The organism is Candidatus Sericytochromatia bacterium, from assembly GCA_035285325.1.
Classification (GTDB): Bacteria; Cyanobacteriota; Sericytochromatia; order S15B-MN24; family JAQBPE01; genus JAYKJB01.
Window position 1 is genome coordinate 1 of record JAYKJB010000117.1, and the last position, 57671, is coordinate 57671.

The 57671-nt window shown below is 69.5% G+C and carries 42 protein-coding genes (1 of these 42 running past the window's edge); 12 read left to right on the forward strand and 30 right to left on the reverse strand.

Annotated elements, in window-relative coordinates:
* On the reverse strand, positions 1-313 hold a 313-nt coding region (locus tag VKP62_14340; protein MEB3198375.1), incomplete at its 3' end, for a hypothetical protein.
* A gap of 353 nt (positions 314-666) precedes the next feature.
* Between VKP62_14340 and VKP62_14345 the strand changes: the two genes are divergently transcribed.
* Positions 667-3309, forward strand: a complete 2643-nt coding sequence (locus VKP62_14345) for a hypothetical protein (protein MEB3198376.1) — start codon at positions 667-669, stop codon at positions 3307-3309.
* Positions 3310-3502: 193 nt separating this feature from the next.
* Positions 3503-4396, forward strand: coding sequence for an exopolyphosphatase (locus tag VKP62_14350; protein ID MEB3198377.1), 894 nt, complete (start codon positions 3503-3505; stop codon positions 4394-4396).
* Between the two features lie 107 nt (positions 4397-4503).
* Here VKP62_14350 and VKP62_14355 read toward each other — a convergent pair whose 3' ends face one another.
* A complete protein-coding gene (locus VKP62_14355; protein ID MEB3198378.1) occupies positions 4504-5478 on the reverse strand; it encodes an SDR family oxidoreductase in 975 nt (324 codons plus the stop codon).
* Positions 5479-5669: 191 nt separating this feature from the next.
* Here VKP62_14355 and nhaD point away from each other — a divergent pair, with 191 nt between their 5' ends.
* Positions 5670-7103, forward strand: a complete 1434-nt coding sequence (nhaD, locus tag VKP62_14360; GenBank protein ID MEB3198379.1) for a sodium:proton antiporter NhaD — start codon at positions 5670-5672, stop codon at positions 7101-7103.
* Positions 7104-7105: 2 nt separating this feature from the next.
* Here nhaD and VKP62_14365 read toward each other — a convergent pair whose 3' ends face one another.
* Entirely contained in the window at positions 7106-7828 is a 723-nt protein-coding gene (locus tag VKP62_14365) for a DUF2490 domain-containing protein (GenBank protein MEB3198380.1), read from the reverse strand.
* 81 nt (positions 7829-7909) lie between these two features.
* On the opposite strand from VKP62_14365, the gene VKP62_14370 reads away from it, so the two are divergent.
* The 3 genes from VKP62_14370 to VKP62_14380 all read left to right on the forward strand — a co-directional run bounded on the left by VKP62_14370 (position 7910) and on the right by VKP62_14380 (position 11679).
* Positions 7910-9376: a carotenoid oxygenase family protein gene (locus tag VKP62_14370; protein ID MEB3198381.1), complete on the forward strand. Its 1467-nt coding sequence runs from the start codon at positions 7910-7912 to the stop codon at positions 9374-9376.
* A gap of 72 nt (positions 9377-9448) precedes the next feature.
* Positions 9449-10369 carry an acyl-CoA desaturase gene (locus VKP62_14375; GenBank protein MEB3198382.1) on the forward strand — a complete coding sequence of 307 codons (921 nt, stop codon included), beginning with the start codon at positions 9449-9451 and terminating at the stop codon, positions 10367-10369.
* Positions 10366-11679: a cyclopropane-fatty-acyl-phospholipid synthase family protein gene (locus VKP62_14380; protein ID MEB3198383.1), complete on the forward strand. Its 1314-nt coding sequence runs from the start codon at positions 10366-10368 to the stop codon at positions 11677-11679. Before VKP62_14375 ends, VKP62_14380 begins: the two co-directional genes overlap by 4 nt.
* Here the strand turns inward: VKP62_14380 and VKP62_14385 are convergent.
* On the reverse strand, positions 11676-12326 hold the full coding sequence (locus VKP62_14385; GenBank protein MEB3198384.1) for a hypothetical protein: 651 nt from the start codon (positions 12324-12326) through the stop codon (positions 11676-11678). The two genes, VKP62_14380 and VKP62_14385, sit on opposite strands and share 4 nt — an antisense overlap.
* Before the next feature lie 301 nt (positions 12327-12627).
* On the opposite strand from VKP62_14385, the gene msrB reads away from it, so the two are divergent.
* The gene (msrB, locus tag VKP62_14390; GenBank protein ID MEB3198385.1) at positions 12628-13215 is read left to right on the forward strand and encodes a peptide-methionine (R)-S-oxide reductase MsrB; all 588 of its coding nucleotides are present in this window, start codon (positions 12628-12630) and stop codon (positions 13213-13215) included.
* A 15-nt stretch (positions 13216-13230) separates the two neighbouring features.
* Here the strand turns inward: msrB and VKP62_14395 are convergent, their stop codons facing one another.
* On the reverse strand, positions 13231-14661 hold the full coding sequence (locus VKP62_14395; GenBank protein ID MEB3198386.1) for a hypothetical protein: 1431 nt from the start codon (positions 14659-14661) through the stop codon (positions 13231-13233).
* Positions 14662-14938: 277 nt separating this feature from the next.
* Between VKP62_14395 and VKP62_14400 the strand changes: the two genes are divergently transcribed.
* Positions 14939-15082, forward strand: a complete 144-nt coding sequence (locus tag VKP62_14400; GenBank protein MEB3198387.1) for a hypothetical protein — start codon at positions 14939-14941, stop codon at positions 15080-15082.
* On the opposite strand, the gene VKP62_14405 is transcribed toward VKP62_14400, so the two are convergent.
* The 9 genes from VKP62_14405 to VKP62_14445 all read right to left on the reverse strand — a co-directional run bounded on the left by VKP62_14405 (position 15079) and on the right by VKP62_14445 (position 27912).
* Entirely contained in the window at positions 15079-16179 is a 1101-nt protein-coding gene (locus VKP62_14405; protein MEB3198388.1) for a hypothetical protein, read from the reverse strand. The genes VKP62_14400 and VKP62_14405 overlap by 4 nt on opposite strands.
* 93 nt (positions 16180-16272) lie before the next feature.
* Complete coding sequence (locus tag VKP62_14410; GenBank protein MEB3198389.1) at positions 16273-17799, reverse strand: lipoxygenase family protein; 1527 nt, start codon at positions 17797-17799, stop codon at positions 16273-16275.
* Positions 17777-19027, reverse strand: coding sequence for a hypothetical protein (locus VKP62_14415; protein MEB3198390.1), 1251 nt, complete (start codon positions 19025-19027; stop codon positions 17777-17779). Before VKP62_14415 ends, VKP62_14410 begins: the two co-directional genes overlap by 23 nt.
* A complete protein-coding gene (locus VKP62_14420) occupies positions 19024-20616 on the reverse strand; it encodes a hypothetical protein (protein ID MEB3198391.1) in 1593 nt (530 codons plus the stop codon). The genes VKP62_14415 and VKP62_14420 overlap by 4 nt, the downstream gene beginning before the upstream one ends.
* 218 nt (positions 20617-20834) lie before the next feature.
* Positions 20835-22094, reverse strand: coding sequence for a DUF1501 domain-containing protein (locus VKP62_14425; GenBank protein MEB3198392.1), 1260 nt, complete (start codon positions 22092-22094; stop codon positions 20835-20837).
* 5 nt (positions 22095-22099) lie between these two features.
* Positions 22100-23617 carry a DUF1800 domain-containing protein gene (locus VKP62_14430; GenBank protein ID MEB3198393.1) on the reverse strand — a complete coding sequence of 506 codons (1518 nt, stop codon included), beginning with the start codon at positions 23615-23617 and terminating at the stop codon, positions 22100-22102.
* Positions 23610-23948 carry a YkvA family protein gene (locus VKP62_14435; protein ID MEB3198394.1) on the reverse strand — a complete coding sequence of 113 codons (339 nt, stop codon included), beginning with the start codon at positions 23946-23948 and terminating at the stop codon, positions 23610-23612. The genes VKP62_14430 and VKP62_14435 overlap by 8 nt, the downstream gene beginning before the upstream one ends.
* 60 nt (positions 23949-24008) lie before the next feature.
* Positions 24009-26735 carry an AAA family ATPase gene (locus tag VKP62_14440; GenBank protein ID MEB3198395.1) on the reverse strand — a complete coding sequence of 909 codons (2727 nt, stop codon included), beginning with the start codon at positions 26733-26735 and terminating at the stop codon, positions 24009-24011.
* Positions 26736-26739: 4 nt separating this feature from the next.
* Positions 26740-27912: a DNA repair exonuclease gene (locus VKP62_14445; GenBank protein ID MEB3198396.1), complete on the reverse strand. Its 1173-nt coding sequence runs from the start codon at positions 27910-27912 to the stop codon at positions 26740-26742.
* 101 nt (positions 27913-28013) lie between these two features.
* On the opposite strand from VKP62_14445, the gene VKP62_14450 reads away from it, so the two are divergent.
* Positions 28014-29156, forward strand: a complete 1143-nt coding sequence (locus VKP62_14450; protein MEB3198397.1) for a thermonuclease family protein — start codon at positions 28014-28016, stop codon at positions 29154-29156.
* A 26-nt stretch (positions 29157-29182) separates the two neighbouring features.
* Here the strand turns inward: VKP62_14450 and VKP62_14455 are convergent, their stop codons facing one another.
* The 5 genes from VKP62_14455 to VKP62_14475 form a co-directional block, all read right to left on the reverse strand.
* Complete coding sequence (locus VKP62_14455) at positions 29183-29905, reverse strand: hypothetical protein (GenBank protein MEB3198398.1); 723 nt, start codon at positions 29903-29905, stop codon at positions 29183-29185.
* A gap of 171 nt (positions 29906-30076) precedes the next feature.
* On the reverse strand, positions 30077-31123 hold the full coding sequence (locus tag VKP62_14460; protein ID MEB3198399.1) for a hypothetical protein: 1047 nt from the start codon (positions 31121-31123) through the stop codon (positions 30077-30079).
* Positions 31120-31941: an aldo/keto reductase gene (locus tag VKP62_14465; protein ID MEB3198400.1), complete on the reverse strand. Its 822-nt coding sequence runs from the start codon at positions 31939-31941 to the stop codon at positions 31120-31122. Before VKP62_14465 ends, VKP62_14460 begins: the two co-directional genes overlap by 4 nt.
* 25 nt (positions 31942-31966) lie before the next feature.
* Positions 31967-32389, reverse strand: coding sequence for a DUF423 domain-containing protein (locus tag VKP62_14470; GenBank protein MEB3198401.1), 423 nt, complete (start codon positions 32387-32389; stop codon positions 31967-31969).
* The gene (locus tag VKP62_14475) at positions 32379-33071 is read right to left on the reverse strand and encodes a class I SAM-dependent methyltransferase (protein ID MEB3198402.1); all 693 of its coding nucleotides are present in this window, start codon (positions 33069-33071) and stop codon (positions 32379-32381) included. Before VKP62_14475 ends, VKP62_14470 begins: the two co-directional genes overlap by 11 nt.
* 193 nt (positions 33072-33264) lie before the next feature.
* On the opposite strand from VKP62_14475, the gene VKP62_14480 reads away from it, so the two are divergent.
* A complete protein-coding gene (locus VKP62_14480; GenBank protein MEB3198403.1) occupies positions 33265-34332 on the forward strand; it encodes a C39 family peptidase in 1068 nt (355 codons plus the stop codon).
* A gap of 1132 nt (positions 34333-35464) precedes the next feature.
* Here the strand turns inward: VKP62_14480 and VKP62_14485 are convergent.
* Entirely contained in the window at positions 35465-35725 is a 261-nt protein-coding gene (locus VKP62_14485) for a hypothetical protein (protein MEB3198404.1), read from the reverse strand.
* A gap of 319 nt (positions 35726-36044) precedes the next feature.
* Between VKP62_14485 and VKP62_14490 the strand changes: the two genes are divergently transcribed.
* Entirely contained in the window at positions 36045-37358 is a 1314-nt protein-coding gene (locus VKP62_14490) for a hypothetical protein (protein ID MEB3198405.1), read from the forward strand.
* Between the two features lie 77 nt (positions 37359-37435).
* Here VKP62_14490 and VKP62_14495 read toward each other — a convergent pair whose 3' ends face one another.
* From VKP62_14495 to VKP62_14515, 5 genes are all read right to left on the reverse strand, one after another.
* Positions 37436-39385 carry an ATP-binding cassette domain-containing protein gene (locus VKP62_14495; GenBank protein MEB3198406.1) on the reverse strand — a complete coding sequence of 650 codons (1950 nt, stop codon included), beginning with the start codon at positions 39383-39385 and terminating at the stop codon, positions 37436-37438.
* A gap of 32 nt (positions 39386-39417) precedes the next feature.
* A complete protein-coding gene (locus VKP62_14500) occupies positions 39418-40614 on the reverse strand; it encodes a hypothetical protein (GenBank protein MEB3198407.1) in 1197 nt (398 codons plus the stop codon).
* 126 nt (positions 40615-40740) lie between these two features.
* Positions 40741-42609, reverse strand: coding sequence for a methyltransferase domain-containing protein (locus tag VKP62_14505; GenBank protein MEB3198408.1), 1869 nt, complete (start codon positions 42607-42609; stop codon positions 40741-40743).
* A 91-nt stretch (positions 42610-42700) separates the two neighbouring features.
* Positions 42701-44347, reverse strand: coding sequence for a carboxypeptidase regulatory-like domain-containing protein (locus VKP62_14510; GenBank protein ID MEB3198409.1), 1647 nt, complete (start codon positions 44345-44347; stop codon positions 42701-42703).
* A 118-nt stretch (positions 44348-44465) separates the two neighbouring features.
* Positions 44466-47099, reverse strand: a complete 2634-nt coding sequence (locus VKP62_14515; protein MEB3198410.1) for a UvrD-helicase domain-containing protein — start codon at positions 47097-47099, stop codon at positions 44466-44468.
* Positions 47100-47286: 187 nt separating this feature from the next.
* Between VKP62_14515 and VKP62_14520 the strand changes: the two genes are divergently transcribed.
* The gene (locus tag VKP62_14520; GenBank protein ID MEB3198411.1) at positions 47287-48261 is read left to right on the forward strand and encodes a hypothetical protein; all 975 of its coding nucleotides are present in this window, start codon (positions 47287-47289) and stop codon (positions 48259-48261) included.
* A gap of 90 nt (positions 48262-48351) precedes the next feature.
* Here the strand turns inward: VKP62_14520 and VKP62_14525 are convergent, their stop codons facing one another.
* The 5 genes from VKP62_14525 to VKP62_14545 form a co-directional block, all read right to left on the reverse strand.
* Positions 48352-50964: a PD-(D/E)XK nuclease family protein gene (locus VKP62_14525; GenBank protein MEB3198412.1), complete on the reverse strand. Its 2613-nt coding sequence runs from the start codon at positions 50962-50964 to the stop codon at positions 48352-48354.
* Between the two features lie 46 nt (positions 50965-51010).
* Positions 51011-53590, reverse strand: coding sequence for a hypothetical protein (locus VKP62_14530; GenBank protein MEB3198413.1), 2580 nt, complete (start codon positions 53588-53590; stop codon positions 51011-51013).
* Positions 53591-53725: 135 nt separating this feature from the next.
* On the reverse strand, positions 53726-56302 hold the full coding sequence (locus tag VKP62_14535) for a hypothetical protein (protein MEB3198414.1): 2577 nt from the start codon (positions 56300-56302) through the stop codon (positions 53726-53728).
* Between the two features lie 123 nt (positions 56303-56425).
* Positions 56426-57331, reverse strand: a complete 906-nt coding sequence (locus VKP62_14540; GenBank protein ID MEB3198415.1) for a hypothetical protein — start codon at positions 57329-57331, stop codon at positions 56426-56428.
* A gap of 169 nt (positions 57332-57500) precedes the next feature.
* Positions 57501-57671: the 3' portion of a hypothetical protein gene (locus tag VKP62_14545; protein MEB3198416.1), read on the reverse strand. It continues 822 nt past the right edge of the window; 171 of the gene's 993 nt are visible here — the last part of the coding sequence; its start codon lies beyond the right edge, outside the window; it ends in the stop codon at positions 57501-57503.

Genomic DNA, 57671 nt, shown 5'->3' on the forward strand with positions numbered 1-57671 from the left:
CGGCCGGCACGTTCACGTCGTTGAAAAGGTCGACCTCTTTGCCCGCCGGTGCCCGCTTCGGTGTCGGAGCGGGAGCCGAGGTCGCCTGTTTGGCGGCCGGGGAGAGGTTGCGCTGGTCATCCCGGCCTTCCAGGCGCGACTTGAGGTCTTCCAGCTTCTTGATGTCGCGGACGGGAACACACTTGTAGCCGACGTCCTGAATGGGGCCCCCGGTGTTGACGCGTTTCAGGCAGGCCTCGCCATTTTTCTGGGTGATCTTGAACTTGGGCCCGCTCGGTTGGGGGCCGGAAGCTCCGAATGCATCGAAGCCCATGGTGATCGCTCCTCTCTGGTCACGGTCGCTGAGGCGCTTGGCCGGCAACGAGTCGTGGTCTGGTTTGGCGTGAACCGGGCAGCGCTGCGCTCGCTGGCGAAGGCGATGCGGTCTGACTGCTGGTTTCGTACCCCACCTTGGTCGCATCTGAAACGAAAATGGGAGGCGAAATCCCGCGCTTGTTCTCAAGCAGAGCAAGCCGCTGAAAACCCGGCCGAGACCCCACGCGGACGATCCGAACGCGGATTCCAGCTGGCGAACGGTGAAGTAGCCAGGCCGTGGGCCCCGCCGCCACGTGAGGTGATCGGCAGGTGATGGCGCCATGCCGCCCGAATCCGGGGTAAAGGAGCAACATGCCGTTCGATCGCCACCTCGTACTGGCTGTGGCGCTGGCGCTCGCCGCCTGCGCCACGCCCCTGACCTCGCCGACCCGCCCCAGCGCGGCCGGAATGAAGCGAGACAAAGCCACCCCGTCCGCGTCTGGCCCTTCCTCGCAGGCGGGCTTGCCCGAGCAGCCGGAAAGCCCGCCAGACCGCACGTCAGCGGTTCAGGCAAACGACGGACTCGCCGTCGGCACGGCCGCGCGGCGGCCTACCGGCGGGGTCACGCTGGCCGGCAGGGCCCTGGCGCCAGCCACCCTGATCGGCGACGCCGGCGGCGCGCTGATTGGCGACGCCGGCGGCTCGCTGGTCGGCAAGCACGGAGGCAGCTATCGTCTGCTTCAAACCAAGCTCTCCCAGGTTCCCGTTCCGCAGGCCCGCGTGACCTTGCTGGACGCGAACGGCAGCCCCTTGCGCGGGCCGGACGGCCAGCCGCTGCTCACGGAGACGGACACCGCCGGGGCCTATGCCTTCACCACGGCCTTGCCCCCGCAGGCCATGATCGTCAATGTGACCCCCAAAGGCCTGTCCGGGGCACTCTCCCGCGTCGTCGCGCCCGGCGTGAGCCAAGCGGACGTCGATTACGCCTCGACCCTGGTGACCTCGTTCGTGTTGCAACGCTACGTGCGCACGCAGCCGGATCCGCAGGCCACCCTCAACAAGCTGAGCGCCCAGGTGGAAGCCGAGACCGTGGCGATCGCCGCCCGGGCCGCGGGGGAAAGCCCGACGGCCGCCTCGCTGGCCAGCGAGACGATCCTGACGAAAGCGGAAACCCTGCAGCGCAACGACAGCGCGTTCGGCAAGCAACTGGAACTGGTACGCCAGATCCTGATCCCCGCCGGCGCCTCGAACCTCGGCCTCGGGCTGCCGGCCGACCAGGTCTTCATGGGCACCATCCGGGCCAGCGCCGCGGCCAGCGACGGGACGTTGTACCTCCACGCGGTCAATGACCACCTCTTCTGGCGTGTCACGCCGGATGGGCGCCTGGAGATCGCCGCCGGGAATGGCGAGGTGCCCCGCAATGAGCCGGCTGACCGGCAGGGACAACAGGCCTCGGAGATCAGCCTGGAATACTGCTGGGGGGCCTGGTGCGATGCCCAGGGCCGACTCACGGTTCACGAGGACAAGCACGGCGTGTGGCGGCTCGAGCCGGATGGCAAGGTCACGACGCTGCACCGTCAGGCGGATCTCGATGCGGCCTTCGCAGGGACCGTGCTCCCCCATGCGCACCTGCGACCGGACGGGACGCTGGTGGCGCAAGCCGCCGGAGGCCTGTGGGCCCTGCCTCCCGGCGGCAGCAAGGTCAAATTGGCGGACACGGGCAGTGTGTACGCGTCGGGCGGACTCACCGAGTTGCCCCAAGGCCGCAGCTGGATGGGAATCGCCAACGGTGAGTTGTACGGTTTCAGTCCTGATGCGCCCCCCGAGTTGCTGCTGCACAAGAGCTGGATCGCGGAAGGTTCCACGCTGACCAGCCTGGATTCGCGCGGCAATTTCTTCTACGTGTCGGCTGACGACGGGCAGATTCATCAGGTCAAACCGGATGGGACGGAGCGGGTGTTGCTGCCGACGAGCGCCCTCCGCCCAGGGGTTTCCTGGATTCGCGAAGGCCTGGATGGCGTGATTTACGCCAGCGACATGACGGACAGCTTCAACGCCGTGGTGCGCCGCATCGAAGCGGATGGCACGGCCCCCATCATCGCGGGCATCGACGGCTTGCCGAAGGGACTCACACGCGACGGTCGGATTCCGCTGGCCAACCCGGAAGGCTTGCACGTCGCCCCGGATGGAACGCTGCTGATTGCCGACAATGGGGCCCTGATGAAGGTGCCGCCTCAGGCAGCGGCGGAAATCATCGCCTCGAAGGGCCTGCAGGTGGAGCCGAACCAGGCCGTGACCTTCACCGGGGTGCATCGGCTGGCGGATGGGCGCTTGCTGGCGCGCGGCTTCAGCCCGAGCAAGGAGGTCATCCTGCGTCAAAGCAGCGTGGGCGGTGATTGGCGCATCATCCTCTCGGAAACCAGGACGTGGGGCAATGCCTGGAACATTTCGATGCACGCCTGGGCCGTCGCCCCGGACGGCACGATCGTGGTCTCGCGCCACACGTCGGGAAACGGCGCGGGAGCGGTGCAGGCCCAGGTGCTGCGTCTGAAAGCCGGGGAGGACACCCCCTCCGTGCTGGTGCCTGCGGCCGCGGGGCTGGAAGACATTGCCAAGCTGGTCTTCTCCCCGGACGGCGGCCTGCACCTGCGAGGGCGCAAGAGCTTCCAATCCCCCGACAAGACCCGACACTTCCTGGTCGCGGCCGACGGCAGCCTGTCGGCGGCGCCGGCTGGTGTGCTGGCCGCGGAGGCGCAGGACCAGCAAGGTCGCCTTTACGAAGGCGATGCCACGGCCTACACCCTGGGGAACTACGGCGATCGCCGGATCCGACGCCAGAAACCCGGAGAAGCCGCCGAAGTCTTCGCCGGGCAAGGCACCTCGCTGCTGGGAGGCAAGACGCTCGATGACTCGGTCGGGGTGGCAGAGGACCTTCAGTTCGATGCCGCAGGCAACCTGTACCTGCGGGACCGCATTCGTCGACAGGTCCGCCGCATCCCGCGCGAGCGCCTCTGATGGCGCGTGTCGGCCGCAAGCCGGCCCACAATTCCGGAGCCTGATGCTCCGGGCAGGCCGTCGTCGTCCCGGAAGCCCGGGCGAATTTGGGGTAAAGAGTGGGTGCCGCCCTTGTGCGCTGACCCGCTGACCACAGGAGATTGTCGTGACCGTTCAGGAAAAGCAAACCTATCGCCTTGTCACCCGCTCGGACATGGACGGCCTCGTCTGTGCCGTGCTGCTGCGGGAACTCGACATGATCGACGACATCCTGTTCGTCCATCCCAAGGACATGCAAGACGGCAAGATTCCGATCACCGAACGTGACATCGTGACCAACCTGCCCTACGTGGAGCAGGCGCACCTGGTGTTCGACCATCACCTGAGCGAGACCGTGCGCAACCCCAAGGGACTGACCAACCACGTGATCGACGCCGAGGCCCCTTCGGCGGCCCGGGTGGTCTATCGGCACTTTGGCGGCGCGGACCGCTTCCCGGCCTTCTTCGACGAGATGATGGCGGCCGTCGACAAGGCCGACAGCGCGCAGTTCACGATGAGCGACGTGCTCGAGCCGCAGGGCTGGGAACTGCTGAGTTTCCTGATGGATGCCCGCACGGGCCTGGGGCGCTTCCGGGAATTCCGGATCTCGAACTACAACCTGATGATGGACCTGATCGAAAAATGCCGCACGATGAAGATCGCGGACATCCTCGAATTGCCCGACGTGCGTGAGCGCCGGGACCTCTACCAGAACCACGCGGCCAAGTTCAAGCAGCAGTTGCAGGAACGCGCGACCGTGCACGGCAATGTGGTGGTGCTCGATCTGCGTGACCAGGACCCGATCTGGCCGGGCAACCGCTTCATGATTTACGCGCTGTTCCCGGACTGCAACATCTCGATCCACGTGCTGGATGGCTTCCGCAAGCAGAACACCGCGCTGGCCATCGGCAAATCGATCTTCAATCGCAGTTCACGCACCAACGTGGGCGAGATCGCGCTGCACTACGGCGGGGGCGGACACCTGAACGCCGGCACCTGCCAGGTGGACAACGAGTTGGCCGATCAGATCGTCCAGGCCATCGTCACGCGCCTGAACGCCGACGGCTGACCCGCCGCCGAGCCAGCCACGGGACGCGGGGACCAGCCCTGCGTCCCGCCGGCCAAAAGGTGCGCGCCGCCCTGGCTCCGCCCGTCACGATGCGCCGGGTCGGGGGGTCACGCGCTCGCCGCTTGTGTGCGGGCCAGCCCCACCAGATCTCGACTTACCTGGTCGAGGCGCTCCGCCACGGCGTCGTCATGCACCACCGGGTTGGGGGAATGCAGCGGCCAGCCGCCCCGGTTGGCACTGCGGTCGCGATAGAGCCCCAGCTGGCTGAAATACGCCCCAGGGTGAGCCGGAACCTCGGGCGAGAGCAAGGCGTAGAGCGTCGTCTGGGTGCCTTCCCAGGGTTCCAGCATGCCGGCCAGGCGCAGGATCGGGCGCAAGGCGATGTCCTGCACCCAGAGCGGAATGGTCCCACTGATCAGGTTGGTGCGCACCCAGCCCGGATGCACGCTGACGGCGGTGATCCCGCTGCCGGCCAGGCGCCGGGCCAGCTGCCGGGCATGCAGCACGTTGGCCAGCTTCGACTGAGCATAAGCCGCCCAGCCATCGTAGGGGCGACGGTCGAAATGCAGGTCATCGAAGTCGATGCGGCCCTCACGACCAAAGGCGAGGTCGTGGTAGCAGCTGGCCACGTTGACGATGCGCCCGGCCTCCGCCCGTTGCAGAGCCGGCAGCAGCAATTCGGTCAGCAGGTAGTGGCCCAGGTGGTTGGTGCCGAACTGGCTTTCAAAGCCGTCCGGGGTCTTGCCGTGAGGCGTGTTCATCACCCCCGCATTGTTGACCAGGCCGTGGAGCGGCTGGTTCGCCGCCAGGAATTCCTGCGCGAAGGCGCGCACGGAGTCGAGCCGGGCCAGGTCGAGCGGCGCGACCGTCACCTCGCCGCGCGCGCGCCCCTGGGCGATTTCCTGGCGCACGCGCTCGCCCTCGGCCGGCCGGCGACAGGCCAGGATCACGCGGGCGCCCTGCTTGGCCAGCTGGCGCACCGTCACCAGGCCAATACCGGAATTCCCCCCGGTCACGAGGTAGGTGCGACCGGCCAGGTCGAGTTGCAACAGGTCGGGGGGACACATCAAGGGGCGGGCCATCGGAAACCTCCAAGGTCTGGGCACAGGCCGGGCGCCTTCGCTGCGCGCAGGCCGCCGGGGCGACACCCCGAGCACTCCATTGAACCATCTCCGCGCCGCTTTGAACGCCCCGCTCGCGGGCGTGATACCATCCTCAGCGAGCCAGCCGGACCAACGGCTCAGGCTCTGTCGCCCGGAAAGGACCCTGGTCGATGTCTGCTCTGCTCGCCTTGACGCTCCTCGTATGGGGCTGCGCGCCGGTCCTGGCCAGTGCCGGGCACACCCCTGCGGGCGTCGATCTGACCGGCCACTGGCAGGCGCTCGCCGCGCTGGCGGTGTTCGTGCTCGGCTACGCCCTGGTGATGGCCGAAGAGCGGCTGCACCTGCGCAAATCCAAGCCCATGCTGGTGGCCGCCGGCCTGATCTGGATCCTGGTGGCCCTGGGTTACACGCAGGCCGGCATGCCGGCCGTCGCCGAAGCCGCCGTGCGCCACAACATCATGGAGTTCGGCGAGCTGTTCCTGTTCCTGATCGCCGCGATGACCTACGTCAACACGATCGAGGAGCGCGGCGTGTTCGATGCCCTGCGCGTCCGTCTGGTGCAGGCGGGGCTTTCCTATCGGGCCCTGTTCTGGGTCACCGGGGCCTTTGCCTTCTGCCTCTCCCCGATCGCCGACAACCTGACCACCGCGCTGGTGGCCGGGGCGGTGGTGCTCTCGGTGGGGGCCACCCAGCCGCGCTTCGTGCCGCTGGCCTGCATCAACATCGTGGTAGCGGCCAATGCGGGAGGCGCCTTCTCGCCATTTGGCGACATCACCACCCTGATGGTCTGGCAGAAGGGCACGGTCCAGTTTGGCCAGTTCTTTGCGTTGCTGGGGCCCGCCCTGGTCAACTGGCTGGTGCCGGCGGCCCTGATGGCCTGGGCGATCGGGGCCGGCAAACCGCCGCACGTCGAACAGGCGGCCGAGATTCGCGAGGGCGCCTGGGTCGTGGTCGGCCTGTTCATCGCCACGATCGCGCTGGCGGTGGTGCTCCACGCCTGGCTGCACCTGCCGCCGGTGGTGGGCATGATGACGGGCCTCGGCCTCCTGAAACTCTACGCCTACGGCCTGCAGCGCCGGAATCATCACCCGGCACTGGTGCTGGATGAGCCGGACGACGTGTTCGCCGCCCCCTCGCTCGACGCCAACCACCCCAAAGCCGGGCCCTTCGACCCCTTCAAGCAAATGGAACGGGCCGAGTGGGACACGCTGATGTTCTTCTACGGCGTGATCATGGCCGTCGGCGGGCTGGGCACGCTGGGCTACCTGGCGCTGGCCTCGCAGGCGCTGTATGGCGGTCTGGGCGCCACCGGCGCGAATGTGCTGGTGGGTCTGCTGTCGGCGGTGGTCGACAACATTCCGGTCATGTTCGCGGTGCTGTCCATGAACCCGGACATGCCGATCGGCCAGTGGTTGCTGGTGACGCTCACGGCCGGCGTGGGCGGCTCGCTGCTGTCGATCGGCAGCGCCGCCGGGGTGGCCCTGATGGGGCAGGCCCGCGGGCATTATGGCTTCGCGTCGCACCTGCGCTGGGCCTGGGCGATCGCCCTCGGCTACGCCGCCAGCATCGGCGTCCACCTGCTGCTCAACCGCCACCTGTTCTGAAGTCAGTCGCCGCCGGCGTGACCGCGACCAGCCTCGCTGGTGAGGTCCGGGGCAAAGAGCAGGGTCACCATCAGGATGTGATCATGGGCCCAGCCCAGCAGCGGGTCGGGCCGCTGCCGCCACATGTACTCGGTGGTCAGCCGCGTGGCCCGGTTGATCACCCGCGCAGCCCCCACCGTGAAACGGCTTTGCACCAGCGTGTAAGGCAGCGCGGGGCGAAGGTCCCAGGCCAGCTCCTGCGACAGCGTCGGCCACCAGTTCCAGGCGGCCGGCTGATAGCTCACGCGCAGCTGATTGCGGTAGCGCCACCAGACGTCGCCCGGCGTGTGCCGCCACTCCAGACGATTGCGGTCGTTGATCTGCAGGTCGCCGATCGCCCCCTGCAGGTTCGGCTCACATTCGAGGCGCAGCATCTGGTTGAAGGCCCCATTGCCGGCCTGCTCGGCATAGGCACTGGCGTGGAGGCCCAGCATCAGCCAGGGCGCCGGCTGCCAGAGCGGCCCAACGCGCAGGCTGGAAACCCCCAGGCCGCCATAGCGAAAGCCGAAGCGGCTGCTGCTGACGGCGCGCAAGGCCCGCGGACTCCAGGGCACCGGGCGCTCCAGCGGCACGCGCACCTCCAGCACGTTCCAGAATTCGCTGTCGGCGAGGACCGGGCTGGGCCAGGCCCCCAGGCCCGCGAGGGCGAGGCCCAGCGCCAACCCTGCGCGCGATTTCGTGCCCATTCGATGGCCTCCTCAGCGGGAACCGCAAGCGCCACATACCCCTGCCGCGGGTACATGTCGCCCATGGCCTCCCAGCAGCTGATGTCTTCCGACCCTCGCGCGCGGGCCTTCAATCGCGCCATGACCGCGGCCCCCGGCGACATGTCGCTGGTGGTACCAGCCGGCCAGATAGAAGGCCCCCTTCCGCCCGCCCTGCGAGGGGGGCGCCTGCTTTCGAACGGCCCGGGCTGGACCCGCATCGGCGATCGCCTGGCCCATCCCTTCGACGGCCACGGCTACGTGCGCGCCTTCGAATTCCTGCCGGATGGCGCGCTGCGCTTGCAGGCCCGTTTCGTCGAGACCCGGGTCTATCGCGACGAACGCAGCGCCGGCCGCCTGCGTCACCGCGGGCTCGCCACCAACCGCGGCCCACGCTTCTGGCACAACCTCGGTTTCGGCCCGCCCCGCAACGTGGCGAACACCACGATCGTGCCGTGGGGGGGCCAACTGCTGGCCGGCTGGGAGGGCGGGGTGCCCCACGCCTTGGAGCCGGAAACGCTGGCCACGCGGGGGGAGGAGACCTTCGGCGGCGCGCTGGCCGGCCAGGCCACCCTGGCACACATGCGCCACGACCATGCCTGCGATCGCCTGGTGACCTGCAGCCTGGCCATGGGACGTCAGACCGGTTTGACCTTTCGCGAGTTCGACCCGGCGGGACGGCTCGTGCAGAGTCACGCCGCCCAGCTTCCCGGCGCGCGCTTTGTCCATGACTTCGCCCTGACCCCGGGCTGGTTCGTGCTGGGAGACAACCCGCTGCGCGTGCGGCCTGCGGGCCTGGCGCGCATGCTGCTCGGCCGCGGCACCATGCTGCAGGCCGTCGCCCCGGACGATCGCCCGCCCGGCGCGCTGCATCTGGTCTCGCGCGACGGCCGTGGCCGCACGCGCCGCGTGCGCCTGCCGGCAGCGGCCCAGATCCTGCACTTCGCCAATGCCTTCGAACGAGACGGCTGGCTGTTCGTGGATGCCTGCGTGTTCCACCGCTTCACGCTCGGTGAGGAATTCGGTTACCGCGGGCCCGACCAGCCCTTTGACCTCGCCCTGCCCGAGGCGCGCGGGCCGCAACGCCTGTACCGCATCACGATCCCGCCGGAGGCCACGGAAGCCGGCTGGGAACTGCTGACGCCCCATGGGGTCGACTTCCCGCGCATCCACCCGGCCCATGAGGGACAAAACACCCGCTGGCTCTTTGGCGCGACCCGAAGAGACCCGCGCTTCAGTGACCCATTCGATTCCCTGATCGCGATCGACCTGCACGATCGCGATCGCGCAGCCCAGCTGTTCAGCGTGCCGGACGCCTGTACCTTCGTGGGCGAGCCGATCTTCGCGCCGGACCCGGCGGACCCGGGCCAGGGGCACGTGCTGGCCGTGCTCTCGGATGGCGCGCAGGGGCGCTCGCGGCTGGCCGTTTTCGACGCCACGGACCTCGCGCGGGGACCGCTCGCCCAGGTGCCGCTACCGCTCTTGCCGCTGGCCTTCCACGGGGCCTGGTTGCCTGGTGCGAAGGTTTGACAAGACTTGGCCCCCCGGGGACGATGATGTCGGCGCGCCGCGGCCGCCGGGTCTGGAGAGGACGCATCCTGGATGAACCTGTCGGTATTGCTGGCCTGGTTTGATGGCAGCACGGGCCGCGAGGCCGCGGGCGAACGCCTGGACTGGCTGCGCGCCGGCCCCTTTCTGGCCATCCACGCGCTGTGCGGCCTGGCCTGGTACACCGGCGTGAGCCCGACCGCCATCGCGGTGGCGGTGGGCCTTTACCTGGTGCGCATGTTCGCCATCACGGCCTTTTACCATCGCTATTTCTCCCACCGCGCCTTCAAGACCTCGCGGGCCTTTCAGTTCCTGATGGCGCTGCTCGGCAACAGTGCGGTCCAGCGCGGGCCGATCTGGTGGGCCGCGCATCACCGGCATCACCACCGCCATTCAGACCGCCCCGAGGACCTGCACTCGCCCGTCCAGTACGGATTCTGGCAAAGCCACGTGCGCTGGTTCCTGACGGGCCGTGGCTTTGCGACCCAGAGCCAGTACGTGACGGACCTGCTGGCCTACCCGGAACTGCGCTGGCTCGACCGCTTCGACTGGGTCGGCCCGGTGGCCCTGCTGGCCGCGCTGGCGGCCAGCGGCGCCGCCCTGCAGACCTGGGCGCCCGACCTCGGCACCAGCGCCGCGCAGCTGGTGGTCTGGGGCTTCGCCATCTCGACGGTGGCGACGTGGCACGTCACCTACACGATCAACTCGCTCTCGCACCAGTGGGGCACGCGCCGCTACCAGACCAACGATGACAGCCGCAACAACTGGCTGCTGGCGCTGCTGACGCTCGGCGAGGGCTGGCACAACAACCACCATCATCACCAGAGTTCGGCCCGCCAGGGTTTTTTCTGGTGGGAAATTGACCTGGCATACTATGGCCTGCGCCTGCTGGCAGCCTTGCGGCTGGTCTGGGATCTGCGGCCCGTTCCCGCCCACGTTCTGCTGAAGAACCGATCCGAGGTCCCTGCCGCATGAGCCCGACCGGCGCCCCTACCACCCCGGAGACCCCCGCGCGGACAGGCCTCGGACAGGCGTTCTGCCGCTCCCTGGTGCTGAAAGGCTTCGCGGCCCTTCAGCGTGGCACCCTCACCCTGCACGAGGGAGGTCAGCGCCACACCTTCGGGGGCCGCGAACGGGCGGACCTGCAAGCCGAACTGACCATTCGGGATGGTGCGGCCTGGCGTCGCATCGCGCTGGGGGGCTCACTCGGCGCGGCTGAGGCCTATCTGCGCGGGGAATGGGTCAGCCAGGACCTGCCCAGCCTGATTCGCCTGTTCGCGGCCAACCTGGCGGTTGCCGACGAGATGGAATCGACGCTCTCGCGCCTGCTGAACCTGCCCCAGGCCCTGGCGCACCGCCTGCGTCGCAACAGCCGGCAGGGGAGCCGCCGCAACATCCGCGACCACTACGACCTGGGCAACGACTTCTTCGCGCTGTTCCTCGACCCCAGCCTGACCTACTCCTGCGCCTGGTTCGACACGCCCGACACCCCGCTCGAGGCGGCCTCGATCGCCAAGCTTGACCGCGTCTGTCGCAAGCTGGCCCTGGGACCGAACGACCGCGTGGTCGAGATCGGCAGCGGTTGGGGCAGCTTCGCCCTGCACGCGGCCGGTCACTATGGCTGCCACGTCACGACCACGACCATCTCGGACGCCCAGTATGAGGTGGCGTCCCGGCGCATCGCGGAGGCCGGCCTGACGGAGCGCATCACCCTGCTCAAGCAGGATTACCGCACCCTGACGGGCCAGTTCGACAAGCTCGTCTCGATCGAGATGATCGAGGCCGTGGGCGCGGACTTCATGGACGACTACTTCGCGACCCTGAGCCGCCTGCTGCGCCCGGATGGCCAGCTGCTGATCCAGGCCATCACCATGCCGGAGCAGCGTTTCGCGGCCTACCTGCGCTCGGTGGATTACATCCAGCACTATGTCTTCCCGGGCAGTGCCCTGACCTCGATCGGCGCCATGGCGCGCGCGGTCGGCCAGGCCACCGACCTGGGTTTCTTCCACGTGGAGGACATGTCCGCCCACTACGCGCGCACCCTGCAGTGCTGGCGCGACACCTTTCTGGCCCGCCGCGAGGCGGTGCTGGCGCTCGGCCCTTACGACGAACGCTTCATCCGCCTGTGGGACTACTACCTGGCCTACTGCGAGGCCGGGTTCGCCGAACGCTGCACCGGCGTGGTACAGCTGGTGCTGACCAAGCCGGGCTGCCGCCGCGGCCCCATCGAGCTGCCGCTGCCAGCGGTAGCTTCTCAGGAGACGCCCAGCCTGGCCGTGGTCTAGGCCCCGCCCAGCATCCGCCAGACGGCCAACTGCACGTCCTGGAAGAAGCGCGTCTGCCGCAGCCAGGCATCGCCCAGCAGATAGCCCCCGATGCCGAGGGCGGCAGCGGCCAGCACCATCGGCAAGCCCGTGCCCAGCAGGCCGCCCAGCATCGCCGTGCCGGCGGCGGAGGCCAGCGCCCCGGTGGTGCCACCGACCACCGAGGCCATCGCGTCGCCCACCACGTTCACGCCGGCCTGAGCCCCCGTGATGCGACGCTCGGCCAGCGCCCACAGATTCAAGCCGAGGGAGAGGCCCGTGCCCCAGAGCGCCGAGGACCGGATCGCGTTGCCCAGTCGCCCCAGCACGCGCGAACTGGCTCCCATGCCCACTTCGGCCCCGCCGCGTCGGCTGTAGCTGCTGCGGAACTGGCCGTAGCGATCGTAGCTGCCGCCGTAACCGCCGTAATCCCCGGCATAGCGGGGACGGCTGCGCCGGCGCGCCGCACTGAGGGCCTTCTGCCAGGCCCGTCCGCTCTGCAAGCCGGCCACCGTGCCCGGCACGAGCTGCGCCATCTCGGCGAGCGGCAGGCCGGGCGAGGCTGAGGCCACCGTCGCGGGCGCAGGGCCTGCGGCGGGCGTGCCGGGAAGGGAAGGGCTGACCAACATGATGATTCTCCTCTGGCTTGTCGCTCATGTCTGGTCGGGCGGTTACAGCCGAGTAACAAGATCGGGAAAATCGTCCTAAGATTCTGTTAAATATCCGTCAAGAGAGCACCAAAAAACGTTCGCGCGTCAAGACCGTTCCTGCAAGCCCACTCTCCTCGCCTCGCGCCGCTCCCCGCGCAGGGCGCTCCCTGGCAGTCCGATGAAAAAACGGCATAATGAAAACCCAGGCTCGGCTCACCCTCACAGACCGCGGCCTGCCGCCCGTTTCCTGTCCCTGCTCCTGTTCGAGGAACGCTTCCCGATGCTGCGCGCCCACCGATTCTTCTCCCTGCCCACGGCCAGCCTGCTGCTCGCGATGCTGGTGGCCTGCAGCGGCATCCCGGCCGAAAGTGCCCCCACCCCGGCCGGCAGCGCCGCCTACTCGGGGGCGCGAGTCAGCCTGAGCCCGGCTGCCTGGCGGGCGCGGCTCTCGCCCGAGGCCTATCGGGTGCTACGCGAGAAGGGCACCGAACGAGCCTTCAGCGGCGCCCTCTGGAACGAGCACGGCACGGGCACCTACCAGTGTGCCGGCTGTGACTTGCCGGTGTTCGCTTCCGAGAGCAAGTTCGAATCCGGTACGGGCTGGCCCAGCTTCTTTCAGCCGCACACCCCCGGCCACGTGCGCGAAGCCCCGGATGACAGCCTCTGGATGAAGCGCACGGAGGTCTTGTGCGCCCGCTGCGACGGCCACCTGGGACACGTCTTTTCGGATGGGCCTGCGCCCACTGGCCTGCGCTACTGCATCAACTCGGCGGCCTTGCGCTTCGTGCCAAAGGCGCAGACGGGAGCTCCCAAGCTGTTCAAGCGAGGCGGAACGCCGGCAACCGCCCCCAGGCCAGGGAGCAGATGACGGCAGAACCTGATCTCAGGCCATTTCGATAGCGCGGCGCTGCATGTCGAGGAAGACGCGCAGTTGCTCGCGGGTGAGCCGCCCCTGAGAGACCAGCACCTGGCCCAGGGGCGTGCCACTCCGTTCGGCTTCGTCCAGCGCCTGAGCGAGCTGCGAAGGTTTGATCACGCCGTGTTCCACCAGGAACAGCCCCAGCGGGCGCGGGCCACTGCCTTCCACGCTCAGGCGCGATTGCAGGGCCACGGCAAAATTGAGCTTGGTCTCGTCGATATAGCCCAGTTCCAGCGCCAGCTGGCCGAAGGCGATGTGCTTGCCCAGCCGCCGACGCCGGATCTGCTCGACCACCACGTGCTGGAGTTGCTCGTGCGAGAGGATATCCTCGCGCTGAAGGATGGCGCCCAGTAGCGATCGCAACCCCGCGCCGCCCATGGCCGAGCCGATCGCCGGCAACAGGTTCGGATCGCCGGCCGACTCCCCGGGACGCAGGTGCGGTGCCGCAGCCGGACGTCCTTCCGCTTGCGTCTGGCTGGATCCCGCCTCGCCCCCCGGGACGGGATTGAGTTCGAAGGCCTGCAGCACCCGCGGGCTGGTCAGCCCCTCGGCCACGATCAGCTCCCGCAGGGGGCCCCCCTCCTTGGCGTGCCGGTCCAGCACCACCAGCATGGAGACGGGAGAGACCAGGTCCAGCTGGAGCAGGTGGTCGACGAACATGCGATCCAACGGGTCGAGCCGCTGCATCTGGTGCTGAAACGCCAGCGTGAAGTTCAGCTGGTAGGGCTCGAGCAAGCCGAGCATGACACAGGTTTCGCCCAGCTTCAGGCGTTTGCCGGCCGCAAGGCTGCGCTGCTGAGCCCGCAAGGCGGCCTCGAGTTCATTGCGGCCGAGCAGCCCCTGGCGGGCCAGAATCAGGCCAAACAGTGGCCCCTGGAGCGTCGCCGCCGGGTCGACCGAGGGGTCCGCCGCAGGCAACGGGGCGCAGAACAGTCCAATGCCCTCCTTCACCCCACTCAGCTGGCGCAATACCAGATCGCCCACCTCCACCGCCACCTCGGCCTCGGGCCACAGCCACCACATGCCATCGCGCAGCGGAATGGGTGCCTCCTCGGACTCATCGACGCCCGGCCCGATCCAGGCGCTGGGAATCACCATGGCTCCCCCGTTCGAGAGTTCGAAGGCCCACAGACCGCTCTGCAGCCGCCGCACCTCCAGCGCCCGCACGTCCGGAGCCCCGAGCTCGGGGCCCACCGCCGTGGCCCAGACCGCCAGCAGGGTTTCGCGCGCCGCCAGGAAACCCGCGCGCACGCGCGCCTCCTCCTCGGACGCAGGCTTGCTGTCCTGATTGAAGGAGCTGATGCGAAGCGCCCATTCCCGCCCCGAATGCCACACCGTCGCCTCGGCCGGCATGCGTCCGGGCCTGAGTACCATGAGCGAAGGCGTTGCGGTCACGAGGTGGCTCCTCTGGGGTCGGCCCGGCAGCCAGGCGCCCACTGGCGCCGCGCGGGATGACAGGGCCGAAAGCGGCTGCCTCCAGCATACCCGAAGGCGCGCCGCTTGATTCGCGGCGAGGAGCAGAGGGCCGAATTTGCCCCGCATTCCAAAGAAACCAGGGAGTGAGGGGAAGCGACTTGCAGTGAAATGGTTTCGAAGCGGGAATGGTGTTGAGGGGCCCCGAGCGAGGGGGGTGCCCTCGCCCCTTCATCCGCAGGAACGACGCCCTTTTCCGATGACCCCCGACCCGACCACCGCTCCTTGCTGTCACGACCAGCAGTACAACAACCGCGCCCGAGTGCCCCAGGCCGAGGCCCACCTGGCCGACCCGGCCCAGCGCCTCCACCGCCTGACCCGCGACTGGTTGACCCAGCCCTAGGCCGCGGCCGGCTGCCCCGCCGCCGGGGCCGGGGCGACGCGGAAGGCCCGCAAGAAGAAGGCCGGCATGCGCCCGCTGGCCAACCAGATCAGCGAAGGAATCATCTCCAGGCCGATGCGCCAGGCCAGCGGCAGCTGCCCGTTGAAGAACCAGTACTTGTCGGAGCAGGCAAAGCAGATCACCACCGTCACGGCCAGCACCAGCAGGGCGATCACGTTGTCCTCCCGGTGCCGCTCCCAGTCGTGGGGCAGCCCCCGGACCTCCGACTTGTAGAGGGCGTAGCCGTTCACCAGGTCGAGCACCGGATAGAACGAGAACAGCACCAGCAACTCCAGGTGATAGCCCCACAAGAAATGGCCGGGATCGATGGTGAGCAGGCGATGGAAGATGTAGGGCAGCGTGATGAAGCAGCAGGCCAGGCTGAACAGGTGCTGACCGAAAATCAGGCGCGTGGGCACCCCACGCAGCGCGTTGATGTGACACCCGACGCTGAGAAACGACACGCCGAAGGCGCCGATGAAGCCGAGCGACATGAGCGATTTATCGCCGTGGGAGCCACCGGCGTGCGCCGCGGTGATCAGGCTCGGAAAGCCGAAATCGCCGGCCAGCTGGGTGAAGAAGAGGATCAAGCCGGTGGCCGCCATCAGGTAGACGTTGGTGAGCAGCATACGCGACACCGCCAGCCGGATCGAGGCCGCGGCCCGGCTGGTCAGGAACATGGCACACAGCGAGATGCAGGAGATACCGCCGAACACGTGCATGAAGTCGACCAGCAGGCGGGAAAGCGCATGGTCCCCCGTGAGCGAATGGCGGGTGAAGATGGCGTGGATCGGCGCGGCCTGATAGGCCGGCAGCAGGTGCTCGCCATCGCCGATCGGGGCCGTGAACAGGGACTCACCCGGCTGGGTGCGGGGCGCGGGGGCGGGGGCGGGCGGCAGTTGCGCCACGCGCTGGCGCAGCAACTGGGAAAAGGCCGTGCCCTCGGGGCGACCGGCCGCCATGCGCCAGGCCTCGGCGCCAGCCTCGAAGGTGAGCCAGCCGGCCAGGATCAGGATCAGGGCCAGCAGGCCCTTGGACAGGTTGGAAAGCGACGCCACGGCAGAACTCCAAGGGAAAGAACGGCACCTCGCGCCGTCCGGACGGTGAGGGACGGGCTGTTGCCGCCACCCAGGTGGCGGCAACAGCTGGGATCAGTAACTGATCGAGGCCTTCCAGCGGTGCGGCTGCAGGCGCAGGAAGGGAATCGCACGGGCCTGGTTCTCGGCGGCCAGGGTCTCATCCAGCTGCCCCAGCGCGTGCTGCAGGCCCATCAAGGAGGCCCGCAGCCGCGCGTCGGCCACCTTGGCGTCGAGGTCCATGGTCATCAGGAAGTTGCCGCCGTTATCGAAGCGTCCGGCATAGGCGCCCTGGTCGAACAGGAACACGTCCACCGCACGCGGCGGGTCCTGGTTCTCCGTCAGCAGGTTGTTGATGTGGATCAGCTTCTTGTGAGCCGGCACGTTCGACATGGTGAACGGTGAGAAGTCGCCGCAGACCTCATGCGAGACGTTCAGGTACAGGATCACCGTCAGCACCTCGACCAGCCGGTCGAGCGAGGCCAGCGGCAGGGCCTTCTGGCTGGCATCGGGCAGCAAGGCCACCAGCTGGGTGTACCAGGCCTGCAGGGCCGCATCGGCCGCCACCGCCGCATCGTCCCGATACACGGGCCCCACGTGGTTGCGCACGAAGGCTTCGAAGGTGTCCCAGATGCGCGGGGCGATCGCCACGTAGGGGTGATGGGGAATCCCGTCGATGCCCCGCTCGGCGATGTCCTTGCGCGGAATCAGCTGGTTCAGGCGGTAGCTCGGCACGAAATTCTCGAAGGCCCGGCCCACCTGCTCGCCGGTGATGAAGTTCGACTGGATGAAGTAGCTGGCCGGCGTGACCAGCAACTTGAAGGCGAAGTCGTTGACCACCAGCGTGCCGTAGGTGAAGAAGTCCAGAAAGGGCCGCAGCGCGTGCTGAGCGGGCAGGGCCAGGGTCGAGATGGCGTAGGCCTGACCGGTGATCAGGTGGGTGTGTGCCAGGTGCCGCAAAAAGACGGTGAAGCGGGCGTCCAGCGCGTTGAAGACGAACTTGGCGCGTTCCCAGTCGGCATCGCCCGGGCGGCTGAGCCGATCGCCCCGGCGGATCGAGGCGACCCGAAACTGCTCGCCCTCGACCACAAAGGTGCCCACCACCGGCTCCATGATGCCGGCGAAGTGGGGTCCGAAATCGACCTCGTAGCGACCTTCCTGCACCCGCTGCAGCAGGAAGGGATTGGGGCCTTGCAGGCGCATGGCCGCAAAGGCGGCGTCATCGTGAATGTCATTCCAGCCCTCGTCATGGGCCGGAAAGGGCGGATAGGGCATGGCGTCAGGCGACCAGGGCACTTCGGCCGACATGGGCGCGAGGCGCAGGGCATTGAACACCACGCCGTCGAGGATGTAATAGGGCGCGATGTACTCGATCGACAGATGATTGGGGGCTGGGATGTAGCTGGGCACCTTGAGCGCCTCAGGCAGGATGCTGGAGCGGTAGTGCGAGCGCGCCGAAACGATCGGCGGCAGGCCCGCCGGTCGCGCGACCGGGTGCCGGAAGGTCTTGCGTGCCCAGATCTGCAAGGCGTTGCGGTTGACCTTGCGGGTGTCCAGAACCGCCTGGATTTTCAGGCGATCAACGAGGCCGAACGTCTTCAAGGTGTGCCCTCCCAACAGGCAATTCGGGCTTCGTGGCGATGACGGGAGTGCCCCGCAGCGCCCGGGCCCACTGACCGAACTGATACAGGCGCACCCGCGCCCAGGCCACGGAGCGATAATCCTGTGCGCTCGTGGCGTGAAAGATCCCCAGGCCCGGCGGCTGGTGCGCCAGGGTGAAGGTGGTGCGGTCCGTTTCCTCGGGCGTCATGGCCGCCTCGAGCCGGATGTGGGCCAGGTCGCGCCAGGGGTGGCGGGCCTCGTCCCAGGGCCGGTTGAGGTGCAGCAGTTCCTGCGTATCGCCGTCGGCGGGCTCGCGCACCTGAATTTGCAGCATGTAGTCGACCGGGCCCTGACGCAGGCGCGTCTGCCACTCCTGGCGCAGGTAGTCGGTGGGCCGATCGTCCTCCGGGTTGCGCTGCATGTTCCAGACCTGGGCCTGGCGGGCCGCATCGGGCAGGCCGCTTTCCTGGCCCAGGTCCGGCCGGCGCAGGCGGTAGCGGCAGTAGCGCAGGCGCCCGTCACGCCCCTCGTAGGGAAAGACCACCTGGGAGGTGTAAACCAGGTCGGCGTAGGAATCCGGCGCCTCACGCACCGATTCGATCCAGCTGATGTAATAGGCGGGCAACTCGTCCATCAGCCGGCCCTGCGCGGCGAAGTCGCCCACTTCGGGCCGGCTGGCCAGGCGCGACTTGGAGAAGCGCACGAAGCTGTCCACGCTCCAGAGCGGGCCCTGGGTGCCGCTGTTGAAGATCATATCGAACGGGCTTTCCATGTCGCGGTCGCTGAACTTGAGGGCACACCCGCGCAGGGTGCAGGCCGCGTCGTCGTTGAAGGAACCGTTGGCATGGCGCAAGCGGCAAGCAAAGCGCCGTCCGGGCTGGAAGAAGGGGTGCTCGGGGATGTCCAGCTGCGACACGATGGTGGCCGTGCCACGCGCGCCCACCCCCACCGGATGGGTGCCGCGGGTGCCGGTCTTGAGCCCGTGCAGCGCGAAGGCGGCAGCCAGGCCGTAGGTCTCGACGCGCAGGTTGAGCGCCCCCGCCAGGTTGCCGTCGGCCACCGGACCGTAGCAGCGAGCGGCCGCTGCGGCCCAGTTGGCCTCGCCGTTGCGCGCCTTCCAGAGTTCCACGCCCAGGTTACGCCAGGCGCCCTGGGTCGCGGCCAGCGGACTGGGCTCGACCGGCAACGGGCCGGCGTGGGGCGGCAGATCGATGCGATAGACCTTCAATGCGAGCCTCCCACGAACGGAGCAAGGTGGAACCAGGCCTTGGGCAAGAGCGTCAACCACCAGCCGAGCCCGACGGCCAGGCTGGCCAGCTGCGGCTGGGTCTCCTCCTCCGTCGCCATGAACAGGCCGGCGGCGATCAGGCCCATGCCGATGATCAGGTCACGCACGTGGATGTTCACGGCGGTGACCGGGTCATGGCCGGGCAGGAACGGGGGAATGCTGCCCTGGGCGGCCAACGCCTCGAGCGGCGCCGGCAAGCCGCTGCTGCTGGCGATCATCCACAACGCGGACACCAGGATCACCCCGGTGCCGTGCCAGGCCAGCCGCTTCCAGCCCGTGCGCGGCAGGTACTTCAGCAACACCACGGCCGCGTAGGTGGTCGAGATGGCCGTCATGAACAGCGTGGCCAGCCAGAAAGTAAGGTCCACCACGGGCGAGCCGCCCCACAGCGGTCCCAGGCCTCGCGCCGGCCAGGAGGGATGCAGCGGCGACCCCACCCCCAGGTTGGCCAGCAGCTTGGTCTCCAGGGTGAACCACACGGCGCTGAAGGGCAGCAGCCAGGCCACGATGGTGGCGTGCAAGCGGGCCTTGGGCCAGACGTCTCGCAGCAACAAGGCCACCAGCACCGCGAACCCTCCGATGATCAGGTCCTGGCGATGGATGTTGACGGCCAGCTCGCGGGCGTGCGGCGCGAAACTCGGCGACACGCTGTACCAGGCGGCCGACAGCGCCATCACACCGACCGCCCCGGTGACCACCCAGCGCGTCAGCGACCAGGCCAGCCGCTGCACCTGGCGCTCCCACAAGAGGTTGTAAGCGTGCAGGTACAGGCCCAGGCCCGCAAAGGCCGCATAACCGGCCATCAGCATCGGGTGGAAGCCCTGGTGGGCCAGCAGCGCGAAGACGGCGATCGCCGTTGCTCGCACCGCCAGCGCAAGGGGCGCGGCCACCGGGGCATCCGAGCGAGCCGCCCAGAGCAGGGCCACGGCGTAGCAACCCGCTATGGAGGTGGCAAAGCTGGTCACGTAGCCACTCGCCGCATCCAGCAACAGCGGCACGGAGGCCACCAGCACCAGCAGTATGGCCAGCTTGCCCTCCAGCATCATCAGGCGCCGGGCCAGCGACTGGCTCCAGGTGTCGAAGTGGTTGCGCAGGCGCGGCCAGAGGGCCCGCGCGTCGGCGGACAAGGCCAGCATGGCGAGGGGCAGGCCGACGTCCACCGAGGCGATGAACAGGAACGCCCCGTTCTCCAGGTGGCCGAAGGCCCAGTTGGCCACCAGCCAGGGCCCCACCCAGACCAGCCGCCAGACCAAACTCAGGTCCATCAGGCTCTTTTGGCGCGACCACAAGGCGAACAAGTGGACCAGGCCCATCGGCGTGACCGCCACGAGCAAGCTGCGCAGGTGCAGCAAGCGATCGCCCTCGTAGGCCGGCACCTGCCCCGCCAGCGCAAACAGGGACGGCTGGAGGATGAACAGCGGCAGCGACAGGTAGATGAGGGCCCCAACCAGCATCAGCCACTCGTATATTCCCCAGGCGCGAGCATCGGGGGCAGCAGCGGGGGCGAGCGCGGGAGCGGGCGTGGTCATGGCGAGCGATGCTTCCTCGGAAAAAGACGGGAAAACGGTGGCGTGTCATTGTGACTGATCCCCACCAAGCGAGGGAACCCTGTTAACAAAATGTTACAACACCACCGATCAGGCGCCTCCTGCGGCCCCGGGGCGTGGCAGCGCCTGCTCGGCTCCGGTGTGCCGACGAGCCTGCCTGTGCCGGGCCGTGGATGGCCGGGCCCCCTTGACCACCGCCGTCAGGTAGCCCGGAGCAAGCCCGGAAGCTGGAGGCCGGCGGGCGCCAGGCCAGGAAACAGACGGGCCAGCGTGGCCGTCTCCAGACCCGTGGGGCCGCCCAGCAGCGTGGCCACCACGCGGCGCCAGTCGGTCGTGACCGCCAGATCGCGCCCATCGAGACGCGCCGCAGGCGCCAGGCCCGGCCAGCGCCCGAGCACCTGACCACCGGCCACCGGCCCACCGAGCAGCCAGAGCACGTTGCCGGCCCCGTGGTCGGTGCCGCCGTTGCCGTTCTCCGCCACTGTCCGGCCGAACTCCGACATGACCAGCACGGTGGTGCGCGTCAGCTCATCGCCCAGCCCAGCGGCCAGGGCGGCCAGACCGGACGCCAGCGGCCGCAGGCGGTTGGCCAGCTGCCCCTGGGCCCCGCCCTGGTTGATGTGGGTGTCCCAGCCCCCCACCGGCAGGAAGGCGCCGCGTATCTCGGGGTGGCGGCGCAGCAGGCGGGCCAGCACCTCGGCGTCCTGCACCAGCCCGACCGCCGAGGGCGCACCGGCATCCGCCTGGTTGGCCTCCGCCTCCAAGGCCGTCAGATCGGCCAGCAACCGCTCGCGCTGGGCACGCCCCTGGCGATAGGCCAGCGCCAGCGGATCATCCCCGCTGTAGAGGCGGTCGAAGGCCGTCTGCACCGCCGGGCGATCGAGCGCCATCGGGGCCTGGCGGCCCCGGCCCGGCGTCACCACCTGCACCCCTGGACTGCCACGCAGGATCGCGGGAATGCCGGTATCGAGGGCGATCGCCCCGGCCGGCGCGCCCGCCTCGAACAGCGCCAGCCAGCGCGCCAACCAGCCGCCCGCCGCCGCACCGCGCCCGAGCGTGCCGGCCTCCATGGCGGCCTGCGCCTCGAAATGCGAGCGGGCCCCGGCGGGATCGCCACAGGCATGCACGAAGGCCAGCCGGCGCCCCTCCCAGAAAGGCAACAGCGGCGCCAGCGCAGGATGCAGCCCGAATTCCGCCGTCAGCGGCAGCACCCCATCGGTCTCGCCGGGGGCACCGAGGGCGATCTGAGGCCGCGCCTCGGCGTAGTGCGGATCGCGATACGGCACAACCACACTGAGGCCATCCACCGCGCCGCGCAGGAAGACCACCACCAGCCGTTGCGAGGCAGGCTGAGAGCCGGCCCAGGCCCAGCCGGCCCGGCCCACCGGCCACAAGCAGGCCCCAGCCGCCAGGCCCAGGCCCTGCAGGAATTGCCGTCGGTCGATCCGGAGGTCTGGCACGCGATTCAATGCTCCTGAAATTCGGGAGCGCCCAGCATGAGGGCCAGGCGCAGCGCGGGGGGCGCCGCGGCGATCGCCAGGCGGCTGCGCTCGCCGAAGGGCGACCCCAGGGTCTCGGCCAGTTCGTCCGGACGAACGGTCGCCTGGCGGGCCGCCTGGGCCGCGAAACTCACCCGCCGGGCCATGGCCTCCGGGTTCAGCCAGGCCGTGCGTGCCACCGGCCAGCCATCCGGGGTGGCGCAGCCGTGGAGCGGTTGCCCCAGCCGGGCCATGGCCTGCAGGGCAGGATCGACCGAGTCGGGAAACTGCCCGCTGGCGCGCAAGGTCGAGATCACCAGGCGATAGGGCGTCTTGAAGCGCGCCTGACGAGCCTGTGGCGCCCAGAAGTCCGGATGGCTCAGCAGGCAGCGCAAGGTCGCATCCAGGCGGCCGTCGCTGGCCTGAAAGGCGGCCGCCGTCGCGTCGATCAGGGCGGCGGGCGGATCGTCCGCCACGAAACGGCAGGCCAGCTTGCGCGCCAGAAAGCGGGCCGTGGCCGGGTGCCGGGCCAGCAAGTCGAGGGCCTGCTCGCCCTCGGCCTGGCCGCCTTCAGGAATGGTCACGCCCAGCAGGCGCTTGGAGCCTGGGAGGTGGCGGCGGGCATCGAAATAAAAACCCTCGTCAAGCGCGCCACGGCTAGCGGATTGCGCCCCGCGCGGTTCCGGCCAGCCGCGCGGAAAGCCCCAGCCCGTCAGGATCGCGGTCAGAGCCACCACGTCGCCCTGGTCGTAGCCGCCGTGGACGCCCAGCGTGTGCAGTTCCAGCAGCTCCCGCGCGTAGTTTTCGTTGACCCCGCTGAAGCGTCGGTTTTGCGGGTTGGGACGCGAATTGCGCCAGTTGTCGAGGTAATCGAGCATGGCCGGATGCCGGGCCACGGCCCCGAGCAGGTCGCGAAAGCGCCCGAAGGCCTGCGGGCGCAGCACCCGCTCTTCCATGTCGCCCAGCATCGCGCCGACCGCGCGCTTGCGGGCATGCACGTTGAAGTGGTCGGCCCAGAACTCCACCATCACTTCCTGCAACTGGCGCGGGCTGGCCAGCGCGCGCCAGACCCGGGCCGCCTGGGCCTCGCGCAGCAGTTGCCGCTCGACCCGCCGGGCGGCGGCCAGGGCCGAACGGTCCTGCGCTTTCTGCCGCTTGGCCGCCTGCAGGGGCGCCCGGTACTGGCGGGCGCGCGCCAATGGCGAGAGCGTCAGCGTGCCGAGAGCGGCCAGGCGTTCGCGCAGGCGCGCCGGCTCCTCCAGACCTTCCGGCGCCAGCTGCTGGGCGATCCAGGCGGTGGCGCCCTGCGCCTGCAAGCGCGCCAGGTCTCCAGGAGCAGGCCCGTAGGCAGCTCGCTCGAGCAGGTGACGGGCCTCGGCGGCCGTCAGCAATTCAGGCGGGGCCGCGGCGGCGGGATTGGCCCAGCCAGTCGCAAGCAGCCCGGCCGCCAGGCCCAGCGCCCTCGCCGCAACGCACGTGCCGGCACTGGCAGCGCCCTCAGCCAAGGGCCTCGTCCGCATCGGCGTAGTGTTCCGGCTTCACATGGGTGCGCACGGTCTGCAACGCCAGGGCGATCGCCGCGGCGTCGTCGGTGAAGCCGAGCATGGGCAGCACATCCGGCACCATGTCGGCCGGCAGCACGAAATAGGCCAGCGCGCCGACGATCGTGGCTTTGACCCAGACCGGCGTCTCGCGGTCCTGCATGCAGTAGTACAGCGCCACCATGTCCTTGGCGAAGGGCAGGTGCTTGGCGACCCGTTTGAGCTTCTGCCAGAAAGCCCCGGCATCGAAAGCGGACGCGGAAAACGAGGATTGAGGGTCAGGCACGTCGGGCACGGGGGCCTCCGCTCGCGGGTGAATTCAACACCTCCCAGATACCCGAATGAACGCCGGGAGTCACGCGTCGTGAGAGGACGCGAAGGAAGGGGGCGGCAGGCTCACGCTGGCGGCGCCCAGCGCGGCGTAATCACGGGGCGTGCAGGTCAGCACGATCACCTGCAGGCCCTGCGCCGCAGCCAGGTCGAGCATGCCCTGCAGCCGGGCCACGCGCACCGGATCGGCGTTGGTGAAGGCATCATCGAGCACCACCGGAAGCCCTTCCCCCTGCGCCTCGGCCAGCACCTCGGCGATCGCCAGCCGCACCGCCACGGCCAGTTGCTCCTTGGCGCCGTCGCTGAGCTCCGCGAAGGCGAACGAGAGGCCCCGGTTGAGCTTGATGCTGCCGATCGCCCCGCGCGTGGCATCGCTCTCCAGCACCAGCTGCAGTTCCGGGCCGAAGACACAGCGGGCATAGCGTTCGATGCGGGCCGTCAAGGGCGCCGTGTAGCGGGTCACCAGCTGGTGACGCTGGTCGCGAAAGTGGGCCTGGAGACATTCCAGCGCGCGCACGCGTTGCTCGAGTCGGGCCAGCTGGGCCGTGGCCCGCGCCAGTTCGGCCTCGGCCAAGTCCACCTCGGCAGCGGGGTCCAGGCTGCCGTCCGAGCGCAGCGTGTGTTCGTGCTGAATGGCCGCCTCCTCGGCGGCCCGACGCCGCTCGGCCTGCAGGCGCGACGCCCGCTGCAGGCGCTCGGTGTCTTGCCGCAAGGTTTCGGGCGCGAGCGCGGCCAGCTCCGCGCGCAGCTGGGCAAGCGCCTGCTCGACCTCGTCCCGGGCTCGCTGCGCGTCGTTCAGGGCCTGCTGGCGCAAGGCGTCATCGCCATGCTGACCGAGGCGGTCCGTCAGCAAGGCCTTCAGCCGCTGGAGCTCTTGCTGCTCCTCGCGCAGGCCCTGCTCCGCGTCGCTGACGTCCTGTCGCAGGCGCTCCCGCGCCGCCTCGCGCGTGGTCTTGAGCTGCTCGGCCGCGCGCCAGGCGCCCTCGGCCTGGGCACTGGCCTCGGCGGCTTCCCGGGTCCAGCGCTGCGCTGCCGCGAGCGTCTCGGGCAGGGCGATCGCCTCGCCCTGCAGCGCCACCCGCCGCTCCCACTCTCCCAAGGCAGTTTCATGGGCTGCTTGCGCGGCCGCCAGCCGCTCGGGCAGGCTGTCGGCCTGCGAGGCCTTCAGTTCGGCGTCGAGCGCCGCCAGCGCGCGTTCCAGCTGCTGGCGCGCTTCGGCCACCTGAACGGCGGCCTCGCGCGAGCCGACCGTGAGGTCCGCCAGCGCCGCCTGAAGCTCGCCGTCGCTGCGGACGGCGGCCTCGCGCGCCTGACGCAACGCGTCGCCCCCTCCCGGCTGGATGCGCAGGCGCGTGCCGTCCGGCAGGCTGAGTTCCGTCGGCTCGCTGACCACCCGCGCGTCGCCAGCCTGGAGCGCTTCCCCGCCCAGGGTCACGCCCGCTGGAGCAGCCAGCACCTCGACGCCCGCCGCCATGGCAGCCAGGCCGGCGGCCGCCTGGTCGCGCAGGCGCTCCAGGCGCGTCAGCCGCTCCAGCTCGGCCGAACCGATCGCGGGCAGGCGATGGAGCGCCTGCGCCTGAGTCAGCCGCTCGGCTTGCCGCGCCGCCAGCGCTTCCTGCTGCTGCACCAGGGCCTGCCAGGCCTCCCAGCGCTCCAGCCGGCGCTGGGCGGCCTCCGCCAGGGCAGCCGTTGCGCGGGCCGCCGACAAGCGGGTCTGCCCCTCGGCCAGCTCCGCCTGGGCCTCGCGATAGCCCGAGGTGGCGGCATCCAGGGCCGCGTGCTTCTCGGCGATCGCCTGCTCCCGCGGAGCCAGCGCCTGCAGCGTGGTGGTGTATGCGTCGCGCAGACCCTGGATTTCGGTCTCCACGGCCTGCAGCACGGCCAGTCGGTCCTGACGCTGCTGGGCCTGGGTCAGCAGGCTTTGTTCTTGCGCCTGCAAAGGCTGCAAGGCCGCTTCCCTGCGGGTCAGCTCGGCCAGCTGAGGCGCCAGCGTCTGTTCGGCCTCGGCAACTTCCTGCAGCGCCCCGCGCGCCTGTTCAAGACCCGTCACGGCCTGCTGCAGGGCCCCCAGCCGCGCCTTCCGCTCGTTCAGGCTGGCCTCGGCCTGAGCCCTGGCCTGCAGCGCGAGGTCGAGCGGGCCGTGCGCGCGCGGCCTACCCGTGCCCGGCGTCTTGTAATCCGCCAGTTCGCTGCTCAGGCCGGCCACCACCCGCTCATCCCGCCAGGATTGTCCGACCACCGCACCGGCCTGCGCCTGCAGCCGTGCCAGCAAGGTCGGATGCTGGGCGCGCGTCGCGTCCAGCGGGTCGTCCTGGCTGTCGCCCTGGCGCACCCACAGGTGCGCCCATTGCTCGCGCACGCCCTTGCCGGCGCGGCCGGCTTCCTGCACCCCGAGCAAACCCGCAAGCTGGCTTTCGGCCTCGTCGTTGTGCCACGTCGCCCCGTTCTCCTGTCGCAGGCTGGCCTGGCTCTGCGCGCCCCCGGCAAAGCGCTTGTGCAGCGTGTAGCGACGCCCGCCCCGCTCGAACATCAGCTCGACCTCGGGATGGCCGCCCCCCTGACGCGGCTGCATCGCACGGTGCATCTCGCCGGAAACCTTGTAGCGCAGGAACAGGGCATGGTGAATCGCCTCGACCAGCGTGCTCTTGCCCGCCTCGTTGGGCCCGCCGATCAAGGTGCGGGCCGGGTCAAAGGCCAGCGCGAGTTCCCGGTGGCCGCGATAATTCCGCAAGGTGGCATGCAGGATCCGCACCGTTTCAGCCCTCCTCGGCCAGCGACACCAGCCGATGCAGTTCAAGCAGGGCCAGGCGGGCCGTCTCCGCCTCCGCGCCGGGCTGCGCCAGCTGAGCCACCAAGGTCTGGGCCACCGCGGCGATGGTCGGGTCATCCGGGCGCTCACAGAGCCGGGCCAGGTCTTCGGGGCTCGGCTGGAGCGTCAGCTGCTGGTCGAGTTCCAGCCGCACCAGCCGGGCCTCCAGGCGCGTGATGAGAGTCTCGAGCTGCGCCATGCCGGCCACGCCCAGGCTGCCCGTCAGGGTCAAGGTCAGCAGGTGACAATCGACCTCCTCGCCCAGCAAGGCCCCCACGGCCGCTTCCAGGGCAGGCAACTCGGCATCCCCATGGACCGCGTGGGCCAGGGCGTGCCAGCGCAGGCGGGCCGTTTTGCGCGCTTGCACGGCCGGCGGGGTGCCGCGGGCGACCTCCACCACCAGCGCGTTGCCGGCGTCGTAGGCTTCACCACGCGGGAAGCGGTCCGGCTCGTGGGTGCCGGCATACCAGGCCTTGGGGCCCACCTGCTTGGTGCCGTGCCAGTCCCCCAGCGCCACGTAGTCATATGCCTCCGTGGGCAGGCGCCCCAGGTCGATGAAGTTGCTGGCCTGAGGCCCCTCCGGATCGCGCTCGCCCGCGCCGAACAGCTGGGTTGCCCCGTGGGCCAGCACCAGGCGCGGCTGCCCCGCCGGCGCGGCCGCCAGGGCCTCGCCGTCGCGCAGCCAGGCGGTGGTGTCGAACGACTCGGCGCGACGCTGCAGTGGGCAGGCAAAGATGCTGGCGCCGGCCAGCTCGAGCACGCCCGGCGCGAGCACGACGTGTACGTTGGGAGCGAGGTCGGCGCGCTCGGCCTCGAAGAAGCGCTGATGCCAGACGCTGCCGGCGCCGGCGTGGTCGTGGTTACCCGGCAGCAGCACCACCGGCACCTGAAAGGCACCCAGCGCGCGACAGGCCCGCGAGACGGTGGCCTTGTCGACGGTCGGGGCGTCGAAGACGTCGCCGGCCACCAGCACCAGCGAGACGGCCTCCTCACGGGCGATCGCCACCAGCGCATCGAGCGCCTCGAAGCGCGCCGCACGGGCCCTGGCGCGCTTGTCGGGGTCCTCGATGCGGGCATAGGGGCGCCCCAGTTGCCAATCGGCCGTGTGCAGCAGTTTCATGATCCCTCGTGGCCTCGCCCCGGATGACCCCTTGAATGTACCCTGGGGAACCCTTTTGGCAAAGGGGACACCGACCACAGCGCCCGTCAGGAGACCCTGCCATGCCCTTGCCTCGCCTGCCTGAAGCGGCGCCGACCGGCCGCCCCGTGGCGCGCGCCGGCCGCCAGCCCGCTTGCCGCGCAGCCCTCGTCATCAGCAGCGTGGCCGCCCTGGCGGCCTGCCTGCCGCTGCCCAGCGGCCCCGAGAGACTCGCCGACGGCTGGGCGGGGGCCCTGGGCCTGAGTGCGGGCGTGGCCTCCGGCACCTCGCCGCTGGCCACGGCCGAGCCGAGCGTATCGGGCAGCGCCCGGCCGCTCGGGGATGCCTCTGGCGCGCCCGCGAACGCGTTCACGCCCGCAGCACCCGATGTAACGCCATTGGCGACGCCGGCGCGACCGGCATCGCCCGACCTCGCGTCGGCCGGGCTGGTCCTGCCGCCGAAGGCCAGCCCGTCGCGGGCCCTCCCCGCTGCCAGCCTCGGCAGCCCGCCGGCCGCCGGGCCTCCCTCAGGGGCAGGCGGAACGACCGCGGGGCGCGCCTGGCCCGCCGAAGCGCTGGGGCCGCTGCCGGTGCTGCGCGCGGTGGACGGCGACACGCTGCGCGTGGAAGGCCCGCAAGGCCCCGAGTCCGTGCGCCTGATCGGCGTGGACACGCCGGAGGTGGTGGATCCGCGTGAAGGCGTGGGCTGCGGTGGGCCCGAGGCCAGCGCCTACACCAAGGCCAGTCTGACGGGTCAGCGCATCTGGATGGCCGGCGACCCCACCCAGGACGAGCGGGACCGCTATGGCCGCCGCCTGGTCTACGTCTGGCAAGAAGACGGGGTGCTCTTCAACGAAGCCCTGATCGCGGCGGGGCATGCGCGCGAGTACACCTACAGCCGCCCTTACCGCTTCCAGGCGCGCTTTCGAGAAGCCCAGGGCCAGGCCTGCCGCGGCGGCCTGGGGCTATGGGCACACTGCGTCACGGACTCGGCCTGCAGCGGCCTGCCCTCCCCGTTGGCGCGTCCCGCGTCCACGGCGCCATCGACGTCTGCTGCCGTCTCGCCCGGGCCGGCCCCCGCCTCGCCGCCCCTGACGCCGGCACCGGCCGCGAGCCCGGGCGCTCCCGGCAGCCCGCAACCGTCCTGTGCGGCGGACCAGATCTGGGTCAACCCCTACACGCGCAGCGACGGCACGCGCGTCAGCGGCTATTGCCGCAAGCGCTGAGGGAGGAAGGAGCGGGCGGGCCGTGCTCAGCGGGTAAAGACGCGGCGTAACAGGCGATCGACCGCCTGGGGAATGCCCGTGTGCGAGAACAGCCGCAGGCCCCAGTCATAGCCGAGCAGGCCCCCCAGCGCGCCGACCACCGTGGCCATGACCCCACTGACCGGGAACAGAGCCAGCAAGCCACTCGCGACCATGGCCGCGCCGGCGCCCCCGACCAGGCCGTTCAGGGTGTCTTTCGAGACCCGCACGACCAGCTCCCCCGGGCCAATCCGACCCTCGATCAGCTGCAAGCCGTTGTCGATGCCGGAAAGCACCGCCTCGAACACCGCGGAGCGCTGCATCAAGGGCAAGGCGCCCTGAAAGGCGCCATTCAGGCTGCGGCCCTTATCGGCCTCCAAGCCCGTCCGCAACACGTTGACCAGGTGGGCGATCGGGCGGATCTCCCCCATCATGCCGGAGGCCGACTGGCTGCCGAACCGACCTGCCAAGCCGGCCTGGCGGGGCCCGCCGGCCGGCCCCGCGAGCGGCGCGGGCGATGGCGCTCCGGGCACGAGTGCCCCAGGCGGCGCCGGGGGCAAGGACGGTCCAACCGCAGGCACAGGCGGCGGCACTGGCGCCGGCAGGGCAGCGGGACCGGCCACGAAAAAGTCGGCGCGATCGGGCGCGGCCCCCGGCGCCGGCGGCAAGGAGGGAGCAGCCGGTGGCGAAGGCGGCGTGAGCGGGGGAAAGGTTCCGCCAGCAACGAGCATCGAAAGCCTCCAGTCAGCCGCGGCCGCGGCAGCGGGGATCCTCACCGGGTCGCAGCGGGAGCCGCTGCTCCCACCCACTGCCCTAAGCATCGATGAAGTCGAGGCAGAGCTTTCGTTAAGTTTCGGCGAAGGTCGAGCTGAGAGGGGGGCGCAGGGCCCAAAGCCCAGACCTCAAGTCGCCGGATGCAGCAGGCTGCGCAGTTCCGGCTGCTCGCGGAAGCGCCAGATGCGGCCATCGATGTAGTAGTGGAACAGCGTCAGCATGCCAAGCGGCGCAAAGACCCAGTAAAACAGGTCCTGGGTGTAGCCCAGCACCTCGATCGTGCCGGCCAGCAGACCGTATGCCAGGGCCGCGCCACCCCACTTGAGCACGATCCGGGCGTGCGCCGGGAAGCGCCGCCGCTGGTAATGCATCATCCAGCCGTGATACTGGGCATCGTGATAGGCCGTCTCGATCGCCTCGGCCACCAGAAACGGCACCGACGCGACCAGGAAGACCACGTAATGGGTCGACAGCGCCGCCAGCATCAGGGCGATTTTCGGCCCATTCAGGCGTTCCCCCAGCGCAGCGCGATACAGCTGCCGCAGCAGCCAGGCCCCCAGCACCAGGGCCGCCAGCTGGGTCAGGCCCTCGACCAGCGCGGCCGGCACGGTGGGGTAAGTGGCCACCCACTTGCCGTAGACCGGCACGGTGCGCGTCCAGGCATCGCCGAACTCGGCGGCATACTCGTGCAGCACGCAGGCATACAGGCCCAGCTCGAAGGCGAGCCGGTCAAGCCCCTGGTCCAGCGTCGGCACAGGCTCGTTCAGGCCCTGGTAGACCCGCAGGAATCCGACGTGCTGACGGATGATGTGGTGGCTCCCATACAGCGCCAGGAAGGCCGTGAAAGGCGCCTCCAGGCCCAGCGCCGGCACCAGCAGCCCCGCCGCCATGACCAGGGGCAGGCCCCAGGTGTACAGGGGCCGGCGCCGGGCGAATTCGACCGGATCGGCGTGCGTGCGCGCGAAGGTCTGGAAGATGTGCGGCAGGTCGAGCAGGGCCGTGAAGGCGAAGTAGGTCAGCAGCGCGGCCGGGCCGCTCGGGGCGAGGCCCCAGGCTTTCAGGGCCTCATACAGGCCCAAAAAGACGAAGGTCAGCGCGGCTGCCCCGATGAAGAAGGTCCCGTCGTAGCCGGGGCCGACGATCCAGCGCGGCGGGGCAGGCGCGGCGGGGTTCACGGCAGATGGCTGGGGTCCCAACAGGTGCGCAGGCCCTCATCCAGGCTGCCAAGCAGCGCCAGATCCTCCTCGTCGAGGGGCAAGGCCACGCTGTCGAGGTTTTCTGCCAGGCGGGCCGGCCGCACGGACTTGGGAATCACGACCAGGCCCAGCGCCAACGCCCAGGCGATCATGACCTGGGCCGGGCTGGCCCCGTGCTTGTCGGCCACCCGCCGCAAGCGGCGATCGTCGAGGCGTTGGCCCCGCGCCAGCGGGCTATAAGCCTCCAGCTGAACGCTTTCCGCCCGACAAAAGCGCAACAGGTCCTGCTGGTAGAGGAAGGGATGAAACTCGACCTGATTGACCACCGGCGGCAAGTTGGCGGTGGCCAGCAAGCTCTGCAGGTGGCGCACGGTGTAGTTGCTCACCCCCACTGAACGGGCCATGCCCTCGCGGGCCAGACGCTCCATGGCGCGCCAGGTGTCCTTGCGGGTGGCCGTCTGCGGCCAGTGGATCAGGTACAGGTCGAGCTGGTCGAGCCCGAGCAGCTGCAGGCTGCGCTCGCAGGCGCGCAGGGTGGCGTCGTAGCCCTGGTCCTTGTTCCAAACCTTGCTGACGACGAAAAGCTCGCTGCGCGGCAAGCCGGCATCGCGCACCGCCCGCCCCACATCGGCTTCGTTGCCGTAAATGCTGGCCGTGTCGATGTGGCGATAGCCCAGCTGCAAGGCCTGCTGGACGGCGTCATAGGCCTCCTGACCAGCCGCCGCCTCGTACACGCCAAGGCCCAGCTGGGGGATGGTCACGCCATTATTGAGCGTCAGGTTGGCGATCGTGGGCATGGGAAGCAGGCTCCTGGTGGCAGGATCAGGCGAGCGGATGGCCGTCGGCATCGGTGCCGAGGCGGCTCTCCCAGGCATTCCAGGCCAGCGCCAGCCAGGTGGCGATCCAGGTGAGGCCGCCCAAGGGCGTCACGGCCCCCAGCACGGCCTGGTCGCTGAGCACGAGCGCGTACAGGCTCCCCGAGAACAGGACGGTGCCGGCCAGAAAGCCGATCAGCAGGCCCGAGCCGGGTCGCAGGACGCGCAGGTGCAGGGCGATCGCCACCAGGATGATCGCCAGCGCGTGCCACATCTGATACTGGGCCGCCGTGTGCCAGGTCTCCAGGCGTTCCGGCGCGAGCAGGCCGGCCGTGACCTTGGCTTTCAGGGCGTGCGCCCCGAAGGCGCCGCACCCCACGGCCAAGGCGGCGCTGACGGCGCCCATTCCCAGATACAGCCTATCCCACATCTTGGCCTCCCTGACCGTCGGGTCGCTTGACCGCCAGCGACAGCCCGTCGCCGATCGGCAGCAAGCAAAAATCGATGCGTGCGTCCGCCTGCATGCGCGCATTCAGCGAGCGGATCGCGCAGGTCTCCGGATCCTGGCAGCTCGGATCGGCCACCCGTCCCGACCACAGCGTGTTGTCGATCGCCACGAGGCCTCCGGGGCGCACCAGCCGCAGGGCCCGCTCGTAATAGGCCTCGTAATTCGCCTTGTCGGCATCGATGAAGGCCAGATCAAAGGTATCGGCCTGCCCCGCCGCAATCAAGGCGTCCAGCGTGTCGAGGGCGGGGCCCAGGCGCAGCTCGACCCGCTCGGCCACCCCGGCCGCTTCCCAGTGGCGGCGCGCCACCTGGGTGTAGGTATCGCTGATGTCGCAAGCCAGCAGGCGACCGTCCGGCGGCAAGGCCAGCGCGGTCACCAGGCTGCTGTAGCCGGTGAAAACGCCCACTTCCAGGGCTCGCCGCACGCCGAGCAGCTTGACCAGCAGATGCAGGAATTGCCCCTGCTCCGGACTGATTTGCATGCGCGCCTCGGGCAGGAGCGCGGTCTCCGCGCGCAGGCGGGCCAGGCACTCCGGTTCGCGGGAGACGGCTCCCGTGAGGTAGGCGTGCAAGGCATCGGAGAGGTTGAGCGTGCGCAGCGACATCGAGACTCCAGGCGCGGAACGCTGCCATTGTAGCGTGTCGCCGACCGCTGCGTCGGAAGAAAAGATTAATTGAAGCTTAGTGCTTCCTTTACCACTTCCTCGCTGGCTGGCCGCGATAAGCCCAGTGGGAGTTTGGGAGTCTGACTCGGATGTCTGGCGACATCCGAGTCCCCACTGGCATGGGAGTGTACCGATGACCCGACTGATCGCCACGGCCAACGGCTGGATACCGGTGCCGTCGTTTCTCCTCTCGGCCCTGCCGAGCACGCCTGGGCCGACCCGCCCCGCGTGGCCCAGCCCGCCCACGCCGCCACCGCCGCCGCCCCCACCGCCGCCTCCGCCGCCTCCGCCACCGCCACCTCCGCTGGCGCCCCCCTCACCTTTCCTGTCGCCCAGCACCACCCAGCTGGGCCCGCCGCCTGCCCCCGCGGCATTTCCTGGCGTGGCCTGGCCAGCCGCGCTTCCGACACCGCCCGGCGTCGTCCCCGCGGGGCCGCTTCCTACGCCGACGCTGGACCAGCTGGCCACTCAGCTGTCCCAGCTGCACAGCCAGCTGACGGGCCTGATGGCCCAGCTGAGCGGGCCAGCCGCCACGACCCTGACCAGCCCCGCCCCACCCGCATCCACCCGTTCGGGCACGCCGGCGCCCAGCGGACCAGGCCCTTCTGCCCTCGCTATCCCTGCAAGCTCTGAGCGCCCCACGGCGCCCGCGCCCCCCACCGGCCATCCTCACCAGCGGCGTCACGCGTGGTTTCTGAGCCAGGGCCGCAGCCCGTCCAATCCCAATGAGGACGCGCCCGGAAACGGCAACTGCGGACCGGCTTCGGCCACCATGGTGGCGCGCGCCTTCGGGCAGTTGCCGATCAGCGCCAAGGAAGTCGACGCCGCCGTCGAAACGATGCGCCGACGCATGGGGGAGTCGTCCAACGAGTACCGCGGTACCAGCGTCGCGGGCATCGTGAAGGGGCTGCGCAGCTACGGGCTCGAGGCCCAGGCGATCTGGAGTATCGACTCGGTCGAGCCGATCCGCGCCGAGCTGGCCAAGGGACGTCTGGTGATCGCCCACGTGGTGCCCACCTACCTCTGGGCAGGCGCCGAGACGGGTCATTACACCGTGGTGACGGCGATCGAGAACGGCAAGGTCTACCTGAACGACCCGGCCAGCCGATCCGGGCCCGTGATCGTGTCGGTGTCGGACTTCTGGCGGGCCGTCCGAAAACGTGGCACTTACGCGATCGTGTCGGCGGGACCGAAGGCTTAATGAAAACTTTACCTGATGAGTCTCACTTGTAACCGTCTTGCAACCTGCGGGTCGCATAAGACCCTTGTGAGCGGCGCGCCCCGCGCCCCCGAAAGTTTTCCACTCCCCATCCCACACTCCTCCAAAAACTCCAAACTCCTCCAATTCCAAAAAACTCCCAAATTCCATTCCCAAACTCCAAATTCCTCTCCAAACTCCACTGAACGAGCGGCCCTCTGGGGCCGCTCATTCAGTTTTGGCGTGGCCGTGCCGAATCAGCGCCGCCTCGCGCGCGAGTTCACGTTCAAGCCGTCAAGCCGCCCTCTTCGCGACGCTGCCACCCACCGGCCCGCTGCGCCCCTGAACATCGGAGCAGATCACGCGGGTCATCTCGTTGGAATCCGGCATGTTGTGCCGCGACACGAATTCGATGCGGCCAGCGCTGGGCGCGGGATCGAAGTCTTGATGAGCACTCGCTGAGACAAGGTCCAGGCAGCCCGCCGGACCCGCCCAAATCGATTTAACCTTTTCTTGAGGTCGCTCGGCTGGGTTGTTGGTGGTTTGTCAGCCAGGTGTCCCATAACCATCCTGTAAGCGGTTCGAGTCCCACCCACTTCGCAGCCTCATCGCAGCCCACACCTCACCCACGTCGCAGCCTCGTCGCAGCCCACACCTCAACCCCTTCGCAGCCTCGTCGCAGCCCACACCTCACCCCCTTCGCAGCCTCGTCGCAGCTCACACCTCACCCCCTTCGCAACCTCGTCGCAGCCCACACCTCACCCACTTCGCAGCCTCGTCGCAGCCCACACCTCACCCACTTCGCAGCCTCGTCGCAGCCCACACCTCACCCACTTCGCAGCCTCATCGCAGCCCATCTCTCTCCAACACCCATCTCTCTCTCCAACACCCATCTCTCTCTCTCCAACACCCATCTCTCTCTCCAACACCCATCTCTCTCTCCAACTTCCATCTCTCTCTCCAACATCCATCTCTCTCTCCAACACCCAACGCATCAAACATCGCAGTCTCAACGCAGCACCATCTTCAAAGCACGCAGGGCAGTCCGCTTGGACTGCCCTGCGTGCTTTGGGAGGCTGTGACATCGCAAATAAAAACCCCCGGGGAAATTCCCCGGGGGCGCGGCGTTTGTAGACTAGTGGCCGCCGTGGCCGTGGCCGTCCTTGTGGTCGTGACCATGGTCCGCGGGCTTCGCGTGCGCGTCGCCGTGGGCCGGCTTGGCAGCCTTGGCCTTGGGAGCGGGCGTGGGGGTCGCCTTGGGCTTGGCGTGCGCATCGCCATGGGCGGCCGCCGGCTTGGCATGCGCGCCACCTTCATGATGATTCGCCAGCGCGGGCAGGTTGGCCGAGCTCGCAACGGCGATGCAAAGGGCGGCACCAAGCATTTTGATGTTCATGATGGTTCCTTTCGAGAATCAAGAGAGATGAAAACCGGATGCACTCCGTCCATACCCGAACTTGCCCGTTCCTTAAACCCGTTTCGCGAGCGAGCAAAAATAATTCGATCTGACACCTTCGTCAAAAGCCCCCATCTGGCCGCCAGGGCAGCCCCACGAGGCTGCCGATTCACGCCCTGCCCGCCCCAGATCTGGCCCGTCCCTATCGGAGCGAGTGGTTCATTCCGACAAAGCGTATAGAGGCCCCCGTCAACGGGGAATCATGTCGGTGCGCGCTGCCTTTCGGCGGTGTCGCCAAGCGGGCAGTTCAGGAGTCGCCGTGGCGCAAAAATGTTTCTATCACCCCAAAAGTGAGGCCGTCGCGACCTGCGAAGGCTGTCGCCTCTCGATTTGTGCGAACTGTGACGAAGAGGGCCTGTGCCGCGATTGCCGGAACAAGCGCAAGGCGGTGGCCGACCGCAAACGGCGGATGGGGGGCGAGGAAGGGGGCGACGCGAGCGGGGACGACCACGGCGATGCGGGGCAACCCGAAGAAAAGCCGCACGTTTATGACCCGGACAGGTACGCCTATCGTCGGCCGGCCTCCCAGATCATCGTCTCCAAGAAACAGCCAGCGAGGGGCAGCGGGCTGATGAATCCGCGCATCGCCCTGTTTCTCGGGGCGATGATGGGCGTGGCGATCTTCGTCACCGGACCGAACGTGCTCGGTCTCTGGAACAGTGAATTGCTTGCCTCCTTCAGCGAGTCGGAGGTTGCCCCGCCGGCCGGCGGAGGCGACCTGCCCCCAGGCGAGTTGGGCGCCCCCCCGCCGGAGGCAGCGCCGGGCACGGCAAGCGAACCCTCGTCAGGAGGCGCAGCTGCGGCTGCGCCGGCGCCTGCTGGGCCCTCCGCCTCGCCCACGCCCGATCTGAGTGCGCAGCGACAGAATGCGGCCCTGTGGGCGTCGGTTCATTCCGAAGCGATGCAAGTGGAGACCAGAACCCGCGAACATGCGCTGACCGATCAAGCCGCGTTACAAAAGGCGGTACAAGAAGGCAAGCTTCCAGCGGAAGTCGTCCTGGCCTTGGCCTCCAGCCCTCCGGCGGCCCCACCGCTCCCAGCGAACGTCCGCACGCAGCCAGGTGGCGCGCCCCCGCCTCAGGGGGGGGCAGTGGCAGCCTCCGGAGCCAGCGCAAGCGCTCCCGGGGTGGGTGGTCCCCCGGCAGTCGCCGCCACGCGCCCATCCGCTGCCGCCCCTGCAGGGGCCGTCAATCCCGCCCCGATCGCCGCAGCTCAACCGACGCGAACCACCTCCACCACGCCCGTCGCCGCAGCACCTCAAGCGCTGCCCGCCAACCAGTCGGTGGCGACACCGCGAACGCCCCAGGCTGCGCCGCCCCCGGCGCAAACGGCCGGACGAGCGCAGCCTGCCAGCGCCGCGGCAACCCCTCCTGGGGCCTCGGCGATCGCCACGGCCCTGCGCAACCGCTATGCCGGCACGCGGCTGGCCCGCAGCGTGCGGGCAGCCCGGCGCGAGCTGCGCCGCCGCTGGGTCCCACCCGCCTTCGCCAGCCGCCCTCGCAACGACGTCCTGGCCCGCGGCCCCGGCGGCGACAGCGAACAACTCAAGCCGCCCCTGGTCACGCGCTGGTGACGAGGTAGCATCGGCCAGGGCGTCGGCCCCGCTGGCGCGTCACGATGAGCCTCAACGGGTCAGGCGAGCGGCTCAGGCTATCGGGCCTCCCCCTCGGCCCGAGACTCCAACTCAGCCCAGCGGGCGTACAGGCGCTCGACCTCCGCCTGGACCGCAGCGGCCTCGGCCAGCAGATTCGGCACCTCCGAGCCCCGTTCGACATAGAGGGAAGGGTCGGCGAGCTCGGCATCCAGTTGGGTCTTGCGGCCCTCCGCGGCCTCCACGGCGGCCTCCATGCCGGCCAGTTCCTGCTTTTCCTTGAAGGTCAGTTTTCTGGCGCCTGCGGAGGGTGCCGCCGGGGTCACCGGCGCTGCCTGCAAGGGCTTTTGCGCAGCCACCGCCAACGTCGACGGTCCATCCTGACCCTTGCGGGCCACATAGTCGTCGTAGGAGCCCTCCGTCAGACTCACCCGCCCATCGCCTTCAAAGGCCAGCACGCGCGTCGCCACCCGATTGAGAAAATAGCGATCGTGACTGACGATCAGGGCCGCACCGGGAAAGACCAGCAAGGCCTCTTCCAGGGCGCGCAGGGTCGGCAGGTCCAGGTCGTTGGTGGGCTCGTCGAGAATCAGGGTGTTTCCGCCGACGGCCAGCAACTTGGCCAGCTGGGCCCGGTTCTGTTCCCCACCGGAAAACTTGGCGAGTGGCTGCTGGTGCTGATCATCGTCGAACAAAAAGCGCCGCAGGTAATTGCGCACGGTGATGGTGCGATCCTCCAGCTGAAGGTGGCTCGCCTCTCCTGCCACCTCGGCCAGCAGGGTCTTGCTCAGGTCCAGCTGGTCACGGCCCTGATCGGCATAGACGAAGCGGGTGTTGGGACCGTGATCCACGCTGCCCTCATCCGGCGGCAACAAGCCCTGCAAGACCCGCATGAGGGTGGTCTTGCCGAGGCCATTGGCACCCACCACGCCGATCCGGTCGCCCGGTTGCAGCGACAGATTCAGCTGCCGGAACAACCAGCGATCGCCCTGACGCTTGCCGACCTCGGCCAGTTCCACGATCTTCTTGCCCGGGCGCACGGGTCCGAGCGGGATGCGCAAGGCAATCTCATCCAGCGCGGGCGGCGGGGTGTCGTCCGCCAGCGCATAATAGGCGTCCTCTCTGGCCTTGCTCTTGGCCTGACGGGCCTTGGGTTGTTTGCGCACCCAGGCCAACTCCCGGCGCAGGGTGTTCTGGCGCACCTGTTCCTGCTGGGCGGACACCTCGGCCTCGTGTGCCTTGGCCTCCAGGTAATCGCTGTAATTGCCATTGTAGGTGCGCACCTGCCCCCGCTCGAGTTCCAGCATGCGCGTGACGATCCGGTCGAGGAAATAGCGGTCGTGCGTGACCAGCACGCAGGTGCGCTCCCCGCTCGCGAGGTAATCCTCCAGCCAGGCAATGCTGCTGGCGTCCAGGTGATTGGTCGGTTCATCCAGAATCAGCAGGTCCGGCTGGGCCACCAGGGTTCGGGCCAGCGACACGCGCCGGCGTTCGCCCCCGGACAGCGTGCCGATCAGGCGGTCGGCAGCGGGCACCCGCAGGTGCTGCATCACGGTCTCGACCAGACGGTCCAGATGCCAGGCGTCGCGCAGCTCGAGCCGCTCGGCCAGGGCGGTCTGCTCCGTCAGCAGCCCTTCGAGCTCATGTCCCTGGGCGCTGGCAAGACGCGCACTGAGTTGTTCGAAGTCTCGCAGCATGGCACGGGTGGCCTCGGCCCCAGCTTCGATGCTCTGGCGGACGGTCTGCGCATCCTCGAGCGCAAATTCCTGGGGCAGGTAACCGACAGACAGGCCACGGCGACGCACCAGCTGGCCGCCGTCCGGCTTTTCGACCCCCGCCATCAGACGCATCAGGGTCGTCTTGCCGGCCCCGTTGACGCCCAGAATGCCCAGGCGATCGCCGTGGTGAAGCGTGAAGGAGACATCCGTCAGGATTTCCCGAGCGCTATGACGGTGGCGCAGGTTCTGAACCGTGAAGACCGAATCGCCAGAGCGCGGTGCGTCGTCCATACCGGCCAGTGTATCACGCGCACGCCGAGGGCTCAGCGCGGTGAGGGCGACGGGCTGGCCACCGGAGGCCCCAGCAAAGCAGCAGGCAGGATCGGCGGCGGGGTCTGGCTGCAGGTCGGCAAGAAGCGGTAGGGCACGCCCCAGCCCGCAAGGCCATTGCGCGTCCCGGTCAGGCGGACCTTCTCGGCATCATAGGACAACACGTAGGTGACCTCTTCGACGAAGACGGTCTGGCGGCCAGCCTCATCGATATGGCGCCGCTGCCCCCGGGCCTGCAGGCGGGTGCCCTCCACGAAGCCCAGCACCACTTCCTCCCAGTAGGTGCGCGGGAAGTAGGGCGCGGACGCGTCGTTATAGCCGCTGACCCGGCCCATGACCTGCTGTCCCACCTGGCTGACGAACCAGACCTGACCCTGGCCACAGCCCTGCATCGGGTAAAGCGGTGGCTCACCCTCGGGACTGACGAACCAGTATCCCGTGATGTTGTAGGGTTCCACCTTGGCATCCTCGAAGGTCACCACCGGCATCACGCCAGTGCCTTCGCCGGAAGGCGAAGGACTCGCGTCCTTGCGCCCGAGCTTGACCGTCAGGGGCACCCGCGTGAGCGTGGCCTTGGCCACCTGGAAGCCCTGCTCGGCAGCCCCGATCTCCGCGCCGGCCGCATCGAGCACCCGGACGAACAGACGGGCGCTCCCCACCGGGACGTTCGCGAAGAAGCAGGACACGAGCGGTTGCAGCAGTTCGGCCCGACTGAGCGTCTGCGCCTGACTGTGGCCCCCCGCAGCACTCAGGCGCAACTCCACCCGCGCGATGTCACGCGTGGTCTGGGCCAAGCTGTAAGGTTTGGTCTTGCTCAGCAGGGGGTCTGCGGCAAGCGGTCCGGCCGCCTCCGGCGGCGGCGCCAGGCCCTGGAAGGCCACCTGAACGCGCCCACTGCTCTGCAAACCGCGCAAGGTCTCGGCGTCACCGTTCTGCGGTTTACTTCCGAGTCCGAGGCGCTCCAGTTGCGGAGACCAACCCGAACTGTCCTCCCCCAGAATGCGACCGGCATCCGGCCCGATCGCCATGCCCGTGGGGTCTGCGCCCACGACGCGGTTGGCATCCAGGCTCGGGCTGGGGCGAACCAGGCTTCCCGCTCTGCCGGAGGCACGCATCTGGTCATTCTGACAGCTGGCCAGCGCGGCAGCCAGCGTGGTGGCAACCAGACAACGGAAATAGAGAACAGGCACGGTGGTCCACTTCCTTGCCCGCCCAGTATACCCGCCGGACAGCGGCAAGAAGCGACCTTCGGAGGGGGCCCCACTCATCCGCAGCGGTCGCGATCGGGGTCGTTTGGGCCGTGGCCTCGCGCGGTTTCAATCCGCACGGCGCCTGGCCGCCACCACCCAGCCCACCCCGAAGTCCCCTCCGGTAAAGGGAGCCTGTAATGCCTTGAGCGGCCAAGCGAGCAGCGACACGACGAGGGCCATCATTCCACTCGCCGGTTGAAAGACACGCCCACTGGCCGCGCTTCTGGCGGCGACGTCGGACGCCCCGCGCAGACGCCAGGGGATGAGCCAATGACGCAACTGCTCGACCAGGTGGCCGCCCAGGGCGCCGTAGCAGCGTCGCGCGACGATCGTGAATCCGGCGGCATGCAGCACGGCCTCCAGATCTGCGGCATCGTAGCGCCGCCAATGCCCCACGGCCGCATCCGCGGGGCCGAATCGACGCCGGTGAGCCGGAACGCTCAGGAGCAGGGTGCCACCAGGGCTCAGATGCTCGCCCCAGCGGCGCAGCGCGCCCACGTCGTCCTCCAGATGCTCCAGCACCTCGAAGGCGCAAACCAGGTCGAAGCGTTCCTCCGGCGCCAGGGACTCGATGTCGCCGTGGCGAAGCTGAGCCCCCGGGCTGGCGGCCAGACGCTGAGCGGCCACAGCAGCCGAGCGGGCATCGGGTTCCAGCCCAAGATAGCGACTCCACCTGGCCAGGCGAACCCCGACGGCCCCCTGCCCGGCCCCCACCTCCAGAATCGAGGCAGGCGCCGCCTCCCGGAGCAAGGCGGCGATCAGGGGCCAGCGCAGGTGGCCTCCCAGGCTCAGGGGCGCCTGGCCCGGGCGGTCCGCGGCGAGTGCGAGGGCCTCGGCCAGCGAAGGCGCCAGGGCCTCGTCGCTGAAGCGGGCCTGCACCAGCACGAGCCCCGTCTGCAACTGATGGGCGCGGCGAGGGGCATCCGCCATCAAGGCGTGAATGGCGGCCGCCAGCCGCACGGGATCGGCCGCCGCGACCCGCGTGACCGCCTCGCCCAGACAGGCCACCGCAGGTGTCTCCGCGGTGATCACGGGGCGTCCGACCGCCAGGCATTGCAACACCTTGTTGGGAATCACGCGTTGGGCCTTCGGGCCCTCGCCGAAAATGCCCAGACAGACTTGCGCCTGCGCGATCCGGTCCGCCAGCTGCGTCTCCGGAACCGCTGCCAACATTTCCACAGGGGCTGACAGCTCTCGCACGAGGGCCTCGATGGCCGGGCGTTGCTGGCCGTCGCCCAACAGCTGTACCCGATAGTGGGGCGGCAACAGGCAGGCGGCGCGCACGATCGTCTCGATGCCGTGGAGGGGAATGTACGTGCCGTAAAAGAGCACCGTGGCGGGCATCGAATCTCGCTCAGGGCGCGGCGCGAAATGCGCGGCATCGACCCCGATCGGCAGCACCCGCCAGCGCCGGCGAGGCGTTCCAGTGCAAGCGGAAAAATGGTCGGCGTTTTCCGGGGTGTCGGCCAGCAGGACGTCCGCCAAGCGAGCAGCCGCGCTATCGGCCCACTGCAGCCCCAACGCGAGCGGGGAGCCTGGCCGGATCAGGCGACGGTCCAGCACCACCGTCTCGTGCAAGGAGACGAAAAAATCGACCACCAAGGGCACCCTCAGCAGGCGGCACAGCAGGCCGATCACGCCGGCATCCAGCTGAGCAGGATGCGGCACCAGCACCCAATCGGGTCGCCGGTGGTGGCGCCAGATGAAGCCAAGCAAGCGCATGGGCAAGCGCCAGGCCAGCGTCACGCTGGCCGCCACCCTCTGCCAACGCCGCTGGGTTAGATCCGCTACCCGGTCGGCGCCCCAGAGCGGCAGCGCGCAACACTCGACCTGGCAGCCGAGCTGGGCCAGCAAACGCAGAAGTTGCCGATTGCGGGGGAATTCCGGGTCGAAGGTGCCGAGCATCAGGACCCGCCGCCCCCGGAAGTCTGACACGATGGCGTGCTCCTCAAGGCGACACGCCCGTTATACCATCCGGGCAGCGCCTGGCATCACCCGCGGGATGGTTCGCCAGGCCAAGGCGTGCTCAGCGCCCCGCGATGGTCGGTGTGGGGCCGGGCGTCGGCGTGGCGCTGGGAAGGGGCGTGGCCGGCGCGGGCGTGGCGCTGGGACGGGGGGGGGCCGTGGGCGTGCTCAAGGCCGCGGGCGTGGCGGAAGGCGCGGGCAGCGGTGGCGAGGTCGGTCCAGCGGTGGCGCAGGAAGCGGGACGAGGCAGCCAGGGCCGCGGGCGATAGCAGCCGGCGTGCGGGAAGCCGGGCGGCGACAACCAGAGCGACCGGGCATCGCCGTCCAGCATGTCGTCGGTGCGAACATAGTGGAATGGGCTGGTGCGCCCCTCCGCCTCCGCCAGCATTTCCAGGCCCGGTTCCGCCGGGACATCCGTCAACGGTCCGAGCGTGTAACTGCCATCCGCGCTCGTGGTGGTGACCCGCAACCAGGAGGTTTCCAGCGAGGCCAGCGACACCCGCGCCCCGGCAAGCGGACGCCCATCGTGATCGAAGACCCGGCCCTGCACCACGCGAGGACTCGGCGCTGCCACGGGCACGCCGCTGGGGGGCGTCGTGGGAAGCCAGCTGGGCGGCGTGGTGGGGCGCAGCGCGGCCACCGGCAGGATCGGCGGCGGGGTCTCCCCGCAATTCGGCAAGAAGCGATAGGGCACGGCCCAGCCGCCCAGTCCGTTGCGCGTGCCGGTCATGCGAATCTTGTCCGGGTCATAGGTGAGGACATAGAAGGAATCTTCCGTGCGCGTGGGCGCCAGGCCGGCCTCATCGACGTAGCGGACCTGCCCGCGCGCCAGCAGGCGCGCGCCGTCCAGAACGCCCCGCACCTCCTCTTCCCAGTAGGTGTTGGGCCACAACCGAGCCGCGCTGTCGTTGTAGCCGCTGACGCGCGCATAGACCTGCTGGCCAACCTGACTGACGAACCAGACGTAGCCTTGGCCACAGCCCTGCATGGGATAGGCGGGCGCCTGGCCCTCCCCGCTGACGAACCAGTACCCCGTGATGTTGAAGCGCTCCTGCGTCGCCGACTGAAACGACACCACCGCCGCCACGCCGCCGGTCTCGCCCGGCTTGCCGGCCACCGCCGGACGGCGTCCCAGCGTCACCGCAAGCGGAACGCGCGTCAGGATTCCCTTGGCCACCACGAACGCCTGCTGGGCCGCCCCGATCTCGGCGCCCGCGGCGTCCAGCACCCGGACCGCCAGCGTGGCGTTGCCGACGGGCACATTGGCAAAATAGGACGCGACCAGCGGTTGCAGCATTTCCGCACGCGTCAGCGATTGCACCTGCCGATAGCCCCCGGGGCCGGTGAGGGTCAGCGTGACCCGGGCAATGTCGCGGGTGCTCTGGGCCAGACGATAGGGCTTGGTCTTGCTGAGCAACCCGCCCGGGTCGACGCCCACGAGGGAGGCGCCCGCGTTACTGACCAGGCCGGCAGCGTCATCCGCCGATGGGTCGAGCCCCTCGAACGCCACCTGCACCCGACCACTGCCCTGCACCTGGCTGAGCGTTGCCTCGTCGCCGAGTTGTGGCTTGGCCTTGAGGTCAGGGCGCTTGACCACCCGCGCCACCGAAGCGGCGGGAACGCTGGGTTCCGAGGGCTTGGGGGCACAAGCCAACGCCCCGAACAGGACCGCCAGGCCCAGCGAACCAAGAGACAGACGCGTGCGCAAGCTTCGAACTCCAGCCGGGGCGGGGGACAGGTCTTCCGGACAGCAGCCGGGCACCCCGCCCCCATGTACCCCACCCGTCACCCCCGCAAACGCCTTGGGGGGGCGCTGGCAGGCCCGCTCATGAAAGCCGGTCGAGGGCCTCGTCGTCTGCGCGCCAGGCTTGTCCCCAGGCCGCCGGGTCGAAGCGGATGGGGGGCGCACCAGGTCCCAGGGCCCAGTCGGCCGCGCGCGTGATGGCGGAAGCGCGCGGGGGGCTTGGCGCCTCCGGCGGGGGCGCAAAGGGCACCCACGTCGGCACGATGCCGGCCGACGCCAGCGCGGGCGCCAGATCATCGAGCCAGCCGCCGGCACGGGCAGCGGCGGAGAGCATCAGGTGGTCGCGCGCCCGCGTCATCCCGACATAGAGCAAGCGCCGTCGCTCGGCCCGCTCCAGCAGGGCCTGCTCCCTGGCAAGCCAGCGATAGAGCAGCGGCGGAGGCGCCTCTTCGCTGGAGGCGGAGGCCACGATGCGCAGGGCCACCCCCAGCTGCGCGTCCGCGCGCACCGTGGGCGTATGGACCGGAGGCCGCCGCGCCAGGTCGACCAGGGCCACCAACGGCCACTCCAGCCCCTTCGACGCGTGAAGGGTCATCAAGCTGACGGCCTCCCCCGTCTCCAGCGCGGGGCGCTCGAAGCTCACGCCGCTGGCCCGCAGGCGGCGCAGGCGCAGCACCACGCTCTCCAGATCCTGGCCCCCACGCTCGAACTCCCGCACCAGCGTCACCAGGCCCTGCCAGTCGGCCAGGCGCCGGGCGGCACCGGGCAAATGAGCCAGCACCGCAGTGTAACCGCTGAGGTGGTCGGCGCGAACCAGCAGGTCGGACGGCGCGTCGCCCCGGCGCGCCGCCCGCAGCGCCGTGAGCCATTGCGCGGCGTGCCGGATGTCAGGCTGGGAGGCCTCCGCCAGAGCCGCCGACCAGTCTCGGGTGTCGCCCAGCGTGGCCGCCAGCTCCGCCAGCGCACCGTCCGGCACGTGCCCCATCGGGCTGCGCAGCACCGCCACCAGCGAGAGCGCATCGGCGGGGTCGGCCAGCCATTGCAGCAGGCTCAGACCATCCAGCGCTTCCTGCGTGTCGAACAGGTCTCCCCCCTTGGTCTGCACGGCCGCGATGCCACGCGCCCGCAAGGCCTCCTCGAAGGCCGGCAAGGCGGCCCAGGTGCGGGCCAGCACCGCCACATCGGTGGGAGCCAGCGGGCGGATGGCCCCGGTGCGTCGGTCGTGAACGGGACGCCCCTCAGCCAGGTCGCGCGCGATCCGCTCGGCCACGTCAAAGGCCTCCGCCCGCTGCCTGTCCCCACTCGTCACGCGGCGGTCATGAGGGTCCACATCCAACCAGGCCGCCGTCAGGTGAGGCCCGTCGGCGGGGGCGGCGCGCCGCGCGTCCATGTCGCGATGCAAGGCCCCCAGCAAGGGGGCACAAACCCGGTTCAAGACCGCCACCAGCGGGACGTGAGTGCGGTAACTGGTCAGCAGCGAGCGTTCTTCGCCGCGGGCCGCGATCGCCTCGCGAAACCGGTGAAACACGCTGACATCCGCGCGCCGGAAGCCAAAAATCGCCTGCTTGTCATCGCCCACGATGGTGAGCCGGGCGTCCGCCGTCAGCCAGGTCAACAACTCGGCCTGGGTCGGGTTGGTGTCCTGAAATTCGTCGACGATGAAGGCCTTCCAGCGCGCCTGGTAGAACGCCCGCACCTCAGGCTGACGCAAGGCCCGCAGCGCCCCCAGTTCCAGGTCGGCGTAATCGAGGCAACGCGCCTGGCGCTTGGCGACGGCCAGCTGGGCTTGCACCTGCTCCCAGGCCTCCCGCAGCAACGGCTGCACGGCCGGCCAGGCCTGGTCGGCGGGACCAGGCTGCACGCTGACCTCTGGTTCCAGCGCCTTGAGCGCCTCGCGGACCACTCGAATGGCCTCCTTGAGCGCCTCCACCTCGCTGTCTCGCCCCGGCCAGCCGAGCTTGCCGCGCAGGGCCAGCCCACTCATCGCCGCACAGGCGGCCGCCGGGTCAGCCGCCCCTGCCGCCGCGGCCTCGAGCAGGGTGACGGCCTGCAGCGTTTGCGCGCGCAGGGCCTCGATGCGAGCTTCGGGGGGGAAGGCGATCGCCCGCAAGCTTTCCACCGCGTGCTGCCACGTCGGGTCGGCCAGACAGTCGGCCAGGGCGGCATCGCGAAGCCAGGCCGCAAGCTCGGTCGGCTCGGGCAGGGGCGCGGCCAGCGCCTGGGCCGCCAGGTGGGGCTCTCGCCCCAGTTCCTCGAGCGCCTGCCGCATATGACTCCAGGCGAGGCCTTCGAAGCTGCGCGCAGGCAGACGGGCGATCGCCGCGTCCAGTTGTTCCGCCTGCCAGAGGCGCCCCTCGCGCTCATCCAGCACGCGAAACCCCCGCGGCACCTCGGCCGCGTCCGGATGCTCCCGACAGATGCGGGCGGCCAGGGCGTGCAGCGTGCAGATGGGAGCGGCCTCCAGCGCGCCGAGCGTGTCGGGCGTGGCGCCCGGCTGCGCCTGCACCAGGGCCCGCACCCGGGCCCGCAATTCGGTGGCGGCCAGTTCCGTGAAGGTCACCGCCACCACGGCAAGCGGGCTGAGGCCTTCCACCTGCACGTGATGGAGGAAGCGCCGCGAGAGCAGGGTGGTCTTGCCGGCGCCCGCGCCGGCCATGACGACGAGGTCCGCATCGACGGCCTCGGGCGGGCTCGAATGTTCAGCGGCAGCAGACACGCCCCATGGTGTCCGCGAGCCGGGTCGATTCGTCAAGCTGGCACGGCACCCGCCCGCGTCGCCCACGCACTCTAAATTTGTTGTTTTCTTGGGTAACTCTTAACCTTTCCTCCCCCTTTCCGACGTCGGACGGGGCGATCGCCCCCGATAAGCATGATGAGGTTCCCGTCGCGCCGAGGAGAAGATCGTGACGCATTCATCCGCCCAACACCCCTGGCCGCTCCTGCGCCACGCCGCGGCGTTTGGCGTGGCCCTGCTGCTGCTCGCGGGTTGTGGACGAGGAGCCTTCAACACGCCGGCGCGGCCCCTGCGGACTGTCCCGGCGCCAGCCCGTCTCACCGAGGCGATGCCAGCCGCGCCGGCCGGCCAACCGCCTGCCAATCCGATGCAGCGCCCGACGCCCTCGCTGACCCTGGTCCCGGAGGGCAGTCCTGGCGCCGGCAGCCCAGGCCTGCCGGCGGGAGCGCGCCCGGCCGCCCCATTGCCTGCACAGGTGACGGGTCCCGCCGCCGGGATCGCCGTGGCCTCACCGGGCCTCACCGAAGGTGCTCAGTTGCTCGCCGCCGTGCGGCAACGCAACCAATCCGCCAAGGCCTTTCAGGCCTACATCCGCACCTATTCCGAAGGTCACTTCAATGGGGGCAAGCAAGTCGCCGAACTGCGCAAGGTCAGCAGCGAGATGAAGCTGCTGTGGGCCTCTCCTGCCAGGTTGCGGGTCGAGATGATCAAGACCTCCAACCCGCTGGCGGAGGGCGCGTTGCTCACCACCCAGGACACCGTCACCTGCCGGGTGCGGGCCAAGGGGCTGCTCAGCTTCTTGCCCATCACCATGCCGGCCGATGACCCGCGCCTGGCCAACAACCGCAATCACAGCCTGCCGGAGACCGATCCGAAATCGATGATGGATCGCCTGACCGCCGAGGGGGCCGTCTGGACCTTTCTGGGTGATGCTGAGGAAGACGGTCGCCCGGTCAAGCGGGTCCAGGTCGACCAGATTCGCTATCTCGATGGCGCGATCACGCGCGAGGTGATCGCGGTCGATCCCGCCCTGATGGCCCTGCTGCGCATCACCATGTATGCCGGCAGCGGACGCGTGTTCGACGTGAGGCTGACCGACTTCACCTGGACGCCCACCGTCGCCCCTGACGCCTTCTCCTCGTAGCCACACGGGGGGCGTGCTCAGCCACTCGGCCACGTCCAGCAGGATGACGGCGCCCCCTGATCGACCGCTGGCTTCCCGAGGGCCACTGGCTCAGGGGGCTGGCGCCTCCGAGGTGCCGTCCGCCGGCGCCTGGCGCTTGCGCTCCAGCCCGATGCCCACCCGACAGACCGGCCGCATGTCGCAGCGGCTGCAAGCCTCCCGGCGAAGGTCCGGCTGAACGGCAAAGGTCCCACTCTCGAACGTGCGTCGCACCCGTGCGACGAAGTCCTCCAGGTCGCTGGCCTCCGGCCGTTTAGAACTCAGAACCCGGGCCTTTTTCAGCGAAAAATAGCGGGTCTGCGCCACGAGGGTATCAGGGCCGCGCGCCTGCACGGCTGCCTGTTCGTAGATCGGCAGCTGAAGATCGAGCCCCAGGCGTCCGTGCGCGTCACACACGCCGGCAGGCGGCGAAGCCCCCAGCTTGTAGTCCACCAGTTCCAGCGTGCCATCCGCCCGTCGGTCGATGCGATCGATCCGTCCCGTCAACCGCAGCCCCGCCCAGGTGGTGGTGAACGCATCTTCCAGGGCCTCCGGGCGGGCGCCTGCGCTCAAGAAGTCGTCGGCAGCGATTGCGCGCCGCAGGGTGGCCAGATGTTCCAGGCGCTGACGCTCCCAGCGTGCGTCGGCGGGCAGTTCCAGCGCCTCCCGGGCCTCCTCCAACGCCGCCGGCAAGGCCTCGCCCAGCCCGGCGCGCCAGTCGAGCTGGTCCAGCGCGGCCTGGCCGGCCTGGAACAGGGCCAGATGGTATAAATTGCCGCGTTCCGCGGGCGTCAATTCGTCCTCCGGGACGCGCCGAGGCACCAGCTTGAGCGCATGCGAGGCGAACCAGCGGAACGGACACTGGCCCAGGGCGGTCAGCTGGGTCACGCTGAACATCTGGGCCGCCGGGTCCCAGCGGCGTCCGGTCTGGCCCTCGTAGGGGCCCGGCGGCGCGGCGCCTTCCCGGGCCGCCTCGATCGCCAGGGCCGCCTGCAAGCGGGGCGCGAGCGGCTCTTGCTCGGGCGTCAACGCGTCGAGGCAGTGCTGGCGCAGCATGCGCCGGCTGGCCAGCACCAGCGGCGCCGGCGCTGCCTCCGGCGTGATGCCGCGCTGCGCCCAGTAAGGGCTCGGCAGCGTCGCCCGACCGGCGAGGCCGCGCGCATGGCTGAGGGTCAGGGCCTCGGTGGCGGCGGCACACGCCGCCTGGAACTCGGCCCACTCCCTTTCGAGCCGGTCGCGGGGAGACGGAAATTCAGCCCCCAGCGCCGCGGCGGCGGCCCCATCGTGAAAGTCGCAGGCGGGATTTTCGCGCAACGGCGGCGGCCAATGCCCTTCCGCCAGACCCACGGCGTAGACCTCCTGAAAGCGCACACCGACGAGCTCCCCGGGTGATAGCAAGGCCACGCCCCCCTCGCCGGGCACCGCCGGCACGCGCAGCAGCGAACTCACGGCGTTCAGGGCCTCCAGAAAGCCGCGCAGGCTGAGCGCGGTCTCCGCCCGCAGCCAGGCCCGCAGATCCTCCCGCAGCAGGGCCAGTCCGACGTAGGACACCGGATCCTCTCCGACCCGCTGCAGCAGGCCCAGACGCTGGCAGGCGGCCTCGAACCAGTCGCACCAGGCCACGCCGCTCTGCCCAGCGGGCGGAGTGAAGGCCTGGCAGAAGTCCGTGGGAAGCGCGGGAGCCGCCGCGTCGCTCGACGCGCCGACCTCGGCGTCAGGCGGGCGTTCGGTCAACCGGTGGCGCCACAGCGCGGCGCAGGCCCTGTCCCGAAACCCGCCACGGAGCGCTTCCTCCCAGGCCAGCAACCAGGAGCCCAGCCAGGTCTCGGAGAGCGGAATGCGGTGGGTGGGGCGCAGCGGCAACTCGAACTCGCGGGCGATCGCCAGGGCCAGCGGGGCCTGGGCGGCCGGATCGCGCACGACGATCGCCACGCCTGCGGCGGGCACCCCCGCCCCCAGCCGCTGCTTGACCAGCCCCAAGACCCCGCGCCATTCCGACTCTTCATCCGCAAAACTGTAGCCGTTCACCCGACGCCCGGCCGCCTCCCGGAAGACAGGCGGGGCCTCTCGAACGGTCCAGCCATCGTCGCGCAGCCGCTGCATCAGGCGTTGCTGCGCCGCACTGGGGCCCTCGGGCGGCACGGGCAGGCAGATGACGCTGCCTGGAGCGGCGATCGCCCCCAGGTAGGTCGACTCGCCCGCATCCAGGCCGAGATACCCCGTCAGCAGGACGGGAAGCGGCCGGAGCGAAGCCGAGCGGGCGGCCTCCCAGGCCAGTTCCGCCGGATGCAGCAGACCTCGCGCTCGCAGGGACGCTTGCAGAGCGGCCGCCAGGCGGGCCAGGCGTCGGACGCGCGGAGGGGCCTCTGTGCCCAGCCGCGTGAGGTCAGCCCCGCCCCGCAACAAGCCGGCCAGCAGAGGCGCCAGGCTGCGGGCTTCCGGCATCACCTCGCCGGCGGGCAATTCATCCGCAAGCAAGACGAGCAAGTGGCGCTGCCAGTCCAAGGCGGAAGCAACCCGCCACTCGCCTTGCCCGGCCAGCGTCGCGCGGGCGTGCTGGGCCAACGACTGAAAGGGAACGCCGAGGGCGGCTGCCACACCGGCGTGAGGAACCAGGGCAGTCCGGTCGGCCAGCCACTGCCCCGCGGACTCCCCATCCAGCGGGGCCAGAACGACGTCTCGCATCAAGGGCCTTCCTACCCGGCCCAGGCTGCGCCGGAATGAAAGGCGCCTACTTCGGCGCCACGAAGGTGGGGGAGAGTTCCACCGGATACTGGAAGCTTCCGCCGCGGTGCAGCCCGGTCACGGATGGGTAATCCGTCAGGCCACTGACAGCAGGCAAATTCATCCGGGTGGTCCCGTCCGCCGACAGGATGCTGGTGAGGCGGAAGGTATGCTTGCCAGGCTGATTCAAGGGATCCTCGACCGGCAGCGTCAGGACCAACTGAGAACCTTGCCCCTGCACGGTGGTGCTGCGGGTGGTCACGCTGCCATTGGGGGCCTCCAAGTCGTAATTGACCACCCAGGACCCGGAGACCGGGCCGATCGCCCGAATCGTCAGGCTGGGCAGGTTGGCGGAAACCGGCACGCTCACCACCGAGCCATCGACGACGCCCGTCGCGCTTCCGGACAGCGTGATGCCGTTGCTGCTGCGTTCCGCCGTGATGTTCGAGGTCGCGCCCCGGATGCCCCACGTGGCGGCGCTGCCGTTCACATTGGCGAAGGTGAGCGGCTCCTGCCGCGTCTTGTTCGGATAGGCCGATTGCGCGTGCGCGAAGGTCAGGCTGGCCCCACCGACGGGTTGCCCGTCCCAGACGCTGGCGGGACGACCGTCAGCCGCCAAGGACGCGTCGTTGGACTGGTAGACCAGCGACGCGGAGAGCGGCCGGGAGACCCAGAAGGTGGTGGGCAGCGAGCGGGTGGTGTTCCAGCCGGCGTCCAGCGCGTCCGAGACCATCTCGACCCACTCGTTGGGGGCGGTCTGATGGCTGCCGTTCACCCGGAACGAGGCCGAGGGAGCATCCAGCGGAATGGTCGGCTTGACGGTGGCATTCGCCAGCGACGGCAGGGTGAAATCTCCCAGGGTCGTCTTGAGCACCACGGGCGCGGAGGGCGTGCCGTAAGCGGTGGATTGGAGGGTCACCCGCGGCATGTTCTTGTAGATGCGCAGATTGACGGTCCGGCAATCCACCCGATAGCCGCTGGTGTTGCTGAAGGTGTAGCCGGCTTGCCCTGGCACGGAGGCCGAAGCAGACCCTGCCGACCCGTCGAGCCCCAGGGTCGAAGCGTAGCCGTCCGAGGCCGCGATGACGGTCAAGGGCGTGTTGGCGCGCAGAGGGGAGAGCGAATGGCTGAAGTTGACCTGGGCCCCCGGCACGACCCCGCTCAGGCGCGGGTCGTCCGAACTCCAGTTGACCAGCGCGTTGATCGACTTGGAGATCCACGTCGTGTAGGTGGTTTGCCACTCGCCGCCCGGGTCCTTGACCTTGATCCGGCCTTTCTCGCAATAGTACTGATTCGGGTCGAACTGGTAGTAGACGCAACGCCCGCCGTTCACCTTGGAATTGTGCGTCACCAGCGTGATCCAGCCGGGAATCGTACTGCCCTTGGCCATGTTCCAGGAATTCTTTTCGTACTGCGCCGCAGTCTGCCAGGTGGTGCAACCGCCGCCCGACACCGCCGCGTACTGATTGACCCAGTCCACGCTGATGTTGTCGCTGGTGCGGTAGCCGTTCTTCCAGATGGGAATCTGAATCCCCGGTGTCATCGAGGCCCAGGTTTTCGCGACCCAGAAGGTCTTGGCTTCCTGGTCGTTGAAGGTCTGACACTCGGCGGCCATCAAGCGCCGCTGCAGCGGTGCCACCCGGGCACCGCCGGTCGTGGCCCCCTGAAGCACAGGCCCCACCACCTGCATGGCCAGCCAGAAGTGGCCCTCCGAATCGCGCGTCACCGACTCGGCTTGTTCGGAAAAGGTGTCGCCCGCGGCGTAGCGGTCGGCCAGCAGGGCCTCCATCGGGCCCTCGGCCTTGAAGCGCACCACCGCCTGCGCCCCCGGCGCCAGCGAGACGCCCTCGCCCAGGTCGAGGCTGTAGTGATAGGTGCCCAGGGGCACGTTGTCGGCCAGTTTATAGCCGGCGTCCGCAAAGGACTGTTGCGGCCCGTCTTTCTCGCTGCTGTTGGTGAAGGGCATCTGTTCCGGGAGGCGCTGGCCGGGCAAGCCCCATTGGCCATACACGCGGGTCACCGCCACCTTGGCATCCCCCGTCAGCGAACCGGGCGGGAAAATCACTTCCATATTCCCCGCCGAATTGAGCGCCTTGCCACCGGCCGCCGCCGTGATGGTGGTGCGCTGCGCATCCACCTGGGGCAGCCGCGCCGCAAAGCCCGGTACGATGTCCATTTCCATCGGGACGTACCCGGGCGCCCGAATGATGGCCGGTTGGCGTCCCAGGTTGGCGGTCGCAATCGGCATGGTGACCATGCCTTTCGCGTCGGTGAAGCCACGGAAATCACCCACGACCACTTCAGCGCGAGAAATGAAGGCGCCGTCCGCGCCCACCAGCTGGAATTGGTTCTTTTTGACCTCGCCGACTGGTGCCACCAGACCGAGATTGCGGGCCAGGGTTTCCTCGGCCTGGTAGGCCGGATCGTCGTTCGTCGCGACGGCACCCGCCGCACCCGACGTGCTGCTGCTCCCTCGGGTTTCGGGTTCCATCACTTGCGGCGCCCGCGTCTGACAGGCCGCCAAGGCCAGCATCACGGCGATCGCCGCCGGCGCACCCAAACGAACACGACGCATGGTCACTGACACTGGTGGTCCTCCCCCAATTTCCACCTGAGTCGCCTGAAGCGGGCTTCAAGCGACTCCCCCAGTTGTCCCGTACCCAACCCGGGAGCCTTTAAACAAGGGTCCTCGCTGTCAGATCCAGGGGGCCGCCGTGGAGCCTCACTTGGGCGCCACGAAGGTGGACTTCAACTCCACCGGATAAAGGAACAGGGCCCCTCGGTAGACCCCGGTGACCTCCGGGTAATTCATTCCGCCATCGGGCATCAGCAGGCGGTTGGCGCCGTCCTCCGAGGCCACGCTCTTCAACCGAAAGGTGTGCTTGCCTGGCTGGTTCAAGGGGTCCTCCACCGGCAGGTTGAAGACCAGGGTCGTGCCCTGAGGCTGAAGCGTCACGCGCTTGCTGACCAGCGAGCCGTCGCCTGCCACCAGATCGTATTCGGCCTCCCATTTGCCACTCAGGTTCCCCGAGGCACGCAGGGTCAGGCGTGGCAGGTTGGCGTTGAGCGGCAGGTTCACCGTGGTCCCGTTCACGCTGGCCGAAGCAGTGCCGGACAGCGTCACCCCGTTGGCGCTGCGCTGCGCCGTGATGCTCGAGGCGGCCCCGCTGAGCCCCCACGTCGTCGCGTTCCCCGTCAGGTTGGTGAAGCTGAGTGGTTCCTGGCGCGTCTTGCCCGCATAAGCGGATTGAGGGTGGCTGAAGGTCAGGTCCGCCCCACTGACCGCCTGCCCGTTCCAGACGCTGGCCGGGCGGCTCTCAGCCGGTTGGGACGCATCGTTCGACTCGTAGACGAGGGACGCGGTGATGCTGCGCGAGAACCAGAACGTGGTGGGCAGGTTCTTGGTCGTGTTCCAACCCGCATCCACGGCCGCGGAAGACATCTCGACCCACTCGCTGGCCGAGGGCTGATAGGCCCCGTTCACGCTGAAAGAGGCGGAGGGGGAGTTGAGCGGGATGCTCGGCTTGACGGTGGTGTTCACCACCGCCGACAGCGGAAAATCACCCAGGCTGGTTTTCAGCGTCACCGCGCCGGGAGAGGCCCCATTGACCGTGGGTTGTAGCTCCACCCGTGGCATGTTCTTGTGAATTCGCAGATCGACCGTGCGGCAATCGACCAGATAGCCACTGGTGCTGCCGAAGGTGAAGCCCGCTTGCCCGGGCAGGGAGGCCGACACCGACCCGTTGCTCCCCTCGACGCCGGTGGTCGACGCGTAGCCGTCACTGCCCGAGTCGAGCGACAGAGCGGTGCCGGCGCGCATCGGCGAGACCGAGTGGTTGAAGTTCACCCGGGCACCGGCCACCGGGCCACTGATCCGCGGGTCGTCCGAATTCCAGTTCACCAGGGCGTTGATCGATTTCGAGTTCCACTGCGTGTAAGTCGTCTGCCACTCGCCACCCGGGTCCTTGACCTTGATGCGGCCGCCCTCGCAATAGTACTGATTCGGGTCGAACTGGTAGTAGACGCAGCGGCCGCCATTGACGCCCGGGTTGTGGGTGACCAGGGTGACCCATCCCGGAATGGAACTGCCGGTGGCCATGTTGTAGGTGCCGCCGCCTTCATACTGGGCCGCCGTGCCGGAGGTCGTGCATCCCCCTCCGGAGCTGGCCGCGTACTGGTTGACCCAGTCAGCGCTGACGTTATTGCTCGTTCTGTAACCGTTGACCCAGATGGGAATCTCGATGCCGGGCGTCATGGAGGCCCACTGCTTTTTGACCCAGAAGGTCTTGGGTTCCTGGTCGGTGAAGGACTGACATTGCGCCGCCATCAGGCGCCGCCGCAGGGGCGGTGCCGCGCCGGCCCCCCCGGTCGCAATGACACTGGCCGTGTTCGGGCCCACCATCTGCATGGCCAGCCAGTAGTGGCCTGCGGCATCCCGCGTGACGGACTCGGTCTGCTGGGCAAAGGTGTCCCCCGCCTTGTAGCGCGCATCCAGAAGCGCCGCCATCGGACCTTCGGCCTTGAACCGCACAACCACCTTGGCGCCCGGCGCCACGGACACCCCCTCACCCAGATCGAGACCGTACTGATACGTCCCCAGCGGCACGTTGTCCGCCAGTTTGTAGCCCGCATCCGTGAAGGAGAAGGGCTTGCCGTCCTTCTCCGTGCTCATGGTGAAGGGCATCTGCTGCGGCAGGCGTTGACCAGGCAGGCCCCACTGACCGTACGCGCGCGTCACCGCCACGCGCGTATCGCCGCTGAGGGAGCCCGGTGGGAATACCACCTCCAGGTTTCCGGCCGCATTCATGGCCGTGCCGCCGGCCGCCGCCGTGATGGTGGTGCGCTGCGCATCGACCGGGCTCAGTTGCACCGCGAAGCCCGGAATCACATCCTGCTCGACGGCCATGTAGCCCGGGGCGCGGATCACGGCCGGTTGGCGCCCCAGCTTGGCGACCTCGGGCGGCAGATTGACCAACCCCTGGGCGTCCGTGAGGGCGCGCAAATCTCCCACAATGATCTCCGCCCCGGCCACCGGCTGCCCGCCGGCCGTGACGGTCTGGATCTGAGCCGGGGTGACCGCCCCCACCGGCGCCAGCAAGCCCAGGTTTCGCGCCAGGGTCGCCTGCGGGTCCTCGGGCGCCTTGGCGGGCGGGGCTCCCGCGCCACGGGCGCCCCCGGAGCGGGTGATCACGTCCGGCGCCGAGGCCTGTGGCGCCTGGCTTTGACAGGCGGCCATGGCCAGCATCACGGCGATCGCCGCGGGCGCATCCAGCCGAATCCGACGAGCAGGCGCGGTCACGTGTTTCCCTCCCCCTTGCTTCCCTATCGAGACACGCCGGCACGGCCGCCGTCTCCGACGGTCGATCCGAACGATCCGCCGACTGGCCGGCGACGTTCGGTCGGAGCGACGTCAACCTGGCACTCAGCGGGCGTAAAACGAGGCTGGGAAGCACCACAGCGGACCTTCCTCGGCCGCGCACCAGAGGTCGTGGCTGCCCGGGCGAAAGGTGACGGCCTCGACCTGCCAGGCCCGCTGATCCGAGGCGTAGGGACAAGACCAGCGAGGCGGTTGCGCCACCACGGCGGCCATGGCCGCCGGCGTGGTGGGCGCGAGGGCGGATTCGTAGACGTACAGGCGCCGCCGCCCGGCCGCCACGGCGAGGCGCGTGCCGTCCGAGGCGATCGCCGCCCCCGTCACCAGGCCCTCGAAACCGCGAGCCGGCGGCGTCAAGGCGCCGAGGCGGGTCAGCGTGACCGGGCTGCCGTCCAGCGCCGGAAAGTGGTACAGCCCGTGGCCGGCCGTCTTGGTGATCACGTAGGCCTCGCCCTGCCAGAACCAGAGCGCCTCGGCGTCGAACGAGCGCCCCCACGGCGGGGCATCCGGATAGCGAAAGGGCACCCGCAGGCTGGCGGTGGCCTGTCGCGCGCGGTAGGGATCGGGTTCCGGCACGCGCCACAGGCTCAGGTCGGTGCGATCTTCATCATTGTTGCCGCTATCGGCAATCCAGAGGTTCCCCGACGCATCGGCCGCCACTTCTTCCCAGTCTCGATTGGGGGCGCCCGCAACGGGCACGCTCCGCACCCGGCTACCATCCGGCCAGGCGACCAGCCGACCGGCCTGCTCGCGAAACGCCAGCAGCACCGCCCGCTGGCCAGGGCCGGAGTCCTGGATCGCCCAGCACACGCCGGGGTAGCGCCGTGAAGCGGCCAGCCCGCTGACCTCGTCCTGGGTGAACCGCCAGAGCGGCACGTGCGGGTCACGCTCGGCCCAGGCAGGCGGCCCTGCCAGGCAGGCCAGCAGGATGCCCCCCAGGAGCGTTCCAACCAACGTCCCCCCGTCCTGCCTCCCTGGGATTCGGCCAGCCGTGCGCTCCGTGAGCGAGGCCGGCGATGGCGTGCCACGCGCGGAAATGTGGCGTTTCGCGGATCCTCCGCGCGCCGGAAGCTTCTCGCCGTCACCGTCGCGCAGCCAGCAGCGGGTCACGGGAGCTGCCCCTTCACAGGCCGGCCCGCAACTTGGCCAGGCCCGGCAGCGAGAAGGCGCTGGAGCCGCCTTTCCAGGCCATGTGGGCCTTGCCGTCGCGCCAGGTCAACGAGGCAAACTCGCCGTCTTCCGCTTCACTGCAGCGCAGCGACACGCGCGGCCCCTCCGCCGCCGTCGTGACCGC

Bases quoted from the DNA above. Each gene is read 5' to 3' on its own strand.
- VKP62_14355 (MEB3198378.1), bottom strand. From the start codon at position 5,478: ATGGCCCGCCCCTTGATGTGTCCCCCCGACCTGTTGCAACTCGACCTG.
- msrB (MEB3198385.1), top strand. From the start codon at position 12,628: ATGCTGCGCGCCCACCGATTCTTCTCCCTGCCCACGGCCAGCCTGCTG.
- VKP62_14465 (MEB3198400.1), bottom strand. From the start codon at position 31,941: ATGCCCACGATCGCCAACCTGACGCTCAATAATGGCGTGACCATCCCC.
- nhaD (MEB3198379.1), top strand. From the start codon at position 5,670: ATGTCTGCTCTGCTCGCCTTGACGCTCCTCGTATGGGGCTGCGCGCCG.
- VKP62_14470 (MEB3198401.1), bottom strand. From the start codon at position 32,389: ATGTGGGATAGGCTGTATCTGGGAATGGGCGCCGTCAGCGCCGCCTTG.
- VKP62_14365 (MEB3198380.1), bottom strand. From the start codon at position 7,828: ATGGGCACGAAATCGCGCGCAGGGTTGGCGCTGGGCCTCGCCCTCGCG.
- VKP62_14350 (MEB3198377.1), top strand. From the start codon at position 3,503: ATGGACGGCCTCGTCTGTGCCGTGCTGCTGCGGGAACTCGACATGATC.
- VKP62_14400 (MEB3198387.1), top strand. From the start codon at position 14,939: ATGACCCCCGACCCGACCACCGCTCCTTGCTGTCACGACCAGCAGTAC.
- VKP62_14455 (MEB3198398.1), bottom strand. From the start codon at position 29,905: ATGCTCGTTGCTGGCGGAACCTTTCCCCCGCTCACGCCGCCTTCGCCA.
- VKP62_14450 (MEB3198397.1), top strand. From the start codon at position 28,014: ATGCCCTTGCCTCGCCTGCCTGAAGCGGCGCCGACCGGCCGCCCCGTG.
- VKP62_14370 (MEB3198381.1), top strand. From the start codon at position 7,910: ATGTCTTCCGACCCTCGCGCGCGGGCCTTCAATCGCGCCATGACCGCG.
- VKP62_14385 (MEB3198384.1), bottom strand. From the start codon at position 12,326: ATGTTGGTCAGCCCTTCCCTTCCCGGCACGCCCGCCGCAGGCCCTGCG.
- VKP62_14420 (MEB3198391.1), bottom strand. From the start codon at position 20,616: ATGACCACGCCCGCTCCCGCGCTCGCCCCCGCTGCTGCCCCCGATGCT.
- VKP62_14380 (MEB3198383.1), top strand. From the start codon at position 10,366: ATGAGCCCGACCGGCGCCCCTACCACCCCGGAGACCCCCGCGCGGACA.
- VKP62_14480 (MEB3198403.1), top strand. From the start codon at position 33,265: ATGACCCGACTGATCGCCACGGCCAACGGCTGGATACCGGTGCCGTCG.
- VKP62_14345 (MEB3198376.1), top strand. From the start codon at position 667: ATGCCGTTCGATCGCCACCTCGTACTGGCTGTGGCGCTGGCGCTCGCC.
- VKP62_14375 (MEB3198382.1), top strand. From the start codon at position 9,449: ATGAACCTGTCGGTATTGCTGGCCTGGTTTGATGGCAGCACGGGCCGC.
- VKP62_14485 (MEB3198404.1), bottom strand. From the start codon at position 35,725: ATGAACATCAAAATGCTTGGTGCCGCCCTTTGCATCGCCGTTGCGAGC.
- VKP62_14445 (MEB3198396.1), bottom strand. From the start codon at position 27,912: ATGAAACTGCTGCACACGGCCGATTGGCAACTGGGGCGCCCCTATGCC.
- VKP62_14495 (MEB3198406.1), bottom strand. From the start codon at position 39,385: ATGGACGACGCACCGCGCTCTGGCGATTCGGTCTTCACGGTTCAGAAC.
- VKP62_14525 (MEB3198412.1), bottom strand. From the start codon at position 50,964: ATGCGAGACGTCGTTCTGGCCCCGCTGGATGGGGAGTCCGCGGGGCAG.
- VKP62_14475 (MEB3198402.1), bottom strand. From the start codon at position 33,071: ATGTCGCTGCGCACGCTCAACCTCTCCGATGCCTTGCACGCCTACCTC.